The following is a 56,654-nucleotide window of genomic DNA, read 5'->3' as shown; positions in this document are numbered from 1 at the left end:
CGGCACGAGCGTCGTTGCGCGTGGCGTAGACCTGCCGACGGATGCGTTCGCGCCTGAGCAGTTGGAAGAAGCTCTCGGCCACGGCGTTGTCGTGGCAGTTGCCGCGCCGGCTCATGCTGCTGACCAGGTTGTGGTCGCGCAGGAAGGCCTGCCACTCGTGCCCCGTGAACTGGCAGCCCTGGTCGGAGTGCACCGTGACGGCCTGCTTGGGCTGGCGGCGCCGTAACGCCATCAGCAACGCATCCAACACCAGGCTGGTGTCGATGCGACTGCCCATCGACCAGCCCACCACCTGTCGCGAGAACAGGTCGACCACGACCGCCAGATACAGCCAGCCCTCGTGCGTGCGGATGTAGGTGATGTCGCTCACCCAGGACTGGTTGGGTTGGGCCGTCGTGAACTGGCGCTGCAGATGGTTCGGCGCGACCACGGCAGGCTTGCCGCCGCGCACCCCAGGGCGGCGCCTGTAGCCTGTCCGCGAGCGCAGCCCTTCAAGCCTGAGCAGCCGCGCAACGCGGTGCTTGCCGCAGTGCTCACCGAGGTCGCGCATGTCCAGCGTCAGTTTGCGATAGCCGTACACGCCGCCGCTCTCCAGCCACGCCTGCTTGAGCAAGCCGGTCAAGCGCTGGTCGTCCTGGGCCCGCGAGCTCTGCGGCTCGGCCTTCCATGCGTAGTAGCCGCTGGGGTGCACCTGCATCACCTTGCACATGCGCCGCACGCTGTAGTGGGACTCGTGCGCCTTGATGAACGCGTACCTCACCCGGACTGCTTGGCAAAGTACGCGGCGGCCTTTTTTAGGATGTCGCGCTCCTCGGTCACGCGCCGCAGTTCGGCCTTCAGTCGCCGCAGCTCTTCGGTCTGCGAGGCCTGCGCCTGTCGCTCAGCGGCCGGCGCCGAATACGCCTTGATCCACTTGTACAGGCTGTGCTGGCTCACGCCGATCCGGGCGCAGACGTCGGCCACCCGATGACCTCGCTCCGTGATCTGCTTGACCGCCTCGATCTTGAATTCTTCCGGGTAGGGTTGCTTCGCTGTCATGGCACCTCCTCAGGGCCTCAGTTTGAGGCTCGAAGGTGTCTACTGAACCCGGGGCGATTCAACATGCCAATTTGAGGCAGATGGCTTCGTCACGCGGCCAGCACATCACCGAGCGAGCGGTGAGCCGAATGCCGCCGCCCTCGGCTCAAAACGAGCATTGGCTTGAGCCTCGGACATTGCCTGCGGCGCCGGACGCTGGCAACCGCTTTGATTCGCGTTTCCGACCCTGCCGGGCCATCCAGTCGGCGTGCAAGCCTAGGGTTTCGATGAGCCCGCCGGCAGGGCCGTGACCACCACGGGCCGGGCCGGCAAAGCGCTCGCTGCCGTTTGGGACTGGCCCTCTTTCAACGCCACGCTGTCGGACAGGATGTTGACGGACTCGTTCAGCAGCACGTCGTTGATGCCTTCCCTGGTTTTCTGCGCGGCGAGGTCCTTGCTGAGCTTGCGTTCATCGAACTGCAAGCCATCGTCAGACAGCGGGTTGCCCGCGCCCGCTTCGGCGGCCCCCAGCATCGCAGCCAGGCGCTTCTCCGCGGCGGCTCGCTCCTTGCGCCTCGCCTCTTCGTTGAGGGAGATGACGTTGTTCTTGCGCAGCTCCTGGGCCTTTGCCAGGCGTTCCAGCAGGTTCTGGTAGTCAGGGTCTCGTTGAACGCGGCTCTCGTGCCACGCCAGCAGGCGGGGCAGTGATGCCGTCACGTCGCCCACAGGCGCGTAGTCGGCCGCCTTGATGCGGGTCCAGGGCAAGGGGTTGTCGAAGCTCGATTCACCGAATTGGGTGTCGTCGCCGCTGGGCGGGTAGCCGATGTCCGGCGTCACGCCACGCAGTTGCGTCGTGCCGCCGTTCACCCGGAAAAACTGCGCGATGGTCATCTTCAGTTCGCCGAACACCGGCGTGGCATTCCTGGCGATCTGGTCGAGGCTGGCAACGGTCTGGACCGTGCCCTTGCCGAAGCTGGGCTCGCCGATGACCAGGCCGCGACCGTAGTCCTGAATCGCCGCGGCAAAAATCTCCGACGCCGAAGCCGAGCTCCTGTTGATCAGCACACCGAGGGGGCCGTCCCAGGCCGGGCCGGCATCGGCATATTTCTCGACGCTGATCTCGCCCTTGGCGTTGCGTGTCTGAACCACCGGGCCCTTGCCAACGAACAGGCCCGTCAGATCGACCGCCTCGCGCAGCGAGCCGCCGCCGTTGTTGCGCAGGTCGATCAACAGGCCCTCCACCTTCTGGGCCTTCAAATCCTGCAGCAGCCTGGCTACATCACGTGCCGCGCTGCGGTAGTCCTTGTCGCCCTTTCGCAGCGCATCAACGTCCTCGTAAAACGAGGGCAGGGTGATCACGCCGATCAGGCGTTTGCCCGCGCCCGTGGCCACCGAATAGACCTTGGCCTTGGCCGCGCTGTCCTTGATCGTGATGGTGTTGCGGACAAGGCTCACGCTCTTGTTGGGTGTATCGGGGCCGTTGTCGGCTGGCAGGATGTCCAGTCGCACCGTCGAATTCATCGCGCCGCGAATCGCTGCCACCGTGTCGTCCAGGCGCCAGCCGACCACATCGTCCATCGGGCCCTTCGTGCCTTGCCCCACGCCCACGATGCGGTCGCCCACCTTCAGCTGCCCCGACAGACTCGCGGGGCCACCGGGCACCAGTTCCCGGATGGTGGTGTAGCCGTCGATCTCGGTCAGAACCGCGCCGATGCCCACCAGCGACAACCGCATAGAGATGTCGAATTCCTCTGCGGCGCGAGGCCCCAGGTAGTTGGTATGGGGCTCGATCGCCATCGTGTAGGCATTCATGAACGCCTGGAAGGCGTCGGCGCTGGAGATCTTGCCCAGTCGTTTGGCGGCGTTGTCGTAGCGTTTGTCGAGGACCTTCGCGATGGCCGCGTCGTCCTGGCCCGCCAGCTTGAGCCGCAGCCAGTCGTTCTTGACACGCTTGCGCCAGAGGTCGAGCGACCCAGCCTCGGTCGCGGGCCAGGGCTGGTCCTTGCGGTCGATCATCAGCGTCTCGTTGCGCTCGAAGTCGAACCCCTTGTGCAGCAGGCTGCGGCCGTAGGTCATTCGTTCGAGCACCCGGCGTTCGTACAGGTTGAAAATCTCGAACGGCACGCGCAGGTCCTCGGTCAGGATCGCATCGTCAAGCCGGGTGCGGTCCACCGCCAGGCGGTCGATGTCGGACTGCAGGAAATAGAGTTTCTCGGGGTCGAGCGACTTCAGGTACTGGTCGAACACCCTGCTCGACAAGGCATCGTCGAGCGGGATCGCCTTGTAGTGAAAGCGCGATAGCAGTTCCGCCGCCAGGTGAGCCGCCTTGGCCTCCTGCGCCACCGGCTTCAGCAGCGGCGGGTAGGCAGTTTCCGTGTCTGCTGCAGCAACCTGCGTTGCGGCCATAACGGCCAGCACGAGCCCAATCAGCTTTTGTCTCAATCTCAGTCCACCTCGGTTGAACGGCTCATGCGCCTGTGGGAGCCGGTCATGCAATGTTCATGGCCACGCGACCTTCACCTGACCAGCCAGCGCGGATGGTGCCATGCCGCGCGCGCCTGGCCTTGCCCGGTGGTGAATGTGGCCTGAGGTGGTGCTGCCGCTGACTGGCTGCAGCAAGCCTGCAGCAGGCGCTGCACGCCCGGCCCTGCAGTTCACCCGACGCTCAGATGGCCGCGGTGCGAGCGGAACGCCTGTGCCATCTGGCGCAGGCGTTGTCGGGCCTGGGCGGCCGTGAGCGTCTGTGGCGCCGCGCGCAGATCGGCCGGGAAGCGACCCATCCCGGCGAACAGGGCGTACCAGGACGGGCGCAGGTACATCAGCGCCGAGCCGTGGCGTTCCAGCTCGGCCTCGAAGTCGCCGCCGCGGTCCCAGACGTCCAGCAGGCTGGCCAGGCGTGCGGAGATGTGGCGGTTCGCCCGGTTGGCGCGCCAGTAGTCGGTGTCGCGCCGCGTGTTGAGCTGATAGTGGGCGACGACGTAGTCGCGCACGCCTTCGAACATCTCGTTGACGCGGCGGTTGTAGTCGGCCTGCCTGCCGCGGCCGAAACCGTCGCCTTCGAGCGCGGCGATGAGGTCTTCGATGCTGAACTGGATCAGCATCAGCGCCGTGGCCTCCAGCGGCTCGATGAAGCCCTGGGCTAGGCCTACCGCGACGCAGTTCTGCCGCCAGTGCTGCTCCACGCGGCCTACGCGCATGCGCAGCCGGCGTGACGTGGCACCCTCGGCCGCAGCGCCGAGGTGTGCGCGCAGCTCGCGTTCGGCGTCGTCGTCGCTGACGAAGTCTGAGCTGTAGACATAGCCGTTGCCATAACGGCTGGTCAGCGGGATCTGCCAGGCCCAGCCATGGCGCAGCGCGGTGGAGACGGTCTCGGACGGGATGTCCTCGCCGTCCACCAGCGGCGTCGGGATGGCGATGGCGCGGTCGTTGAACAGGTTGTCGCGGAACGGCAGGAAAGGCTCGCCCAGCGTCTCGTTGATGAGCAGGCCCTTGAAGCCGCTGCAGTCCACGAACAGCTCGGCCGCGATGCGCGCGCCGTTCTTCAGGTGCACGGCGGCCATGTCGCCGTTCTCGCGCTGCTCGACGCGCGCCACCGTGTCGACGATGTGGCGCACGCCCAGCCCCACGGCATGCGTGCGCAGGAAGGCACCGAGCTTGCCGGCGTCGAAGTGATAGGCATAGTCGGTGCCTGGGCCGTCGCCCGCATAGATCGGCGCGCGGCGTTGGCGGGCCAGTTCGGCGGCGAGGAAGAAGTCTTGCGGGTTGGCATCGGCCGCCTGGCCGCGGCGGCGCAGGCAGGCGTTGGTGAAGAACTGGTTGCCGAGCTCCCGGTCCGCCTCGTTGAAGAAGGGATGGAAGTAGCTCTCGTAGCCTGGCACCGAACTCCAGCCGGGGAAGCGGATGCCGCATTTGTAGGTCGCGTCGCAGGCCGGCATCCAGTCGCGCTCGGCGATGCCCAGCGTCGCGAAGAAGCGGCGCAGATAGGGCGTCGAGCCCTCGCCGACGCCGACGGTGCCGATCTCCGCCGACTCGACCAGCGTGACCGCGATGCCGCGCTCGCGCCAGCGCTGCTGCAGCAGGCAGGCGGTCATCCAGCCGGCCGTGCCGCCGCCAATGATGGCGATGTGCTGCATGGGTCAGCCTGCGGGCAGTGCCAGGCGGACTTCGAAGCCGCCCTCGGGGTGGTTGCGAAAGCGCACCGCGCCGCCGTGGTCCGCCACGATCTCGCGGACGATGGACAGGCCCAGGCCCAGCCCCTCCTTGCGCTGGGCCGCACCATGTTCCAGCCGCGTGTAGGGCTGGCCCAGGCGGGCGAGAGCCGCCTCGGGCACGCCGGGCCCGTGGTCGCGCACGGTCACGGCCACCATGCCGTCCTCGTCCGCGCCCATGCTGACCTCCACCGGCCCTTCGCCCTCGCCGTAGAACATCGCGTTGTCCAGCAGGTTGCCGATGGCGCGCTTGAGCGCCAGCGGCTTGCCGAACACCGTCAACGGCTCGCTCTGCAGCTCCACCGGGTGGCCGCCCATGCGGGCGTCGCGCACCATCTTCTGCAGCACGAGGTCGATGCGCAGCGGCGCGCGGTTCTCGTGGATGTCGGTGTCCTTCACGATCTGCAGCGCGGTCTTGACCATCATGTCCAGTTCGTCGAGGTCCTCGTGGAACTCGTCTTGCACGGCGGTGTCGTCCAGCAGCTCGCTGCGCAGGCGCAGCCGCGTGATGGGCGTGCGCAGGTCGTGCGAGATGGACGCGAACAGCCGCTCGCGGTCGCCGATGTAGCGGCGGATGCGCTCCTGCATGTCGTTGAAGGCCTCGATGGCCTGGCGCACCTCCTGTGTGCCGCTGACGCGCAGCGGCTTGGGCGCGACGCGCCGGCCCACGCGCGCGGCCGCCTGGCTCAGCCCGGCCAGCGGCCGCGTGATGGCACGCACGGCGATCAGCGTCAGCCCGACGGCCAGGCCGAGGGCCAGCAGTTGCGGCGTCAGGCGCTGCCAGGTGAAGAACTCCAGCTGCTCCAGGAAGTAGGGGTCGGGCAGCGTGCTGCTGAGGTAGAGCCACTGGCCCGGCTCGGTCTCCGCCTGGATGACGAGGAAGGGCGCGGGCCGTTCGGCAGCGATGAGCGAGGGCTCCACCCAGCTTTCCGGCAGGTCACTCAGCAGCGCGCCGCTGGGCGAGACGGCCAGGCCGATGGGCGACGCGAGCGCCACGCGCAGCGGCGTGCCTCCATTCAATTGAGGCAGCTGCGCGGCCAGCTCCTGCGTGACCTGCTGCTCCAGCATGCGCGCCATCGGCTGGCCGGGCAGCGGCTGCACGGGCACCGCGGCGTTGTTGAAGAAGACGAGGAAACGCGTGCCGCCCATCGTGCGCAGCTGCTCGATCAGCAGCGGGCGGTACGCCGCCGGCAGCTCGCGCAGCGCGCGCACCGCGCCGATGGCGCCGCTGGCGACGTGGTGGGCCGCCAGCTCCGTCTGCCGCCGCACGCGCTGCTCGATCTGGCTGTACCAGAGCAGGTTGACCACCAGCTGCACCAGGGCCAGCCCGCCCAGCATCGCCAGCACGAAGCGGCCCTGCAGGCTGTCGAACAGGAAGCTGGCGAAGCGCTGGGGCCACGCGCGCAGCGGCGCGGGCGAGCCGGTGTCCTCGGCGTCAGAGCGCATGCCGCGCGGTCACCGTCGTGGAGAAGACGTAGCCCGAGCCGCGCACGGTCTTGATGAGGGCGGGCTGCTTGCCGTCGTCGCGCAGCCGCTGGCGCAGGCGGCTGACCTGCACGTCCAGTGAGCGGTCCAGCGGCCCGAGGTCGCGCCCGCGCGTGACCTCGGCCAGGCGGCTGCGGTCCAGCACTTCGCCGGGGTGTTCGACGAGCAGCTTCAGCAGCTGGAAGTCCATGCCCGACAGGGCCGTGGCGGTGCCGTCGGGGTCGATGAGGCTGCGCTCCAGCAGATCCAGCGTGAAGCCGTTGAAGGCGTAGTAGCGCGGCTCCTTGGCCCTCTCCTGGCCGGTGCGGCGCGTGATGGCCTTGATGCGCGCCAGCAGCTCGCGCGGGTTGAAGGGCTTGCCGAGGTAGTCGTCGGCGCCCAGCTCCAGGCCGACGATGCGGTCGGTCTCGTCGGCGCTGGCGGTCAGCATGATGACCGGCACCTCGGAGCGGCGGCGTACCGACTGGCACAGCGTGAAGCCCTCGGTGTCGGGCAGCATCACGTCGAGGATGCACAGGCTGATCTCGTCGCGGTGGCGCTCGAACTCGGCCATGAAGCTGGCGCCGTCGTGGGCCAGCAGCACCTCGTACTGGTTCTTCTCGAGGTAGGTCTTCAGCAGGCTGCGGATTTTCTGGTCGTCGTCGACGATCAGGATCTTGCGGGGTGTCATGGAGCGGTCTTCTTCGGTGCCAGCGCGCGCAGCAGGCCCTGCAGCTTGCGCTGGGCGGCGGCGGGCGTCTGGGTCGGGTCCAGCGCGAAGCGGTGGACGGTTTCGATGATGGCGTTCTTGCCGACCTCGCCGAAGGCCATGCGGTGCACGAGGCTGGGGACGCGCGGCGTGTTCGGGTTGGCGAAGAGGTGGAAGGACTGCTGGGCGCAGGGGTCCAGCTCGTCCACCGGCACGTCGCGGCGCACGGGGATGGAGCCCTTGATGCGGTTGTAGCCCAGCTGCAGCGTCGCGCTGCCGAGCAGCTCGGCCATCTTTTCCTGGTCGGCGGTGGAGCCGCCGTTGCCCGCCAGCATGGCCAGCGTGTCGATGCTGTACAGATGCGCCTGGGCGGTGCCCGGCACCGCCTTGCAGCTGAAGTCGCGCTCGCCCTCCAACCCCATCGCGCCCAGTTCGCCGCGCGCCCAGTCGCCCATGATGAGCATGCCGGCACGCTCGTTGGCGAAGTCGGCGACGACGTCCGTCCAGGGCCGCTCGCCCGGAGCCGCCGCGGCGCCGACGGGCTGGGCCAGGTTGCGCCAGGTGCGCAGGCGCTGAAGCGCGCGTGCCAGCGCGGGGTCGTCGAAGGCATTGAGGTCGCGCTGCTCCAGCATGCGCCGGTACAGCGCGGGGCCGGCCTCGCTGAGCAGCATGGCCTCGAACACGGTCGCCACCTGCCAGGGCTCGTCGCTGAAGGCCACGGGCGTGACGCCGGCCGCGCGCAGCTTGGCCGCGGCGCGCTCGATGCCGTCCCAGTCGTTGGGCAGGTCGATGCCCAGGCGCTTGAACAGCGGCTTGTTCAGGTAGAGGTTGTTGATGCGCTGGATGCCCAGCGGCGCGGCGACGACATGGCCGCGCACGGTGACCTGTGCCATCACCTGCGGGAACATGACCTTGGACCAGTTGCGTTTTGCCGCCACGCCGTCCAGCTCCAGCAGCAGGCCCATGTCGGCCCATTCCGTCATGGACTGGCCGTTGAGCTGGGCCACCTTGGGCGCCATGCGGCGCAGGATGCGCTCGTTCAGCACCTTGATGGCCGGCCCGCCGCCGCCGCCGGCCACGGCGCCGTCCACCCACTTCAGGCCGTTCTCGGCCATGCGGGCGGCCACGTGGTTGGCCGCGGCGCGCTCGCTGGCGGACGTCCACCAGTGCAGCACGTTCAGCTCGCCGGCGCCTTCCTGGGGCGCGGGCAGCGGCGCGCTGGCCGCCAGGGCCGCGCAGCACCAGGGCAATACGGTCAACGCCAGCATGCGGCGCATCTTGGGGGCGGCCCGGCAGGGGCCGTCTTGCGTTTTGTACGACTTACGTAAGGTTGTGTGACGCACGGGCATTGCCGGCTGCCGCAGAGGGGCGCGATTGTCGGGATGCCGCCCGCGACTGGCGATTGGGGCTTTGCCGGCCACAAAGCGGGGCATCCCCAGCCCGTTTTCGTGCGATGTCGGAGTGCTGCGGTACACAAACGGTGCAAATTGCACCTTGACAGGGCTGTCATGGTGGCGGGCATGCGCCCCGACGGTGCACTGCGGGAAGCGGGGGCCAGAGCCAAGCTGGCACGGGGCTTGCGCATAGCCCCTTCGGCTACCTCGACCCCCTCGACATCCAACTGGAGGATTCAACGATGCTTCGCCGTTCCGTACTCGCCCTGGCCGCCGCTGCCAGCCTGTTCGCTCCCGCCGCCTTCGCCGCCGACACCATCAAGGTGGGCGTGTTGCATTCGCTGTCCGGCACCATGGCCATCTCCGAGACCGTGCTCAAGGACACGGTGCTGATGGCCATCGACGAGATCAACGCCAAGGGCGGCCTGCTCGGCAAGAAGCTGGAGCCGGTGGTGGTGGACCCCGCCTCCAACTGGCCACTGTTCGCCGAGAAGGCCAAGCAGCTCATTTCGCAGGACAAGGTCGCCGTCGTGTTCGGCTGCTGGACATCCGTCAGCCGCAAGTCGGTGCTGCCGGTGTTCGAGCAGACCAACTCGCTGCTGTTCTACCCCGTGCAGTACGAGGGTGAAGAACTGAGCAAGAACGTGTTCTACACGGGCGCCGCGCCCAACCAGCAGGCCATCCCTGCTGTGGAATATCTGATGAGCAAGGACGGCGGCGGCGCCAAGCGCTTCGTGCTGCTGGGCACCGACTACGTCTACCCGCGCACGACCAACAAGATCCTCCGCGCCTTCCTGCACAGCAAGGGCATCAAGGACGAGGACATCATGGAGGACTACACGCCCTTCGGCCATGCGGACTATCAGTCCATCATCGCCAAGATCAAGAAGTTCTCGTCCGAGGGCAAGAAGACCGCCGTCGTGTCGACGATCAACGGCGACTCCAACGTGCCGTTCTACAAGGAACTGGGCAACCAGGGCCTGAAGGCGACGGACGTGCCGGTGGTGGCCTTCTCCGTGGGTGAGGAAGAGCTGCGCGGCGTGGACGCCAAGCCGCTGGTGGGCCATCTGGCGGCGTGGAACTACTTCATGTCGATCAAGAACCCCACCAACGATGCCTTCATCAAGAAGTGGAGCGACTACGCCAAGGCCAAGGGCATCGCCGGCCACAAGGACAAGCCGCTGACCAACGACCCGATGGAAGCCACCTACATCGGCATCAACATGTGGGCGCAGGCCGTCAAGAAGGCCGGCAGCACCGACACCGACAAGGTCATCGCCGCGATGGCGGGCCAGACCTTCACGGCACCGTCGGGCATCACGTCCATGATGGACCCGAAGAACCACCACCTGCACAAGTCGGTCTTCATCGGCGAAGTGAAGGCGGACGGCCAGTTCAACGTGGTGTGGAAGACGCCCGGCCCGGTCAAGGCCCAGCCGTGGAGCCCCTACATCCCCGAGAACAAGGGCAAGAAGGACGAGCCCACGAAGTAAGGCCGCCGGTGCCGCAGCCCCGCGCTGCGGCCTGACGGAATGCTGCCCGTGGCCCGGCCCGGCCGGGCCCACGGCAGCCACTGCAATGGCGCGCCCCGAGCGCGTCGCCGGTTTCGTTCGCTTGGATCTTCATGATCAAACGACTTCTTCTTGGATGGCTGCTGGCGGTGCTCGGCTGCTCGGCCTGGGCGCTGCCGCCCGAGCTGGCGTCGCGCATCGCGGCGGGTGACGGCGATGACCGTGTCGCCGCGCTGCAGCAGGCGCTGGCCACGGGCGATGCGTCGCTCGGCCCTTTCCTTCGTGCGCTGCAGGACGGTCGCGTGCGGCTGAAGGGCGGGCAGGCCCTCGTCATCGCCGACGGCGCCATGCCGCCCGCCGATGCCGAAGAGCCCATGCTCAACAACCGCATGCGTCGCGAGATCGACGCCGCGCTGGCCGGGCTGGACCTGCTGTCCCCCGACCGCGATGCGCGAGCCAAGGCACTCGCCACGCTGCGTGACGACGCGGACGAGTCCAAGCTCCCGCTGTTCGAGAAGGCGTTGGCCGCCGAGACCGATGCCGGCCTGCGCGCGCAACTGAATTCGCTGGTGGCCGGCGCCAAGCTGTCGTCCACCGACGCCGCGCAGCGCAAGGCCGCCGCAACGGCGCTGGCCGGCAGCGCCGACCCAGGGACGCGCGCGCTGCTGCTCGACAAGCTCGGCGCCGAGACCGACCCCGCCGCCAAGGCCGCGATGCAGAAGGCGGTCGATGACATCGGTGGCCGCCTGGCCTGGGGCGAGCGCGCGCAGTTGCTGTTCTCCGGCCTGAGCTTGGGTTCGGTGCTGCTGCTCGTCGCGCTGGGCCTGGCCATCACCTACGGCCTGATGGGCGTCATCAACATGGCCCATGGCGAGCTGCTGATGGTGGGCGCCTACGCGACCTACAGCGTGCAGCAGGCCTTCCGCGCCTGGGCGCCCGTCGCTTTCGACTACTACCTGTGGCTGGCGCTGCCGGCCAGCTTCCTGGCCGCCGCGCTGGTCGGTGCGGCGATGGAGCGCACCGTGATCCGCTGGCTCTACGGCCGGCCGCTGGAAACGCTGCTGGCCACCTGGGGCATCTCGCTGGTGCTGATGCAGGCCGTGCGCAGCCTGTTCGGCGCGCAGAACGTGGCTGTCGAGAACCCCGCCTGGCTGTCCGGCGGCTGGGCGCTGCTGCCCAACCTGACGCTGCCCTACAACCGCCTCGCCATCCTCGCCTTCGCCGCGCTGGTGCTCGTCGGCATGGCGTTGCTGCTGGCCAAGACGCGCCTGGGCCTGATGGTGCGCGGCGTCACGCAGAACCGCCGCATGGCGGCCTGCGTGGGCGTCAACACGGCCAAGGTCGACACGATGGCCTTCGCGCTCGGCTCGGGCATCGCGGGCCTCGCCGGCTGCGCGCTGAGCCAGATCGGCAACGTCGGCCCCGACTTGGGCCAGAGCTACATCGTCGACGCCTTCATGGTGGTCGTGCTGGGCGGCGTCGGCCAGTTGGCCGGTACCGTCTACGCGGGCCTCGGCCTGGGTGTGCTCGCCAAGCTGCTGGAAGGCTGGCAGGGTGCCGTGCTCGCCAAGATCGCGCTGCTGCTGTTGCTCGTGCTCGTCATCCAGAAGAAGCCGCAAGGCCTGTTCGCACTGAAGGGCAGGTCCGTCGAATGAAGAAGCCTCTGTTGATCGCCCTGGCCGCGGTCGTGCTGCTCGCGCCGCTGCTGCACCTCGCCTTCCCGCCGGGGCACCCGCTGCACCTCAGCGAGTTCTATGTCGGCCTGCTCGGCAAGTTCCTCTGCTTTGCCATCTGCGCGCTGGCGCTGGACCTGATCTGGGGTTTCGGCGGCATCCTGTCGCTGGGCCATGGGCTGTTCTTTGCCCTCGGCGGCTATGGCATGGGCATGTACCTGATGCGCCAGATCGGCCGCGACGGCCAGTACCAGTCGGACCTGCCGGACTTCATGGTCTTCCTGAACTGGAAGGAGCTGCCCTGGCACTGGGCGCTGAGCGACTCGCTGCTGGGCCAGATCTTCCTGGCGCTGGCCGTACCGGGCCTGCTGGCCGCCGTGTTCGGCTACTTCGCCTTCCGCTCGCGCATTCAGGGCGTGTACTTCTCCATCATCACGCAGGCCGTGACGGTGGCGGCCATGCTGCTGTTCTTCCGCAACGAGACCGGCTTCGGCGGCAACAACGGCTTCACCGACTTCAAGCGCATCGCCGGTCTGGCCATCACGTCGCCGGGCATGAAGGTGGGCCTGTGCATCGCCAGCGGCGTCGCGCTGATCGGCTGCTATCTCGTCGCCCGCTGGCTCACGCAAAGCCGCTGGGGCCGCGTCCTGCAGGCCATCCGCGACGCCGAGGGCCGCGTGCGCTTCCTGGGCTACGACCCGGTCGCCTTCAAGCTCAGCGCCTACGTCATCTCCGCGGTCATGTGCGCGCTGGCCGGCATGCTCTACGTGCCGCAGGTGGGCATCATCAACCCGGGCGAGATGAGCCCGGCGGCCAGCATCGAGATGGCGATCTGGGCAGCCGTGGGCGGCCGTGGCACGCTGATCGGGCCGGTGCTCGGTGCGTTCTTCGTCAACGGCACCAAATCCGTCTTCACGGCCGTGTGGCCCGAGGGCTGGCTCTACGTGCTGGGCGGGCTGTTCATCGCGGTGACGCTGTTCCTGCCGCAAGGCCTGATGGGCTTGGCCCGGAGGTTCAAGAAATGACACCCGAACTTCTCGAAGCCGGCGCCGAGGCGCATGCCCGCTCGCTGACCCGCGTCGTCACCGACAACGGCCCCGTCTTCAACCAGGGCGTGGCCCTCTACGTTGAAGACCTCAAGGTCGCGTTCGACGGCTTCCAGGCGCTGGGGGGGCTGAGCTTCACCGTCGGCGTGGGCGAGCTGCGCTGCGTCATCGGCCCCAACGGCGCCGGCAAGACGACGACGATGGACTGCATCACCGGCAAGACCAAGCCCGACAGCGGCCGCGTCTTCTTCGGCAGCAACCTCGACCTGCGCACGATGAACGAGCAGCAGATCGCCCGCGCGGGCATCGGCCGCAAGTTCCAGAAGCCCACGGTCTTCGAGGCGCTGACGGTGGCCGAGAACCTGGAGCTGGCGCTGGCCGGCGACCGCCGCGCCCGCTTTGCGATGCGCGCGAAGCTGAGTGGCGAACAACGCGATCGGCTGGGTGAGCTGCTCAATACCGTGCACCTGGCCGACGAGCGCGAGCGCGTGGCCGGCCTGCTGAGCCATGGCCAGAAGCAGTGGCTGGAGATCGGCATGCTGCTGGCCCAGGACCCGAAGCTGCTGCTGCTGGACGAGCCCGTCGCCGGCATGACCGACGAGGAGACCGAGCGCACGGCCGAGCTGTTCCTGAGCCTGGAAGGCAAGCACAGCCTCGTCGTCGTCGAGCACGACATGAACTTCGTCGGCGCGCTGGCCAGCGCGCATCGCACGGTCACGGTTTTGCACGAAGGCAAGACGCTGGCCGAGGGCACGATGGCGGCCGTTCAATCGGATGAAAAAGTGATCGAGGTGTACCTTGGCCGATGACATTCTTCGCGTCGAGTCGCTGCATCAACACTACGGTGGCTCCAACATCCTGCGCGGCCTGAGCTTCGACCTGAAGCCGGGCGAGATCACCGTCGTGCTGGGCCGCAACGGTGTCGGCAAGACGACGCTGCTGAAGAGCCTGATGGGCGTCGTGCCCATCACGTCGGGCAGCATCACGCTGGCCGGCGAGACCATCGACAAGCTGCGTACCCACCAGCGCGTGCGCGCCGGCCTCGGCTACGTGCCGCAGGGCCGCGAGATCTTCGGGCGCCTGACGGTCATGGAGAACCTGCAGATGGGCCTGGCCAGCCAGCCCGCCGGCACGCCGCTGCCCAAGGAGCTGTTCGAGCTCTTCCCGGTGCTCGACAAGATGCGTGGCCGCCGCGGCGGTGACCTGTCCGGCGGCCAGCAACAGCAACTCGCCATCGCCCGCGCATTGGCCCCGGGGCCGAAGGTGCTGCTGCTGGACGAACCGACCGAAGGCATCCAGCCCAACGTGATCCAGGACATCGGCCGCGTCATCAAGCACCTGGCCCACGACAAGGGGCTGTCGGTGGTGCTGGTCGAGCAGTTCTACGACTTTGCCGAGGAACTGGCGGATCAGTACCTGCTGATGCAGCGTGGCGAGATCGTCATGCGTGGGCGGGGCGTGAACATGAAGGCGGATGGGGTGAGGGAGCGGCTGGCGATTTGAGGAATGTGATGGATCGACCGGTACGGTGAAGCGGAGGGCGAGCCAAGGACAATTCGTCGATGCACGCTCTTGAAGAACCAGACCAGACGCTCGACCGCGTCTCGTTCGAAATCAGGCTGGTCGTCTTCCTCGCCATCGGCTTCGCGCTATCGACCGGCGCCAGAGCTGCCCTTGCCCTTCTCGCCGTCAAGGCGGTGTCTGGCCATTGGCCGATCTGGCTATTCTTCATCGCTGAGGTGATAGGTGGCTTGTGGCTGATCACTCTTGCGGTCGTCAACGCATACGTCTTCGTGAAGCGTGCGGCACTTCCTCGATTGAGCGACATCGGTTTTTACGGTTCCGTGCGTCGCTGGATCACGGTATTGCTGTTCCTGTTTCCGGTCAGCGTTCTTGTTGTGCTTTGCATGCTGTTGATGCCTGGCGGCTATGTGCCGCGCAAGTAGCGATGGCGCCCGGCGCCATCGCTACTGCTCGCACTACGCTTCCAGCCACAACACCGCAAACCACCCGTTCTTGTCTGCCCACACCTTGCCCGGCGTGAACCCCGCGCGCTGCGCCAGCGCCTGGAAGCCCGCCACCGTGTACTTATGCGAGTGCTCCGTGTGCAGCGTCTCGCCCTCGTTGAAAAGATAGACCTCGTCGCCCAGTCGGAGCTCCAGCGGCCGTGTCGCGCGCAGGTGCATCTCGATGCGTTGGTAGGCCGGGTTGTAGAAGGCCAGGTGCTCGAAGCCGTCGCTCGGGAATTCCGCGCCCAGTTCGCACTGCGCGCGGCGCAGCACGTTCAGGTTGAACGCCGCCGTCACGCCTGCCGCGTCGTTGTAGGCGGCGTGCAGCACGTCGTGATCCTTCACGACGTCGATGCCGATCAACAGCCCGCCGCCGGCCAGCTCTCCAGCCGCCAGCCGCAGGAAGGCATCGGCCTCGGCTGGTGTGAAGTTGCCGATGCTGGAGCCTGGGAAGAAGCCGACACGGCGCGTGCCTTCCGCGCAGAGCGGCAGCGTGTGCGGGCGCGTGAAGTCGGCCACCAGCGGCTGGATGGCCAGGCCCGGGTAGTCGCCCGCGAGGCCGTCGCAGGCGGCCAGCAGGTGCGGGCCGGAGATGTCCACCGGCACGAACTGCACGCCGTCGCGCGGCATGGCGTCTAGCAGCAGCCGCACCTTGCGCAGCGCGCCGGCGCCGTATTCGACAAGCTGCACCTGCGGGCCGAAGTGCCGGACCATGTCGGCAGCATGCGTCTGCAACAGCGCGAGCTCGGTGCGCGTCGGGTAGTACTCGGGCAGCTCGCAGATCTGCTCGAAGAGCTTCGATCCCGCCTCGTCGTAGAAGTACTTGGGCGAGATGGCCTTGGGCGCGCTGCTCAGCGCCGCGTGCAGGTCGGCCGCGAACTGTTCGCTCTCCGCCGAGGGGTGGGGCTGGTGCCAATCGAGTCCGGGTTTCATCGTGCGAGCCTCACTCCACTGAACTGCCAGCGCGCCGCCGGCGGGAAGAAATTGCGGTAGCTCGGGCGCGCGTGGCCGGGCGGTGTCGCGAGGCTGCCGCCGCGCAGCACCTGCTGGCCCACCATGAACTTGCCGTTGTATTCGCCGACCGCGCCGGCCGCCGCCTTGAAGCCGGGGTAGGGCGCGTAGCTGGAGCGCGTCCACTGCCAGGCGTGGTCCGTGGCCTGCGCGAAGCCGGGCAGGCCACAGGCCGCCTCCCACTCGAACTCGGTGGGCAGCCGGGCACCGGCCCATTCGGCGAAGGCGCAGGCTTCGTAGAAGCTCAGCTGCATGACGGGTGCGTGCGGGTCCATCGGCTGCACGCCGTGCAGGCCGAAGATGCTGCCGTCCTCCAGCCAGTACGCGGGCCGTTGCCAGCCCTGCGCCTGCACGGTGGCCCAGCCGTCGGACAGCCACAGCAGCGGCTCGCGGTAGCCGCCGGCGTCGATGAAGTCAGCGTACTCGCCGCACGTCACGAGGCGGCTGCCGATCTCGAACGGCGCCACCAAGGCCTGGTGGCGCGGGCCTTCGTTGTCGAACGCGAAGCCGTCGCCGCCGTGGCCGATGTCGACGATGCCGCCCGGGTGTTTCAGCCAGGCTTGTTCGAGGACTTCGGCCGAAGTCCGGGGCGACGCGTCATAGGCGGGCAACAACGGGTTGCACGAGAAGGCGTGCAGGATGTCGGTCAGCAGCAGCTCCTGGTGCTGCTGCTCGTGATGGCAGCCCAGCTCGATCAGCGTGCGTGCGTCGGCCGTGGCCTGATTCAACAATGGAGGCAGCAGGTCGGCCAGCGCGGCGTCGACGTGCGCCCGATAGGCCTTGACCTCGGCCAGCGACGGCCGGCTCAGCAGGCCGCGCTGCGGGCGCGCGTGGCGCGGCCCCAGGCTCTCGTAGTAGGAGTTGAAGAGGCGTGGCCAGCGCTCGTCGAAGACCCGGTAGCCGGGTAGATGCGGCACGAGCACCAGCGTCTCGAAGAACCACGTCGTGTGCGCCAGATGCCATTTGGCGGGGCTGGCGTCGGGCATGGACTGCAACTGCGCGTCCTCGTCCGACAGCGGCGCGGCCAGGGCTAGCGTGTGGGCGCGGGTGGCGCGGAGCAGGTCTGGCAGCGGCGTGTTCGGCATGGGTACGCACCGTATCGCAATCTGCTGCCAACGGTATGTCAGTGCAGGGGCACTGACTGTAGGACGGGACCCCCTAGTCCGTTCGACTTATGCGGGCAATCGGCCAGGCAACCAGCAGCCCCAGGGCGATGCCCACGCTGTCGGCGACGACGTCATGCCAGTCGGCATCCCGCGACGGAATGAAGCTCTGCGCGATCTCGATGCCGATGCCGTAGGCCAGCAGCACGGCGACGAGCCGCGGCCACAGGCGCGGCTGCTGCCAGAACGCCCACACGGCGCTGAAGGCCAGCGACGCGAAGGCCAGCGCGTGGTTGGCCTTGTCCCATCCGGTGGTGATGGCCGCGGGCGGCGCGGCCGACAGCGCCAGCCAGCTGATGACGGCCAGCAGCACGGTGAACAGGTAGCGCCACGACTGGCGGCGCTCGGGCGCGGTGAAGAGGTGCAGCATAGGTTTCATGGCGGGCGGCATTGTGGCCCGCCCGCGTGGCCGTGGTTCAGTGCTTCATCTGCTGCAGCCACAGCTTGGCCTGGCGCAGATGCAGGTTCAGCTGGGCCTGGGCCAGGCCCGCGTCGGCATTGCCGGCGGGCGGTTTCTCCAGCAGGGCCGCGTCGATGAAGTCGCGTGATGCGGCGTTCAGCATCCAGTTCATCGACGGCGGGCGCTGGCCTGGCACGGCGGGCAGCCGCAGTTCGGCCACCTGGCCGCAGCCACCGATGCGCTTGATGAGCTCCACCGTCGAGTCCCGGCCGCGGGCGCCGTTGCTGTTCAGGATGCCGAGGGGCGGCGCACTCACTTCGTCGAGGCCGAGATTGCGGGCGCGGTAGCGGCGGCCGTCCACGGGCTGGGCATCGGGCGTCTGCGGCGCGTCGCGGCACAGCCAGTCGTCCACCTGCGAGGGGCTGTTGACGAGCAGCAGCAGGCGCAGCCGCGACCGGTCCAGGATGCCCTGGTGCGCGCAGTCGTCCTCGGGCTTGCAGTTGCGCAGCCGGCCGCTGGCCTCCAGATCGCGCAGCAGGTCGGACAGCGTCAGCGTCGCGCTGCTCTCCACGTAGCCGCCATCGCCCAGACGGTCCCACACGCGGCCCACGTCGCCGGTTTCCTCGTCGTGGTGCGCTTCCTTGAAGACGACGGCAGCGGCCGGGCTGATGTAGGGGAAGCGGGCGCTGTTGTGTACGGCCTGGGCCAAGGTCAGGTGCTCCACGTCCAGCCCCAGCGAGGGGTCCAGCAGATCCAGGCCGTCGCCGGTGGGCAGCAGGAAGTCGGCCTGGTAGACACGCCGGCCGCGCGCCAGTGCGGTCGTGTTCAGCGCCAGCAGCGGCAGCCAGTCGGTCTCGCTGGCGCGGCTGTGCAAGGCCGTCATCGCCTCGCCCCAGGGGTTGGGCAGGGCATCGGTGCGCGGCGTGCAGAGGCGATTCAGGCTGCGCTGCCAGTCGCGGGTCCAGACGTCTTCGAGCGCCAGTGACCGGTCCGCCCCGGCGAAGGCGACGGGCAGGAAGCGCTGGGCCAGGTCGGCGTAGAGCATGGCGCCGACGGGCGTGGCGAGGTGGTCCTGGCCGGTGAAGTTGCGCACCAGCTGCCACGGCGCGCAGGTCGTGGCGTTGGCAGCCTGCCGGCGTGCGTCGAGCGCGGCGACGAAGGTGGCCGCGCCCAGCGCACCGCCGGACGTGCCGCTGATAGCGAACACGGAGTCGGCGAAGTTCACGCCGTCCGCCTCGCCCAGCGCCTGCAGCCGCGCGAGCGATGCGCTGCTCCAGTAGGCCGCGCGCGACGCGCCGCCTGCCGAGGCCACCAGCACCAGCGGCCGTTTGCCGTCCGCGCCCACGGTGCGCAGCCAGGTCTGCAGCCAGGCGTCGGCTGTCGGCCGTGGCGTGATGGTCTGGCGCGCGCTGGAATCGGGGTTGGCGACGACGTGGTTGTCGTTCAGCGGCGCGAAGGCGACGAACAGCAGCAGCGGCAGCGGCGTCAGCGGGATGCGGATGAGTGCCTTGGGCACGTAGGTCAGCAGGATGCCGCCGAAGACGATCCAGCTGCCCATCGCCAGCAGCACCAGCGCGGGTGAACCGAGCGCACGCGCGGTGGCTTCGGGCCAGGCCAGCAGCGCGGCGAACAAGGCCCACTGCAGCAGCAGCACGGCGGCGACCAGCACGCGCGACGGCGTGCTCATGCGGTCCTCGCGCGCCATCGTGGCGATGGCCTCGCGCCGCCAGTCCAGCGCCAGGCAGCGCGCGAGGAAGGAGCCGGCGTCGAGCCGCAGCAGCCACTCGCGGCGCTTCCAGACGAAGACGTACAGCCCTGTGGTCACCGCGAGCAGCGCGACGCCGATGAGACGCTCGCGGCTCTGCATCAGGAAGAAGGCGCTGACCGGCAGGCCACCGCCGACAACGAGGCCGCGTGGCAGCCAGCGGCGCAGGCCCTGGGCGAAGCCTGGGTGCGTGCATTCGCCCAGCGAGTCGGGCTTGAATCGACGGTCCAGCAGCAGCCGGCTGGTGTACCAGGCCAGCAGCAGCCACAGCCCGAAAGAGAAGACGAGCGCGGCCGTCTGCCCGCTGCCCACTTCCAGCGACAGCAGCGTCTCGCGCGCCTGCTCCAGCCCCAGCAGCACGGCCACGCCGGCGATGAGGATGCCCACCGGGAACGCGCACAGCCACAGCACGCGCAGCAGGTAGAGCGTGCGAGGTACGTCGCCGTCGGGCGGCGAGCCATCCTGACGCGGAGGCTCGGGCGGTGGTTCCGGCGTGGGCGGGCCTGGTGGGCCGGGAGGCTGCGGCAGCGGCGAAAACTTGGGCGGCGGCGCGTTGTCGGGGGGCGGGTAGACGACCGGAATCAGCATGGCCGCGACTCTAGCGGCCGGCCGTGGCTCGTCCAAGCGTGGCGGGCGGCGCCGGCAACTCGTGGGAAACCCTTGAAAGGCAGGGCGAGACCCGGTGGCGCCCTTACATTTGCAACCACAACGATTGGGGAGAAAACACATGGACAACGGCCAACTGCTGCCCCTGCTGGGCGGTGTTGCGGTGGGTGGTGTGCTGGGGGCGGGCGGCCTGTACGTGTGGCTGTCCGGGCGGATCAAGCAGGAGGCGCAGCGCCACCACCATGCCGAGCAGGCTCGTCAGCTCTCCGCACAGCAGGTGACGCAGGCGCGCAAGCAGATCGAACAGCTCCAGCGCGAGAACCACGAACTGCGCCTGGCCGTGCGGCCCGCGCCGCGCCCGGCCCCGCCGCCGGAGGTTCCCGTGGACGCCGCCGAGGCGGCGCGCCGCTATGCCGAGTCCAAGCTCAAGCCGCCCGAGCCGGCGGAGCAGCCCAAGGCCTTCAAGGACACCGTGGTGCTGCCGCGCGCGCGCTGATTCGGGAGTCACGCGGCCTTGTCACTGCCGGGACAAGACGGCCGCGGAACCGCTGCCTAGAATCGAACGATCGTTCTATTTCTGGGCCGGCTGCAGGAGACGCGGCTTGCCCGCCAACCCGAGGTCGTGCCCATGACAGCCCATTACGAAGTTCGCGGCAGCGTCGCCGTGATCACGCTCGACAACCCGCCGGTCAACGGCCTGGGTTTTGCCACCCGCTCGGCCTGTGCGGCTGGCGTCGAACGCGCCGAGGCCGATCCGGCCGTCACGGCCATCGTCATTACCGGTGCCGGCAAGGCGTTCTCCGGCGGTGCCGACATCAAGGAATTCGGCTCTCCGAAGGCGCTGGCCGAGCCCAACCTGCTGAGCCTCATCTCGGTCGTCGAGAACAGCAGCAAGCCGGTCGTTGCGGCCATCCACACGGTCTGCATGGGCGGCGGCCTGGAGCTGAGCCTGGGCTGCCACTACCGTGTGGCGCAAACCGGCACCAAGGTTGCGCTGCCCGAAGTGAAGCTGGGCCTGCTGCCCGGCGCTGGCGGCACGCAGCGCCTGCCGCGCGCGCTGGGTGTGGAGCCCGCACTGAACATGATCGTCAGCGGCGAGCCGGTGGAAGCGCAGATGCTGGCCATGGTTCCCGGCCAGAAGCTGTTCGACAAGATCGTCGACGCCGACGTGGTGGACGCGGCCGTCAAGTTCGCCGAAGAGGTCTCCGAGAAGCGCCCGCTGCCCAAGGTGCGCGACCTGAAGGCCCGCCATCCCAACGCGGAGGCCTATTTCCAGTTCGCCCGAAACATGGTGGGCGGCATGAGCAAGAACTTCCCGGCGCCGCTGCGCTGCCTGGAAGCCGTGGCCGGTGCGGTCAAGCTGAAGTTCGACGACGGCATGCGCGCCGAGCGCGAGGGCTTCGCGGCGCTGATGCTGACGCCGGAATCGAAGGCGCTGCGCCACCTGTTCTTCGCCGAGCGTGTGGCCAGCAAGATTGCCGACGTGCCCGAGGACACGCCGCTGCGCACCATCGCCAAAGTCGGCGTCATCGGCGCCGGCACGATGGGTGGCGGCATCTCGATGAATTTCCTGAACGCAGGCCTGCCGGTCACCATCCTGGAGACCAAGCAGGAAGCCCTGGACCGTGGCGTCGCGACCATCAAGAAGAATTACGAAGCCCAGGTCAAGAAGGGCAAGCTGAAGGAAGACAAGTACGCGCAGCGCATGGCGCTGCTGTCGACCACGCTGAGCTACGACGACCTGAAGGATTGCGACCTCATCATCGAGGCCGTGTTCGAGGAGATCGGCGTCAAGGAAGCCGTGTTCAAGCAGCTGGACGCCGTCGCCAAGCCCGGCGCCATCCTGGCGTCCAACACGTCCACCCTGGACGTCGACAAGATCGCGTCGTTCACGAAGCGCCCGCAGGACGTGGTGGGCATGCACTTCTTCAGCCCGGCCAACGTGATGAAGCTGCTGGAAGTGGTGCGTGGCAAGGCCACCGCCAAGGACGTGCTGGCCACGGTCATGGCCATTGGCAAGAAGATCAAGAAGACGGCCGTCGTGTCCGGCGTCTGCGACGGCTTCATCGGCAACCGCATGATCGAGCAGTACAGCCGCCAGGCCGGCTTCCTGCTGGATGAAGGCTGCTCGCCGCAGCAGGTGGACAAGGCGGTCGAGAAGTTCGGCTTCGCGATGGGGCCGTTCCGCATGGGCGACCTGGCCGGCAACGACATCGGTTGGGCCATCCGCAAGCGCCGTGCCGTCGAGCGCGCGACGATGAAGTACTCGGCCAGCGCCGACCGCCTGTGCGAGCTGGGCCGCTTCGGCCAGAAGACCGGTGCCGGCTGGTACGACTACCTGCCCGGCAAGCGCGATGCGATCCCGTCGCCGGTCGTGGAAGAGATGCTGGCCAAGCACCGCGAAGCCATCGGCGCCAAGAAGCGCGACATCAGCGACGAAGAGATCGTGCACCGCCTGGTGTTTGCGCTCGTCAACGAGGCCGCGCACCTGCTGGAAGAGGGTATCGCCCAGCGCGCGTCGGACGTGGACATGGTCTACCTGGCCGGCTACGGCTTCCCCATCTTCCGCGGTGGCCCGATGTGCTACGCCGACACGCTGGGCCTCTTCAACGTCGTGCAGGCGATGAAGCGCTTTGCCAAGAACCCGATGGACGACGGCGCGTTCTGGACGCCGGCACCGCTGCTGGCGCGTCTGGTGGCTGAAGGCAAGTCCTTCACCTGATCGCACGAGCAATCTGAATGCTTTGCGTGCCAGACCGATCGAGCGAAGCGAGTAGCTCTGGCACCAACTGATTAAGGACAAGACATGAGCAACGCACTGATCGTCTCCACTGCCCGCACGCCGCTGACCAAGAGCTGGAAGGGCGCCTTCAACATGACCCACGGCGCGACGCTGGGCGGCTGGGCCGTCCAGGCCGCCGTCGAGCGCGCCGGCATCGAGGCCGGCGCCATCGAGGACGTGCTGATGGGCTGCGCCACGCCCGAAGGCGCCACCGGCAGCAACATCGCCCGCCAGATCGCGCTGAAGGCCGGCCTGCCGGTCACGGTGAGCGGCGTCACCATCAACCGCTTCTGCTCCAGCGGCCTGCAGACCATTGCGATGGCCGCGCAGCGCATCATCGCGGGCGAGGGCGATGTCTACATCGCCGGCGGCGTGGAGAGCATCTCCTGCGTGCAGCAGGAGGCCAACAAGCACATGCTCGTCGACCCGGCGCTGATGAAGCTCAAGCCCGAGATCTACTGGAACATGCTGCAGACCGCCGAGAACGTGGCCAAGCGCTACAGCATCTCGCGCGAGCGCATGGACCACTACGGCGCCGGCAGCCAGCAGAAGGCCTGTGCCGCCCAGGCCGCCGGGCTGTTCAACGACGAGATGATCTCGGTGACGACGACGATGGGCGTGGCCGACAAGGTCATGGGCCTGATGAGCAAGGAAGTGACCGTCAGTGCTGACGAAGGCCTGCGCGAGGGCACGACCTACGAAGGCATCAAGGACCTGCGTTCGGCCATGCCGGGCGGCCTGATCTCCGCCGGCAATGCCAGCCAGTTCAGTGACGGCGCCGGCGCCTGCGCGCTGGTCAGCGAGCAGTACGCGTCCACGCACAACCTCAAGCCGCTGGGCCGCTTCCTCGGCTTTGCGGTCGCCGGCTGCGAGCCCGACGAGATGGGCATCGGCCCCGTGTTCGCCGTGCCGAAGGTGTTGAAGAAGCTGGGCCTGACGGTTGCCGACATCGACCTGTGGGAACTGAATGAAGCCTTCGCCGTGCAGGTGCTGTACTGTGCCGACACGCTGGGCATCCCGATGGACAGGCTCAACGTCAACGGCGGCGCCATCGCGGTGGGCCACCCCTACGGCGTGTCGGGCCAGCGCCTGACGGGCCACGCCCTCATCGAAGGCAAGCGTCGCGGCGCCAAGCGTGTCTGCGTGACGATGTGCATCGGCGGCGGCATGGGCGCGGCGGGCGTGTTCGAGGTGCTGTGACACCTCAGGAGTTCGTCACGCATGGCGCGGCGATCCTCGCCTCGCAGCCCTTCAGCCGCCTGCTCGGCGTGGAGATCGGCGCGGTTGCGCCGGGCCGCGTCGAGCTGCGGCTGGCGATGAAGCCGGAGCTGCTGCAACAGCACGGCTTCGCGCATGGTGGCGTGCTGAGCTACCTGGCCGACAACGCGCTGACCTTTGCCGGCGGCACGGCCATGTCGTCCGATGCGTTGACCAGTGAATACAAGATCAACTACCTGCGACCCGCCGTCGGCGAGCTGCTGATCGCGCGCGCCGAGGCCGTCAACGCGGGCCGCACGCAGGCCGTGTGCCGCTGCGACGTGTTCGCGGTCAAGGGCGGTGTCGAGAAGCTCTGCGCCGTGGCGCAGGGCACCATCGTCAAGCTGGCGCAGGATTGAGCCGACATCGGCCAGGGCAGGGAGCCTGAGGCCGCCATGAAACCGGAGCCACAGTGATGCGCGACACCCTGGAATTCCTGCTCTACGACTGGCTGCACGTCGAGGGCCTGACGGCGCGCGAGCGCTTTGCCGACCACTCGCGCGAGACCTTCTCGGCCGTGTTCGACACCAGCGAGCGTATCGCCCGCGAGAAGCTGGCACCCTTTCACCGGCTGCTCGACACGGAGGAGCCACGCTTCGACGGCGAGCGGGTGCACCTGCCGGCGGCGACGCTGGACGCGGTCAATGCCTACGTCGAGTCCGGCATGCTGGCCGCAGCCAAGGACTACGACATCGGCGGCATGCAGCTGCCCTGCGTCGTCGACACGGCGGCGCATGCCTTCGTCAGCATGGCCAACACGGCTGTCGGCTCCTATGCCGTGCTGACGACCTGCAATGCCAACCTGTTGATGGAGCATGGCAGCGAGCGTCAGCGCGAGGTCTTCGCCAGGACGCTGTTCGCGGGCGAGTGGTTCGGCACGATGTGCCTGTCCGAGCCGCAGGCGGGGTCGTCGCTGTCCGACGTCGTCACGCGTGCCGAACTGGAAGACGAGAGCGACCCGCTCGGCGCCCGCTACCGGCTGCGCGGCAACAAGATGTGGATCTCGGGCGGCGAGCACGAGCTGCGCGGCAACATCGTCCACCTCGTGCTGGCCAAGATCCCGGGGCCGGACGGCAAGCTGATCCCGGGCACCAAGGGCATCTCCCTCTTCATCGTGCCCAAGCAGATGGTCGGCGCCGACGGTCGGCTGACCGGCGAGCGCAACGACATCGCATTGGCCGGCCTCAACCACAAGCTCGGCCAACGCGGCACGACCAACTGCCTGCTGAACTTCGGCGAAGGCAAGTTCCAACCCGGTGGCAAGGCGGGCGCCGTGGGCTATCTCGTCGGCAAGCCCGGCGAGGGCCTGCGCTGTATGTTCTTCATGATGAACGAGATGCGCATCGGCGTCGGCCTGGGCGCGACGATGCTGGGCTATGCGGGCTACGAGGCCAGCCTGGCGTACGCGAAGCAGCGGCCGCAGGGGCGGCCCATGACGGCGGCCGGTAAAGACGCGGCCAGCTCGCAGCGGCCCATCATCGAACACGCCGACGTGCGCCGCATGCTGCTGGCGCAGAAGAGCTACGTCGAAGGCGGCCTGGCGCTGGAGCTGTTCTGCGCGCGTCTCGTCGACGAACTCACCACGGGCGACGACAAGACGCAAGCGCAGGCGCTGCTGGACGTGCTCATCCCCATCGCCAAGAGCTGGCCCAGCGAGTGGTGCCTGGAGGCCAACTCGCTGGCCATCCAGGTGCTGGGCGGCTACGGCTACACGCGCGACTTCCCCGTCGAGCAGTACTGGCGCGACAACCGCCTGAACATGATCCACGAGGGCACGCATGGCATCCAGGCGTTGGACCTGCTGGGCCGCAAGGTCGTGCAGCAGGGCGGCGCGTCGCTCGCGGCGATGGCTCAGCGCGTGCAGGCCACCATCGAGCGCGCGATGCAGACCGAGTGGGCGCCGCTGGCCAACCAGTTGGCCGCCGCGCTGGCGCAGGTCGGCGGCGCGACCAAGAAGGCCTGGGCCACCGGCGAGCCCGAGGAGGCGCTGGCCAACGCGACGCCCTACATGCAGGCCTTCGGCCACACGGTGCTGGCCTGGATCTGGCTGGACGTGGTGCTCGCGGTGCAGGGTGACAGCGACTTCGCGCATGGCAAGCGCGCCGCGGCCCGCTACTTCTTCGCCTACGAGCTGCCCAAGATCGGCGCCTGGCTGGACGTCGTCGCCCGACGCGAGCCGCTGTGCCGCGACGTCAAACCCGAATACTTCTAAGGAGACCTCGATGACGAGCAAAGTCCAAGACCTCTTCGACCTGACCGGCCAGGTGGCCCTCGTCACCGGCGGCTCGCGCGGGCTGGGCCTGCAGATTGCCGAGGCGCTCGGGGATGCCGGCGCCAAGATCATGCTGACGTCGCGCAAGGCCGCCGACCTCGAGGAGGCATCGGCCCACCTGCAGGCCCGCGGCATCGATGCGCGATGGATCGCCGCCGACGCAGCCAAGGAAGAGGAAGCCCAGCGCGTCGTCAACGAGACGATGGAGCGCCTCGGCCGGATCGACATCCTCGTCAACAACGCCGGCGCCACCTGGGGCGCGCCGGCCGAGGAGCACCCGATCGCGGCGTGGGACAAGGTCATGGACCTGAACATCCGCAGCCTGTTCGTGTTCGCCCAGGCGGTAGCCAAGGCCAGCATGATCCCGCGCAAGGCCGGTCGCATCATCAACGTGGCCTCCATCGCCGGCCTGTCCGGCAACTCGGGCGCGATGAAGACCATTGCCTACAACACCAGCAAGGGCGCGGCCGTGAACTTCACGCGCGCGCTGGCCGGCGAGTGGGGCCAGTACGGCATCACCGTCAATGCGCTGGCGCCGGGCTTCTTCCCGAGCAAGATGACGCAGGGCCTGCTGGCAGCAGTGGGGGCGGAAAAGATGGCCTCGCACGCGCCGCTGAACCGCCTGGGTGATGACGAAGACCTGAAGGGCGCCGCGCTGCTGTTCGCGTCCAAGGCCGGCAAGCACATCACGGGGCAGATCCTGGCTGTGGACGGTGGGGTCAGCGCCGTTCATGGAAACTGACGGGATGGAATTCCCGGTTCACATCCCCTTTGTCGAGCAACTCGGCTTCACGCTGCACTCGGTCGGCGACGGCGAGGCCGAACTGCGGCTGACGATCGCCGAGCAGCATCTGAACTCCTGGCGCGTTGCCCATGGCGGCGTTGTCATGACGCTGCTGGATGTGGCCATGGCCCACGCCGCGCGCAGCGTGAACCGGCATCTGCCGGATCTCGGCCCCGGCGTCGTCACGGTGGAGATGAAGACCAGCTTCATGCGCCCCGGCGAGGGCGAGCTTCGCGCAGTGGGCAGGCTGCTGCACCGCTCGACGACGATGGCCTTCTGCGAGGGCTCCGTCTTCGGCGCGGACGACAAGCTCTGCGCCCACGCCACCGGCACCTTCAAGTACCTGCGGGCGCTGCCGGCTGGCCGCCAGCTGAAGCCACTGGGCGGCGAGGGCGACTGAAGCCCGACGGGGAGCAGGCCTGCTTCACGCTCGGGATTGAGCGATGTTTCTGAAACGCTGTTCCATTAAGCGGGCACAATAGTCCTCGCGCCAGCACCTCGTCGACGAGGTGCGCGGCGGGCCAGGTGGGCACCCGGACCATGCCGTCCGCCCCTCGGGGACCAACCCCTGGCCCGACGGTCTGCGCTTGCGGCCCCTCTGGCCCGAGCCGAACCGGCTTCGCCCCACCCGATTCGCCTCAGAAAGCCCCCGCCATGAAGATCGCCCTCATCATCGAGAACAGCCAAGCCGCCAAGTCCGAGATCGTCCATACCGCGCTCAAGACGGTGGTCGAGCCCCTGGGTCACAGCGTGCACCACTACGGCATGTACACGCCGGAAGACAAGGCCTCGCTGACCTACGTGATGAACGGCCTGCTGGCCGGCATCCTGCTGAACACCAAGGCTGCCGACTTCGTCGTCACCGGCTGCGGCACCGGCATGGGCTCCATGCTGGCCGCGAACAGCATGCCCGGCGTGTTCTGCGGCCTGGTCATCGACCCGACCGACGCCTTCCTGTTCGGCCAGATCAACGACGGCAACGCCATTTCCATGCCCTATTCGAAGGGCTTCGGCTGGGCCGCCGAGCTGAACCTGCAAGACTGCTACCGCAAGCTGTTCGAGAACGAGCGTGGCGTCGGCTACCCCAAGGAACGCGCCGCCATCATGGCCAAGAACCGCGGCATCCTGAAGGACGTCAAGGCCGCCTCTTGCCGCGACCTGCTGACCGTGCTGAAGACCGTCGACCAGGACCTGCTGAAGGCCGCCGTGTCGGGCGAAAAGTTCCAGGAGCTGTTCTTCACGAATTGCCAGGACGACGCCGTCGCGGCGCACATCAAGGGCGTGCTGGCCTCCTGATCTGCCTCGCGACAGTCTCGCAGGCTGCGAGACTGTCGCGATGTCTGGTTTCCCACCTCATCTGACGCTGCGCACACTGACGCGCGGCGATGGCCTGCTGGGCCTGCGGCCGCGCGGCCCGCTGGGCCCGCGGGGCGAACAGGTGACAGTGGCGACGCTGGCGCGACGGGATGCCGGCGCCGAGCAGACCTTGCTCAAGCAGGGCCTCGTGGCCCTCGACCCTGCGCTGCTGCAGTGGCGCGGCAAGCCACTGGTGCTGGGCGGCGAGTCCCTCTGGACCACGGCCCAGGAAGAGTTCTTCGGTGACTTCCACGCGGACAAGGTGCCGGAGCTGCAGGCGCAGGGCTGGCGGGTCACGACCGAGCCGGGCTTTGCGCATCACAGCCAGTTCGTCAGCGGCTGGCAGCTGGGGCTGACGGAAGACGACACCGAGAGCGCGCCCAAGCCGCGCCGCCGCGTCGAAGGCCTGGGCCTGGAGCGGCGCACCGGCGCCTGGCTCGTCAGCCTCGGCATGGAGGTGGATGGCCAACGGCTGGACCTCGCGCCGCTGATGGCCAACCTGCTGCGGCGCGACAAGCGCTGGCTGGACGCCTGGGCCATCGCCGCCATCGAGGACGACGCCATCGTTTCGCTGCGCGCGCCTGGCGGGAAGCGCTATCACGCGCAGGCGGCGCCGCTGAAGGCCATGATGCTGGCGCTGTTGGACCTGTTGAAGCCGGCCGAACTGGAGAAGGGCAAGCCGCTCAAGCTGGGCGAGTGGGACGCCGACCGCATCCGCTGCATCGAGGACGAGTCGCGTGGACGCTGGCAGATCCACGGTGACGCGGGCATCAAAGCCTTGGGCAAACGCCTGTTGGTGGCGGGTGTGCCTACAGCTTTCGAGCAACCAGCGGGCTTGAGTCTCACGTTGCGCCCCTACCAGCTGCACGGCCTGGCCTGGCTGCAATACCTGCGTGAACAACAACTGGCCGGCATCCTGGCCGACGACATGGGTCTGGGCAAGACGGCGCAGGCGCTGGCCCATGTCTGGACCGAGAAGCAGGCGGGCCGGCTGGACCGCCCGGCGCTCGTCATCGTGCCGACCTCGCTGCTGTTCAACTGGCAGCAGGAGGCCGCGCGCATCGCGCCTGGGCTGGCGGTGAAGACCTGGCACGGCGCCGACCGCGCGGGTGTCGATCTGGCCAACGCCGACGTGGTGCTGAGCACCTACAACCTCGTCTGGCGCGACCTGCGCGTGCTGTCCGCCCAGCCCTGGCACCTGCTCATCCTCGACGAAGCCCAGTCGGTGAAGAACGCCCAGGCCCGCGCGGCACGCGCGCTGCGCCGGCTCGATACGCGCCATCGCCTCGCGCTGACCGGCACGCCGCTGGAGAACCACCTCGGCGAGCTGTGGTCGCTGTTCGACCTGCTGATGCCCGGCTTCCTCGGCGATTCGCGCACCTTTGCGCGCCACTGGCGCAAGCCCATCGAGGTCAATCGCGACGGCCCGCGCGCGCGGTTGCTGGCGGCGCGTGTGCGGCCCTTCATCCTGCGCCGGCTGAAGACCGAGGTGGCCACGGAGCTGCCGCCGCTGACCGAGCTGGTCAAGCGCGTCACGCTGGTGGGCCAGCAGAAGCAGCTCTACGAGAGCGTGCGCGTCGCAGCCGACCACATGGTGCGGCGCATCTTGCAGAAGGACGGCTTCACGCCCACCAGCCTCATCAGCGTGCTGGACGCGATGTTGAAACTGCGCCAGGTCTGCTGCGACCCGCGGCTGCTGAAGGGCGTGGAGATGGCGCCGCACACCGAGCGCGCCAAGCTCGAGTGGCTGCGCGAGCACCTGCCGGATTTCGTCGCCCAGGGCCGGCGACTGCTGGTGTTCTCGCAGTTCACGGAGATGCTGGACCTGATCGCCGCGGAGGTGCCCGTGCCGCATCTGCGCCTGACGGGCGCGACGCCGGCGGCTCAGCGCGGTGACATCGTGCGGCGCTTCCAGGCGCGCGAAGTGCCCGTGCTGCTGGCCAGCCTGAAAGCCGGTGGCGTAGGCCTGAACCTGACGGCGGCCGACACCGTCATCCACGTCGACCCCTGGTGGAACCCGGCCGTGCAGGCCCAGGCCAGCGCGCGGGCGCACCGCATCGGGCAGGACCAGCCGGTGTTCGTCTACCAGCTCGTCGCGCAGGGCAGCATCGAGGAGCGCATGCTGGAGCTGCAGGCGCGCAAAAAGGCGCTGGCCGACGGGCTGCTGGGCAGCGACGACGGTGCCAGCTTCAGCAAGTTCAGCGAGCCCGAGCTGCGGCTGCTGCTGGCGCCGCTGCAGGACGAGTAGCCGCCGTGCGGTGCCGGGCCATGAACAGCTCGGCCAGCAGGCCGCGCAGCCAGCGGTTGCCCGGCTCCTCGTGGTAGCGGGCATGCCAGTGCTGCTTGACGTCGAAGCCTTCGACCTTCAGCGGGCAGGCCAGCACCGTCAGGCCGCTGGCCTGCGCCAGCGTCTCGCCGATGTGGCGGGGCAGCGTGACGATGAGGTCGGTGCTGGAGATGACGGCGCCCAGCCCCAGGAAGCCGGGCAGGTCCAACAGCACGCGGCGCTCGACGCCGTGGGCCGCCAGCGCGGCTTCCAGCAGCCCCTGGCCGGTGCCGGGGCTGACCGTTACGTGCGCCTCCTGGCGGTAGCGCGCCAGCGACAAAGTCTTGCCGATGCGCGGGTGGGCGCTGTTGGCGAGGCACACCCAGTCCTGCGCATACAGCGTCTGCTGGTAGATGCCGGAGGCCAGCCACGGCGCGTAGCCCAGCGCCAGGTCGGCTTCGCCGCTGGCCAGTGCCTGCGCCACGCCGTCGTCCATGCGGCCGGCCTCCAGCCGCACGTCGGGCGCTTCGGCACGCACGCGGGCCAGCAGCGTGGGCAGCAGCGTGACGTGGCTGGCGTCGGTCATGCAGATGCGAAAGCGCCGCTGCGCCGTCGCCGGGTCGAACGCTGGCTGCACGGCCATCAGGCGGCGCAGCCCGTCCAGCACCTCGCGCGCCGGGCCGATCAGCGCCTCGGCGCGCGGCGTCGGCGCCATGCCTTCGGGCGTGCGCACGAACAGCGCGTCGCCCACCTGGCGCCGCAGCCGCTGCAGCCAGATGCTGATGGTGGGCTGGCTCAGGCCCAGCAGCTCGGCGCTGCGCGTGACGCTGCCGGTGCGGTAGAGCACGTCGAAGAGCTTGAGCAGCTTCGGGTCGAGCAGGTCGGGGGGGAGGTCATTCATTGCGATCTGCAATAGTGCCATCGCCACCATTGCATTGCCAATATCTGCACCTGCGCCTATCTTGCCGGCGGGCCTTCAGCGCCCGCTCACGCCGCCCGTCTTCCCACCTCTCGCTCGCGATGCCACCGCCCGGCGTCGATGGACTCTCATGCTCGCCACGCTGGCCCTGACCGCCCCCGTCTACCTGTTGATCGCTGCCGGCTACGCGGCCGTGCGTTTCGGTGTCTTCGCCCAGGCCGAGTTGCGCGTGCTCGGGCGTTTCGTCATCCAGCTGGCGCTGCCGGCGCTGCTGTTCAAGGCGCTGTCGCAGAGCCATCGGCCGGATGGCCCCGAGGGGCTCTACCTGCTGGCCTACGCAGCGGGCTCGCTGGCGTCGCTGTTCCTAGTGCGTGCCTGGGCGCGGCATGGGCGCGGGCAGGCACCGGCGTCGGCGACGCTGTCGGGTCTGGGCGCGGCGGCGTCCAACAGCGGGCTGATCGGCTATCCCATCGTTGCGCAGTGGCTGGGCCCGACGGCCGGTCTGGGCCTGGCCTTGTGCATGCTGGTCGAGAACATGCTCGTCATTCCGCTGGGCCTGGCACTCGCCGACAGCGCCAGCGAGAAAATGTCGTGGCGGCGGGCGCTGTGGCAGGCAGCCGTCAACTGGTCCCGTCACCCGATGATCATCGCCATCGTGCTGGGCTTCGGCTGTGCGATGTCGGGGCTCACGCTGCCGGACTGGATCGCCCGCGCCGTGCAGATCCTCGCGGCGGCGGCGTCGCCGGTGGCGCTGTTCGTCATCGGTGGCTCGTTGCTGGGCGTGCGGTTGGAGGGGCAGCGACAGGACGTCGCCGGCGTCGCGCTGGCCAAGCTGCTGTTGCATCCGGCCTGCGTGCTGCTGGCGCTGTGGCTGATGCCGTCCGTGCCGGTGCCGTTGCGCCCGGCCGGCGTGCTGTTCGCGGCCATGCCCATGCTGAGCATCTATCCGCTGGTGGCGATGAAGCATGGCCAGGAAGGGCGCAGCGCGGCCATCCTGCTGGTGGCCACCATCGCGGCGTTCGTGACGATCAGCGGCTGGATGTGGGGGCTGCAGCAGCTGCCGGGTTGGCAGGCGGGCTGATCGCGGCGACCGCCGCGCGCAGCGCGAGCAGGTAGCTGTCCACGCCGAAGCCGCAGATCTGGCCGCGCACGATGGCGGCGAACACCGACTGGTGGCGGAAGGCCTCGCGAGCGTGGATGTTGGACATGTGCAGCTCGACGATGGGGCAGCTCAGCATGGCCAGCGCGTCGCGGATGGCGTAGCTGTAGTGCGTCCACGCGCCGGCGTTGATGAGCACGGCGTCGACGCGGTCGTGCAGCGCCTGGTGGATGCGCTCCACCATCGCGCCCTCGGCGTTGGTCTGGAAGCTCTGCACGGTGACGTCGAGTTCACCGGCGAGGCTCACCAGCCGCGCGTCGATGTCCGCCAGCGTGTCGCTGCCGTAATGCCGCGGGTCGCGCTGGCCGAACAGGTTGTGGTTGACGCCGTGCAGCATGAGGACCTGCTTCATGCCGCGCCCTCGGCGAGGTCGAAGCGGGCGACGGCGCGCAGCTCGTCCGGCGTGGCGCTGCCGTAGCCGAAGAACTCCAGGTAGGCCGGGATCATCTCGAACAGCATGTCCTTGCCCGGCTGGACGGCGCAGCCGCGCGCCAGCGCCGCGGCGAGCAGCGGCGTGACGTCCTGGCGCATGACGACCTCGCCGACCATCGTCTGCGGGGCGACACGCGCCATGTCGAACGGCAGCGGGTCGCCGTCGCGCATGCCCAGCGGCGTGGCGTTGACGATCAGGTCGAAGCCGGCGGGATCGTTCGTGCCCACCGCGGCGCGCAGCGCCGGATGGTGTTCGCGCAGCCGTGCGGCCAGCCCTTCGGCGGACGCATGTTGCGTGTCGTGCAGCACCATCTCCGCCACGCCGGCCGCGGCCAGCGACGCGGCGATGGCCGAGCCCACGCCGCCGGTGCCGGTGATCAACACGCGGCGGCCGCGCGCATCGAAGCCCTTGCGCTGGATGCCGCGCACGAAGCCGGCGCCGTCGAACTGGTCGCCCAGCAGGCTGCCATCGGCGCGGCGCAGCACGGCGTTGCAGGCGCCTGCCACGCGGGCGGCCGGCGTCAGCTCGTCCACCAGCGCCATCACGGCCACCTTGTGCGGCATCGTGATGAGCGCGCCGCGCAGGTTGGTCAGGTGGCGCAGCGCGTCGAAGGTCGCGGTGAAGTCCTCGGCCTTGACGCCGAAGGGAACGACGACGGCGTCGATGCCCTTCTGCTCGAACCACGGGTTGTAGATCATCGGAGACTTGAACGCTCCGGTCGGATAGCCGATGTGGGCGACAAGCTCCGTCGTGCCGGTGATCACTGGAAACTCCTTGGGTGCTGCGGTGAAGGGCGGATCAGGTGAACATCCGCGAGCCCTGGGCGCGCATGACGGACTGGCGGCGCTGGCGCTCGTAGTCCTGCTGAGGCACCGGCACGGCGCCGGGGCGGCCGAGGTCGTCGATGCGCACGCGGAAGGTCTCGCGTGAAGTGAACGCTGCGATCGCGGCGATGACGGTGACGCCGAAGGCGATGCTGCCGACGACCCATGGGATGTCGGTCGTTCCCGGCGGCGCAGCGGTGGCGAACAGCGCCGGCAGCATCGCCGTGATCATGGTGCCGATGTTCTGCGCGATGGCCATCGCGGAGACGCGGGTGCGGGTCGGGAACAGCTCGGGGTAGAAGCTCGGGAAGACCGCGTTGTAGCCCTGGTAGACGATGCCCCACATCAGCAGCGAGCAGGCGAAGGCCAGCGGCACGCTGTGGATGCTGATCGCGTACAGATAGGCGAACGACAGCAGGCCGGACAGCAGCGCGCCGCCGATGATGAACGGGCGGCGGCCTATCCTGTCGGACCAGTTGCCGACGAACGGGATGACCAGCACGGCCACGAGGTTGCCGACTACCGGAATCCACAGGTAGACGGACTTGTCGAAGCCGATGCCGTAGCCGGGCTGCACGGCGTAGGCCGCGCCGAAGATGGTCGTGACGACCGGGATCACGTTCATCAGCGCCATGCAGACGACACGCAGCATGTCCGGCCAGTTCTCGGCGATGGCCTGCACGACGGGCAGGCGGGCCGGCGCGCCCTGGGCCTTCTGCCTGGCGAATGCTTCGGGCTCCTGCACCTCGCGGCGGATGTAGTAGCCCGCGATGATGACGACGAAGCTCAGCAGGAACGGGACACGCCAGCCCCAGGCGTTGAAGTCGTCCTTGGGCAGCCAGGCCGCCAGCGGCAGGTAGATGGCGGCGGCCAGGATCTGGCCGGCCTGCACGCCCTGCAGCGTGAAGCTGGCGAAGAAGCCGCGGCGGCCGAACGGCGCGTGCTCCAGGATCATGGAGCTGGCACCGGAGATCTCGCCGGCGACGGCGAAGCCCTGCACGAGGCGCAGCACGACCAGCAGCGCCGGCGCGAGCAGGCCGGCCTGCGCGTAGGTGGGCAGCAGGCCGACGGCCATCGTCGACAGGCCCATCAGGAACATGCACAGGATGAGCACGTTCTTGCGGCCGTGCGTGTCGCCCCAGTGGCCCAGCACGAAGGCGCCGATGGGGCGCGCGACGTAGCCGACGCCGTAGGTCGCGAGCGACGCGACGATGGCGACCTGCGGGTTGCCCGAGGGGAAGAACAGCTGGGGGAACACCAGCGACGCCGCGGTCGCGTAGATGAAGAAGTCGTAGTACTCCAGCACCGAGCCGATCCAGCCGCTGGCAGTGGCCTTCTTGACCTGGTGGGTACCCCCTGAGTCGTGGTCTCTGGCGATCGTCATGGTTTGTCTCCTGTTTGGTATTCGACGTGCGTCGTTGCGGAAAGGGAAGGGGTCAGGCGGCGGCGCGCTGGCGCGGTGGCCTCGCCATGCCAGGCAGCGGCACGCCGCGGCGCAGTACCTCCTCGGCCAGCCACAGCGCGCTGGCGTGCGCGCGCTCAGCGACGTAGGGCAGCGGCAACTGCTGGTAGTCGTCGTTGAAGACCTCGAAGCTGTAGTCGCCGCGGTAGCCGATGGCGTCGAGCCGGCGCACCAACGTCGCCAGCGCCTGGCTGTGCACGCCTTCGCCGGGAAAGACGCGGAAGTGCCGCGCCGTCTCGATGCGCTCCTCGGGCGTGCGGGTCTCCTGCCACATGAAGTCGGCCAGCTGCACGAGGAAGATCTTGGCCGGGTCGACGTCCTCCAGCACGCTCAGCGGCGTGGACGTGGCGAAGATGTGATACGAGTCGACCGCCAGGCCGAGGTTGGGGAAGTCGGCTTCTTCGACAAGCGACCAGGCGGCGTCGACCTCGTTGACGTGGCGCCCCCAGGACAGTGCCTCGTAGGCCACGCGGATGCCGTGTGGCAGTGCGAGCATGGCCAGCTTGCGCAGGTCGCGCACCAGCGTGGCCCGTTCGCCGCTGGCGTGCCTCGACGCAGAACTGCAGGCCAGCAGCACACGGGCGCCGAGCGCGCCGGCCATGACGATCATCTGCTTGGCGATGTCGACCTTGTAGTCGTGCAGATGGCCGCTCAGGCCTTCGAAGTCGCGCAGCACCTGGAAGCCGGTGACGCGCAGCCCGCTGGCGCGCACGGCGGCGACGGCGGCATCCATGCCGTTCGGGTGGCCGACGATGTCGCGTGCGGCCAGCATGATCTGCGTGAAGCCGGCCTGGCGCGCGGCGGCCAGCTTGGCCTCCAGCGGGCCGGCTAGCGTGATCGTGTCCATGCCGAAGTCGGCCACGTGGGCGGACGCGCGCAGGGGCGAGGTGTAGCGGTGCATGGTCGTCTCCCGGCAGCGCTTCAGCGGGGCTCGCGCACGAGCTCGAAGGTCGGGCCCTGGTCGCAGGGCGTCGTCAGTGCGCCCAGGCGGGCATCCGCGGCCGAGGCCGGCGGCAGGGCGAAGTCCACGCCACGGCGGCGCAACTCGGTCGTCGTCTCCGGCACGTCGGTGCAGGCGAAGGCCAGGCGCGCGAGGTACTCGTCGGCGGTGGCATCGGGCCAGGTGTCCACGGGCGGTTCGATGAGCTGCCAGAAGACGCTGCCGCAGGGGCTGGCCAGGATGCAGCCGCGGTGCAGGATGCCGAAGTGGTGATCGGCCGGCAGCTCGCGGAAGCCGAACAGCTCGTCGTAGAAGGCGATCCAGTCGGCCATGCGGTCCGGGCCGATGTACTGGACCAGGCCGAAGAAGCGCAGGCCGCCGAGGGCCGGCGGCTGGCGGTCGACGGTGGGGATGGGGACGAAGTCGACGTCGTAGATGGAGAAGTCGCCGCAGCGGTCGACGAAGTAGATGCGGCTGTTGCCGACACCGTGGATGGCCGGGATGTTCAGCTCCATGACCTCGACCCGCGTCGGCAGTCCCCAGGCGCCCAGCTCCAGCACGCGGCGGTAGGCGCGGGCGGCGTCACGCACGCGGAAGGCCACGGCGGCGATCTCGGCCGTGTCGGGCAACGCCGGCTGATCGGGGTCGTGATGGGCGTTGACGATGATGTTCATGTCGCCCTGCCGGTACAGCATCACCTCGCGCGAGCGATGCCGTGCGACGGGCCGGAAGCCCAGCTTCTCCAGGCTCTGGCCGAAGGTCTGCGGCTTGGCGGTCGTGTACTCGATGAACTCGATGCCTTGCAGCGCCAGCGGGTTGTCGGGCTGCACGACGGTTTCGCGCGAGTCGGGGTGGAGGGCGTTCATGGCGGGTCTCGGTAGAGCGAGGAGGCCCGCGCGGCGGCGCCGCACGGGCGTGGGCGTCAGAAGCGGTGGACGATGCCGAGTTGCAGGCCGTTGATGGTCCGGCCGTTGATGTCCCCGGGCGTGGTGAAGGTGGTCTTCAGCCCGGCGGAGCCGACGGGGCGCCAGCCGCCGTTGGCGTCGTTGCGCAGCGTGTCCAGCAGCGCCACCAGCATGGTGCGCTTGGACAGGTCGTAGTAGGCGCCGACCGAACCGCCGCTGGCATTGCGGCCACGGCCCGATTGGTCGTTGATGCGGCCCCACAGCGCGCCGACGCGCAGCTGGCTGTTGACGCGGTAGTCGGCCGAGACCTGGACGATGTCGTAGAAGTTGTTCAGGTCGGCGTTGCTGCCGGCATTGAAGCCGCCCACGTTGCCGAGGAGGGTGCCGGCGTTGTTGCTGACGGCCGTCGACGTGTTGTTGTTGCTGCGCACGTAGGCGAGGTAGACCGTGCCCTTGCCGTACATCCAGTTGGCGTAGAGGTTGTCGTAGACGACGTCCTTGTCCACCGTGGCGCCCGCCTGCGGGCGGCCGCGCACGCCCATGTAGCCGAGGCGGTAGCTGTCGTTGGCCCAGTCCAGCGCCCACTGGTAGACGAGGGCACGATTGCCGGTTGGGGCCTCGGGCAGCGCCACGTGCGCCTCCACTTGCAGGCCGCTGATGCGCGGCGACAGGTAGGACACGTCGTTGTCGTAGCGCGAGGGCACGCCGAAGTTGTTGATCATCGAGCCCAGCGTGCGGGCCGTGTAGTCGATGTTGCCGCCGCGGCTGAAGACGGGGCCGTTCTGCCGGCCCACGCGCACCTCGCCGAAGTCCTTGCTGGCCAGGCCCACCCAGGCCTGACGGTCCCAGAAGCGCGAGCTGTCGGCCTGGCCGCCGGTGTCCGCGCTGAAGCCGCCTTCCACCTGGAACCTGGCGGAGAGCCCGCCGCCGAGGTCCTCGACACCCTTCGCACCGAAGCGGCTGCGCAGCCAGGCGCCGTCCTCCAGGCTCTTGATCGTTGTGCCCGAGCTGCTGTGCATGTAGTTGGCGTACTCGTCGATGACGCCGTACAGCGTGACGTTGCCGGACTGGGCCTGGGCCGCACCGAGGGTGGTCAGGATGCTGGCGGTGGCCAGGATGCGAAGCGTGCGGGTCATGGGAAGTCTCCTCGTTGTCGTTGGGCCCGAAGCACCGGGCGTTCTGGTCCTCACGAACTTCCGGGCAAGGCTTCGCCCCAACCCCGGGCCTCGCGTTTTGCGGGGCCGGGCTGCGACTTGGTGTTTGCGACGGAAGACGGAACGCCGGTGCGGCGTCGGTGCCGTGAATCCGGGGTTCTGGCGGGCGGCCCTCAGGGCCTCGCTTGGATGCAACGATAGGCAGGCACTGCCCGTCCAACAAGGCTCAAACCGGCGATGTGCGCGATAATCGCGCACATCGCGCGCCATGGTTTCGAAGCGCGGGTTTGCACTGAGCGGTGAGGCAACAACGGATTGCAGCGATGGAGATCCAGCGCAAAGACGTCATCGATGGTTTGGGCAAGGGCCTGCAGGTCATCGAGGCCTTTGATTCGGACCACCCGAGGCTGACGGCTTCGGAGACGGCGGAACGCGTCGGCATCACGCGCACGGCCGCGCGGCGCTACCTGCTGAGCCTCGTGCACTTCGGCTATGCGCAGACGGACGGCAAGCGTTTCTGGCTGCTGCCGCGCGTGCTGCGGCTGGGGCAGAGCTATCTGCACGCGGCGCGGTTGCCGCGCGTCATCCAGCCGTTTCTGCAGCGGCTGGCCACCGAGTGCCAGGAGAACTTCAGCTTCAGCGTGCTGGACGGCCACGAGGTCGTCTACGTCGTGCGCAGCAACAACCCGCGGCTGATCACGATCGGCTTCCCCGTGGGCGGGCGCATGCCGGTGCACGCGGCGACGCCGGGCATCGTCATCCTGTCCACCAAGACCGAGGACTGGCTGGACGAGTGGACAGCTGCGCACGAGTTCGCCGCCTTCACGCCGCACACGGTCACCTCGCCCGAGCAGTTCCGGCGCAACGTGCGCGCGGCGCGCGAGCTGGGCTACTGGGTGACGGAACAGCAGTTCGCGCCGGGCCTGCGCGGCATTGCCGTGCCAGTGAAGGACCGCAAGGGCGCCTGCGTCGGCGCGATCGGCACGACGGTGCCGATGCAGCCGCTGAGCTGCGAGGAGTCCATAGCCCGGCTGCTGCCGCGGCTCAACGACGTCGTCGAGATCCTGCGCGAGGTGATCTGACCGCCGCCCGCGCCGCCGCTGCTAGCGTGCGGCCTGCGCGAACTCGGCGTCCAGTGCCGCGACCCACGCAGCGCGCTGCGACTGCGGCGCGAAGCTGGCCTCCAGGCTGTTGCGCAGCAACTGGTAGGCCTCGCGGGCGCCCCAGCGCGGCAGTGCGTCGAACAGCGCCAGCAGGTTGTCGTTGACGTAGCCGCCGAAGTAGGCCGGGTCGTCGGAGTTGATGGTCACGGCCAGGCCGGCGGCGAGCAGTTGGGGCAGTGGGTGGTCGGCGAGATCGTGCACCACGCACAGCTTCACGTTGGACAGCGGGCACACCGTCAGCGGCACGCGCTCCTTTGCCAGCCGTGCCATCAGCGCCTGGCTCTCGATGGCGCGCACGCCGTGGTCGATGCGCTCCACGCCCAGCAGGTCCAGCGCCTCCTCGATGTAGGCCGGCGGCCCCTCCTCGCCGGCGTGGGCCACGAGTTGCAGGCCTAGCTCGGCGGCGCGCGCGAACACGCGCTGGAACTTGCTCGGCGGGTGGCCGCGCTCGGAGCTGTCCAGCCCGACGCCGATGAAATGCGCGCGCCAGGGCAGGGCCTGCTCCAACGTGGCGAAGGCGTCCTCCTCGCTGAGGTGGCGCAGGAAGCACAGGATCAGCGCCCCACTGACGCCCAGGCGGTCGTTCGCATCGGCGCAGGCGCGCGACAGGCCCTGGATGACGGTGCCGATGGGCACGCCGCGCGCCGTGTGCGTCTGCGGATCGAAGAACAGCTCGGCGTGGACGACGCGGTCGCGCGCGGCCTTCTCGAAGTAGGCCCAGGCCATGTCGTAGAAGTCCTGCTCGTGCAGCAGCACGCTGGCGCCGGCGTAGTAGATGTCCAGGAAGCTCTGCAGGTCCGTGAACGCGTAGGCCTGGCGCAGCGCATCGACGCTGGCGTAGGGCAGGGCGACGCCGTTGCGCGCGGCCAGCGCGAAGATCAGCTCGGGCTCCAGCGAGCCCTCGATGTGCATGTGCAGCTCGGCCTTGGGGGCGCGGGCCAGCAGGCCGGGGAGGGCCGAGCGTGGGATGCGGTCGAAGTCGATGTCGGTCATGCGCTCAGTCTCCCCTGGCGGCCATCACTTGGCGCCTGGTACTTTGCCTTCCACGCCCTTGACGAAGAATTTGATGCCACCCAGGAACGCATCATCCGCGATGGCGTCCTTCGCGAGGACTTCCTTCCCGGTGTTGTCGACGATGGGGCCCTTCCAGATCGAGAAGCTGCCGTCCTTCAGGCCGGCCTTGACCTGCTCGACCTTGGCCTTGGCCTCGGCCGGCACATCGTCGGCGATGGAGACGATGTCGATGGCGCCTTCCTTCACGCCCCACCAGGCCTTGCCGGTGGCCCAGCTGCCGTCCAGCGCGTCGTGCGTGGCCTTGATGTAGTACGGCGCCCAGTTGATGACGGCCGAGCCCAGGTGGGCCTTGGGGCCATAGGCCTTCATGTCGGAGTCCCAGCCGAAGGCGCGCTTGCCTTTCTCCTCGGCGGTCTTCAGCACGGCGGCGGAGTCGGTGTTCTGCATCAGCACGTCGGCACCGCCGTTGATCAGCGCCGTGGCGGCCTCGGTTTCCTTCGGCGGGTCGAACCACTCGTTGACCCAGACCACCTTGGTCTTGATCTTGGGGTTCACGCTCTGCGCGCCCAGCGTGAAGCTGTTGATGTTGCGGATGACCTCGGGGATGGGAATGGAGCCCACGACACCGATGGTGTTGGTCTTCGTCATCGAGCCCGCGATGACGCCGGCGAGGTAGGCGCCCTCGTAGGTGCGGCTGTCGTAGGTGCGCAGGTTCTCGGCCGTCTTGTAGCCGGTGGCGTGCTCGAACTTGACGTCCTTGTGATCGGCGGCGACCTTGAGCAGGGGCTCCATGTAGCCGAAGGTTGTGCCGAAGATCAACTTGTTGCCCTGGCCGACGAGGTCGTTGAACACGCGCTCGGCGTCGGCGGCCTCGGGCACCTTCTCGACGAAGGTGGTCACGATCTTGTCGCCGAATTCCTTCTCCAGCGCCTTGCGGGCGTTGTCGTGCGCAAAGGTCCAGCCGCCGTCGCCCACGGGGCCGACATAGGCGAAGGCGATCTTCAGCGGCTCGGGCTTGGCCGGGGCGGCGGACGCGGCCGGCGGCGAGGCCGCAACCTCGTCGTCCTTCTTCGAGCAGCCCGCGAGTGCGGCGGCAGCGGCCAGTGCAGCCAACGCAAAGGTCCGGCGGGTGGCGATGGATGTCATGCTTTTCTCCTGAGGGGGTGAGCGTGGGGACTAGTGACCGGGTTTGAAGGGCTTGCCGAGCGACGCGGGCATGTTGGCCTTGATCCACGCCGGGTTGCGCGAGATCAGCACCAGCACCGCGATGGTGGACAGGTAGGGCAGCATGCTGAGCCAATGCGTGGGGATGTCGATGCCCTCGCTCTGCAGGTGGAACTGCAGCATCGTGACGCCGCCGAACAGGTAGGCGCCCAGCAGCACGCGGGCCGGCCGCCAGGTGGCGAAGGTGGTCAGCGCCAGCGCGATCCAGCCCTTGCCGGCCACCATGCCTTCCACCCACAGCGGCGTGTAGATGATGGACAGGTAAGCCCCCGCCAGCCCGCACAGCGCGCCGCCCGCGCACACCGCCGCGAGCCGGATGCGCCGCACCGGATAGCCCAGTGCGTGGGCCGACTCGGGTGACTCGCCCACCGCGCGCAGCACGAGACCGGCGCGGCTGCGGTACAGGAAGACATGCAGCGCCACGGCGAGCGCGATGGCGAGGTAGACCACCGGGTGGTGCGCGAACAGCGCCTTGCCGATCACGGGCAGGTCGGCCAGGCCGGGAATGGCGAAGTGATCCCGCTCCGACAGCCGCTGCTGCGTGTACGAGGTACCGACGAAGGCCGAGAAGCCGGCGCCGAACAGGCTCAGCGCCAGGCCGGTGGCGTACTGGTTGGTGTTGAGCCAGATCACCAGCAGCCCGAGCACCAGGGACAGTGCCGCGCCCGCGGCCATGCCGGCCAGGAAGCCCAGCACGTCCGAGCCCGTGTTCACGGCGGTCGCGAAGCCGGCGATGGCGGCCACCAGCATCAGCCCCTCGGCGCCCAGGTTGACGATGCCGGCGCGCTCGTTGATGAGAAGGCCCAGGCCGGCGATGGCGAGCACGGTGCCGGCGCTCAGCGTCGCAGCGATCAGCAGCGCGATCTCATTCATGCGGTCGCTCCCGCCGCCCGCGCCTTGGCCGCCGCCACCCAGCGCATGCGGTACTGCAGCCCGTGGTCGCAGGCCAGCAGCGTGAACAGCAGCAGGCCCTGGAACACGCTGGTCAACGCCTTGGGCAGGCCCAGCCGGCTCTGCGCCAGCTCGCCGCCGATGTAGAACATGCTCATCAGCACCGACGAGAACACGATGCCCACCGGGTGCAGCCGGCCGACGAAGGCCACGATGATGGCCGCGAAGCCGTAGCCCACCGGCACGTAGGGCGTCAGCTGGCCCAGTGGACCGGCCACCTCCAGCGCGCCGGCCAGTCCCGCCATGCCGCCGGACAGCAGCAGGGCCGTCCACAACGCGCTGCGCGACGAGAAGCCCGCGTAGCGAGCCGCAGCCGGCGCGATGCCGCCCACCGTCAGCGCATAGCCGCGGTAGGTGCGGAACTGGAACACCGCGAACGCGACGACCGCCAGCAGCGCGATGACGACGCCCACGTTCATGCGCAACCCGCTGACGAGGCGCGGCAGCCGCGTCGCCGCGGCGAACAGGACGGTTTGCGGGAAGTTGTAGCCGTCCGGGTCCTTCCACGGTCCGTAGACGAGGTAGTTCAGCAGCAGCCCGGCCACGTAGACCAGCATCAGGCTGACGAGGATCTCGTTGGTGTTGAAGCGGTCGCGCAGCAGCGCGACGACGCCGGCCCACAGCATGCCGCCGACGACACCGCCCAGCAGCACCGGCACGACGAACCATGCCGACGTGGCCGGCCCGGCCTGCATCGCGACCCAGCCGGCGCCCAGGGCGCCGAGCACGAACTGGCCCTCGGCGCCGATGTTCCAGATGTTGGCGCGGAAGCACACCGCCAGGCCGAGGGCGATCAGCGCCAGCGGCACCGCCTTGATGCTCAGCTCCGACAGCGCACGGCCGTCCTTCAGCGGTTCGACGAAGAACAGCCGCAGCGCCTGCACGGGGTCTTTGCCCAGGGCGGTGAAAAGCACGATACCGATCAACACCGTGATGGCCAGCGCCAGCAGCGGCGCGGCGACGGCCAGTGCCAGCGAGGTCTGCGCGCGCGGCTCAAGCTTGAACATCGGCGGCCTCCGTGTTCGCTGTCGTGGGCCACAGCCCGGACATCCATTCGCCGACCTGCTCTCGCGTCGCCTGCGCGATGGGCACCGACGGCGACAGCCGGCCCTGCGCGATGACCATCAGCCGGTCGCACAGCTCGAACAGCTCGTCCAGCTCCTCGCTGAACACGAGCAGCGCGCAGCCCTGGTTGCGCAGCCGCAGCAGCTCGCCGCGGATCTGCGCGGCCGCGCCGACGTCTACGCCCCAGGTGGGCTGCGCAATGATGAGCAGCTTGGGGTTGGCGTCGATCTCGCGGCCGACGATGAACTTCTGCAGGTTGCCGCCCGACAGCGTGCGTGCCGGCGCGTCCGGCCCCGGCGCCTTCACTCGGAAGCCGTCGATCAGCTTCACCGCCAGTTGCCGCGCCTGCCCGGTGCGAATCCAGCCGCTGCGCGACACCGCTTCGGTGCGCGTCAGCAGCGTGTTCATCGCCAGCGACAGCGTCGGCACCGCGCCGCGGCCCAGCCGTTCCTCGGGCACGAAGTGCAGCCCGGCGGCGCGGCGGCGTCCGGGTGATGCGCGCGCGATGTCCTGGTCGAACAGCTGGATGCTGCCGGCCGCCGCGCGCGGGTCTTCGCCCGACAACGCGGCGAGCAGCTCCTGCTGGCCGTTGCCCGACACGCCGGCCACGCCGACGATTTCGCCGGCGTTGACCGTCAGGCCGATGCCCTTCAGCGTGACGCCGAACGGGTCTTGTTGTTCAAGGTCTAGCCCGGCGACGCGCAGCACCGGCGCACCGGCGCGGCCCTCGCGCGCAGTCAGCACCGGCGCGTCGGCGCCGATCATCAGCCGCGACAGGCTTGCGTTGCTCTCCTGCTGCGGGTCCACCTCACCGACAACGCGACCGCCGCGCAGCACCGTGCAGTGGTGGCACAGCGAGCGGATCTCGTGCAGCTTGTGGCTGATGTAGAGGATGGAGCAGCCCTCGCTGCTCAGCTGGCGCAGCGTGACGAACAGGCTCTCGACGGCCTGCGGCGTCAGCACCGAGGTGGGCTCGTCGAGGATCAGCAACTGCGGCTTGGTCAGCAGCGCGCGGATGATCTCGACGCGCTGGCGTTCGCCGACGCTGAGCGTGTGCACCGGCCGTGCCGGGTCCACGTGCAGGCCGTAGGCGGCAGACACAGCACGCGTCTGCTCGGTCACCTCGGCCAGCGACAGCGACTTGTCCAGCCCCAGCCAGATGTTCTCGGCGGCGGTCAGCGTGTCGAACAGCGAGAAGTGCTGGTAGACCATGCTGATGCCCAGCGCGCGAGCCTGCGCCGGGCTGGCCACGCCGACCTCGCGGCCGTTCCACGCGACCTGCCCGGCATCCGGCCGCACCGCGCCGTAGATGATCTTCATCAGCGTCGACTTGCCCGCGCCGTTCTCGCCAAGGATGGCGTGGATCTGGCCCGGCGCCACCTTGAGGTGGACGCCGTCGTTGGCCTTGACGCCGGGGTACTGCTTGCTGATGCCGATCAGTTCAAGTCTGGTCATTCGTACTCGTCAGCTGGCGGTGGGGCTTCGTAGTTTCGGGCCGAGCGCCGGGCCGCTCCCAAGCCGGCCCGCTTTGGCGATGCTTGCGGCTCAATGCCGCAAGCATCGCCGCCCCCTCGGGGGACCGACCAAGCTCGCCCGCGTTCAGCGCGGCGAGATTGGGCGAGGGGTTAAAAGTGATATTCGGCCCTGATCATCGGCGTCTTGGCCGTGGCGCCGCTGCCGGCGGGGCCACTGGCCGGGTTGCCGAACTTGTTGCGCCAGTACTGGTACTCGAAGCCCACCTTGAACTTCCCCGGTGCGCCGGCGGCGGCGCCGACGTCGTACATGATCTGGCCGTCGAAGTTGAACTCCGGCGCCGTCGGGCCGCCGAACTCGTTCGTGCCCTTGCTCGCAATGTAGTTCGCGAAGCCCTCGAAGGCCAAGGGAAGCTTGCCCAGGGGAATGCCCCAGGCCGCGGTCAGCATCGCGTGGGTCTTGTAGTCGTAGCGCGGCGTGGCCGTGCTGGTGAACTTGTTGTACGGCGCGTTGCTTTCCTTCAGCAGCAGCAGGCTGACGTTCAGGAAGCCGGGCACGTCCATCATCAGCGTGGGGCCCAGCACCAGCATGCGCTTGCGCGAGTTGTAGCCGGCGTCCACTTTCACGTTGGCGTCGAAGCCGCCGGTCAGGCCGACGCCACGCACCGGGCCGAACTCGATCTTGCTGCCGGTGATCTTGCCGAAGTCCAGCGTGTGGCGGTAGACGATGTAGACCTCGCTCGCACCGCTGCCCGAGTTGGGGCTGGAGGGGTCGGTCTTGTCGGACAGCAGCAGGTCGACGTTGAGGAAGTTCGTGCCGTAGGTGTAGCCGCTGGCGTGGTTCAGGTCGACGATGCTCTTCTTGATGTCGTTGCTGCCGAAGGGCTCGGCGAACTTGGTGCCGTAGCGGTAGCCGATGGAGGTGTCGGCCCAGTCGGCCGCTTGGGCTGCGCTGGCGGCAAGGGCGGCGACGGTGATGGCAAGCAGGCGCGTGGTCGGTTTCAAGGCAGGGCTCCTAGGTGGGTGGATGGACGAAGCGTGAAATGACTTGTTGACGGGCTGGCGCCGCGCAGCTCGGCATGACGGGCTTTGAGCAAGTCATGTGCCACTGGCCGGTGCGCCGCGCTGCGGCCTGGCGTCGCACGATGGCGCACGACGGCGCGCTGCTGGTGCGCGCGGCCCCATGGCGATGCGAAGGCGGCGCGCGACGACATCAGCTGTCCCGCCTCGCGCGGTAGAGCATGTCCAGCGTGATGTGGCGCACCTCGAGCTTGCTCTGCTGGATGTGGGCGCGCAGCAGGCGCTGGGCCTCGTCCGCGCGGCGGCGCGTGATGGCGCGCAGGATGCGCGCATGCTCGTCGTAGGTGGCCTCGACGCGCGCCGGCTTTGTGAAGTCCAGCCGCCGGATGATGCGGATGCGCTCCGTGATTTCCTTGTGCACGCGGGCCATCTCGCGGTTGCCGCTGCCCTGCACCAGCATCGCGTGGAAGCGTTCGTCGAGCGCGCCGACCTCGGCCGCGTCCTCCAGCCGCTCGGCCGGCGGCACCAGCCAGATGTCGGCCAGTTGCCGCAGCTCCGGGCGTTGCTCGCTCTCGGCCAGGTGGCGGGCCGCGTCGCACTCGATCAGCGTGCGCAGGTCGTACAGCTCGTCCATCACGTCGAAGTCCAGCGGCGCCACCTGCCAGCCCAGCCGCGGCAGCAGCTTCAGGAAGCCCTCACGCTCCAGCCGCTGCAGCGCCGCGCGCAGCGGCGTGCGGCTGACGACGATGCGCTGCGCCAGCTCGGTCTCGGAGACACGGTCACCCGGCATCAGCGCGAAGTCGAAGATCAGCTGCTTGAGCTGGCCGTAGGCCTGGTCGGCCAGCGACGGGCTTTCGGCGAGGGTGATGGATTCCGGCTTGGTCACGTCGTGGGCAAAAGAGTCTCTGGCCTGGCGATTGTTGGCCCGGCGGGGAAGGGGATCATGCTGACGTGCGCGGCGACGATGCGCCAGCCCTCTGGCAGGCGCAGCCAGGTCTGTGACTGGAAGCCACGCAGCGGTGTGTCGCTGCGCACGAACTCGACCTGGGCCACGGCCATGTCGGGCCCGAAGGCGTGCAGCCGCAGATGCTCCAGCCGCCGCGTGAACGTGGGCGCGGGCGTGTTGGCACGGTAGGCCTCCAGTTCGGCGATGCCCCACTGCCGGTCGGCGATGCCGTAGCGCGTGACGCGCGCGTCCTGCCAGAAGAAGGCGTTCAGCGCGGCCACGTCGTTGGTCATCAGCGCCTGCTCGTAGGCCTCGAACACGGCAGCCATCTCCGCCAGCACGGCGGGGTGGTCGAAGCTCGCCGGGTCCATCACGCCGTGGCTCCCGAGGTGCTGGCGACGAAGGCGCGCCAGCCGCCGTGGTGGCTGATGTCGGGCGCGCCGCGCAGTGCCGCGCCTTCGCAGATGAAGCCCTTGACCCAGCGGCCGTCGGCCAGCTCGACGTTGCCCAGGCCCAGCGGCGGCGGGATCAGCTCGAGCAGCGAGCCGATGGTGGCCTGCGGCAGCTCGTAGACCTCGACGGCGATGGCGTGGCCCGGCTCGCCGTCAGGCGTGCGCGCGAGGCCGGGCTTGGGTGGCACGCTGCCGGGCAGCGCGTGCAGCCGGTAGCGCGCCGTCGTCTGCGTGCGGGCATGCAGACGCGCACCGCGCTCCAGCAACTGGCCGTGCAGCGGCAGGCCTTGCAGGTGCGCGCCGACGACGGCCAGCAGCAGCGTCGGCTCGGCACGGGGCAGGGCTTGTACGGCGCGGTCTGCCGCGTACGCATCTCGCAGGTGCGCACCCAGCGGCAGCCGCGCGGCGGTCTCCCAGCGCAGGCCGAAGTCCACCAGTGCCGCATCGGCACCGCCCGGCGCGATCAGCGTGACGCCGAACGGCAGCGGGGAGGCGCCCGCCGGCATGCAGCTCGGCAGCGCCAGGGCCGACCAGCCCAGCAGGTTGACGAAGTTGGTGTAACGGCCCAGCTCGCTGTTGCGCAGCACCGGCTCTGCGGCGACGGCGGCGCGCGTGGGGCAGGTGGGCGCGGTGGGCACCAGCAGCGCATCCACCTGCTGCCACAGAGTCTGCAGCTGGACGCGAAGCGTCTCAAGCCGGTAGCGGCCGCGGAACGCGGCCACCGCGTCCACGCCGAGGCCCTTGCCGATGATGGACGCCACCGTCGGGTCCAGCGCGGCCGGGTTGCTGGCCAGTAGCGTGTCGACGACGCTGAGTCGCTCGGCCACCCAGGGGCCGTCGTACAGCAGTCGCGCCAGTTCGAACAGTGGCGCGAAGTCCAGCGGCACCAGCTCGGCACCGAGTTCGGCAGCGCGGGCCTGCGCTTGCTCGAAGGCCGCGGGCCAGCCGAGCGCGGCGTCGCAGCCGGACTCGTGCGGCACGCCCAGGCGCAGCGCGGGGCGCGTGCCACCCAGCCAGGGCGGGCGCGGCGCGGCGACGTTGAAGCGCGGCTCGTCGGCCTCGGCGCCTTCGAAGATCGACCAGGCCAGCGCCGCGTCGGCCACCGTCAGCGCGAACACGCTGACGACGTCCAGCGTGCGGCAGGCGGGCAGCACGCCGCGCATCGGCACGCTGCCGGGCGTGGGCTTCAGGCCCACGAGGTTGTTGAGGCCGGCCGGCACGCGGCCCGAGCCGGCCGTGTCGGTGCCCAGCGCCAGCGGCACGAGGCCGCGCGCGACGACCGAGGCCGAGCCCGAGCTGGAGCCGCCGCTGACGAAGCGCGCATCGAAGGTGTTGGGCACCTCGCCGTACGGCGAGCGCGTGCCGACCAGGCCGGTGGCGAACTGGTCCAGGTTGGTCTTGCCGACGACGATGGCGCCGGCCGCCTGCAGCCGCTGCACGGCCGTGGCGGAGTGTTCCGGCTGGAAGGTGAACGCTGGGCAGGCAGCGGTGGTGGGCATGCCGGCCACGTCGATGTTGTCCTTCACCGCCAGCGGCACGCCCCACAGCGGCGTGGCGGGGCCGCGCGGCGGCAGCGCGGCGAGCTGGGCTGCGAGCTGCTCGGGCGTGCAGCGGTGAATCCACGCGGTGTCGGCTGCGTCCAGCCGGGCCAGCAGCGCCGTCAGCAGCGTGTTCGGTTCGGCGCCGCCGGCGTAGGCGGCCTGCCAGTCGGCGATGGTGTGCAGCGGTTGCGTCATGCGAGGGCCTCGATCAAGGCACTGGAAGGGGTCGACCAGCCGACGATGGCGCCCTGCGCCGTCAGCATGGCCAGCGCGGCAGCCTTGAACTCGGGGAAGTAGCTGGCGGTGCCGTCCTCGACCAGCAGGCACTCGTAGCCGCGGTCGTTGGCCTCACGCATCGAGGTCTGCACGCAGACCTCGGTCGTCACGCCGGTGAACAGCAGGTGCGTGATGCCGCGCCCGCGCAGCAGCTCGTCCACGTCGGTGCCGTAGAACATGCCCTTGCCGGGCTTGTCCACGACCAGCTCGCCGGGCCAGGGCACCAGCTCCGGGATGATTTCGGCGCCGGGCTCGCCGGCCACGAGCAGCCGGCCCATGGGCCCGGCGTCGCCGATGCGCAGCGACGGGTTGCCGCGCAGCCGCTTGGACGGCGGGCAGTCGCTGAGGTCGGGTTTGTGCGCCTCGCGGGTGTGCAGGACGAGGCCGCCGGCGGCACGCCATGCCTCGAGCAGGCGGCGCAGCGCCGGCACGATGGCCTGCAGCTGCGTCACGTCGTTGCCCAGGCTGGCACCGAAGCCGCCGGGCTCGACGAAGTCGCGCTGCATGTCGATGACGACCAGCGCGGTGTGCGTCGGGTCGAAGCTGTAGGGGAAGGGCTGGGCGGTGGCGAGCGTGATCATGCGTGCTCCTCCGCGCCGTGCCCCTTGCCGCCCATGAAGGCGCCGAGCGACTGCCGCGTGGCTTGCGCCGCCGGCACGTCGTGCACGATGCGGCCTTCGCTCATGACGACGATGCGGTCCGCTAGCGTGAGCAGCTCGTCCAGGTCTTCGCTGACGAGCAGCACGGCGGCACCGCGGTTGCGCGCGGCGATGAGGCGGCCGTGGATCTCGGCGACGGCGGCGAAGTCCAGCCCGAAGACCGGGTTGCTGACCAGCAGCAGCTCGGCGTCGCCGGCCAGCTCGCGCGCCAGCACGGCGCGCTGCACGTTGCCGCCCGACAGCGTGCGGATGGCCGCGCGTTCGCCCTGCGTCTTCACGCCGTACTCGGCGATCCAGTCGCAGGCCCGCTCGCGCAGCGCGCCCCAGCGCACCAGGCCGCCGCGCGACCAGGGCAGCTCATCGAAGCTGCGCAGCGCCATGTTCTGCGCGACGCTCAAGGCGCCGACGCAGGCGTTGGCCAGCGGCTCCTCAGGCAGGCTGCGCACCTTGCGCGCGCGGTTCTCGGCGCGGCGCGAGAGGAAGTGCTGACCGTCCACGGCGACATGACCGCCGAGCCGCGGCCGCTGGCCGACGAGAGCCTGCATCAGCTCGCGCTGGCCGTTGCCGCTGACACCGGCGACGCCGACGATCTCGCCGCGCTGCACGCTCAAACTGAGGTCGCGCACGGCGGGCTCGCCGCGGTCGCCCATGACGGCCAGGCCTTCGATGGCGAGCTTGACGTCGCCTGGCGCGCGGTCCTCGCGGGTCCATGTCGGTGTCGTCACGTCGCCGGTCGTCGCGCTGCGGCTTTCGCCCACCATCGCGGCAGCCAGGCTTTCGGGCGTGTGATCGGCCACGGCGCCGGTGGCCGCGAGTGCACCCTTGCGCAGCACGCTGACGTCATCGGCGTAGGCCATCACCTCGCGGAACTTGTGCGTGATCATCAGCACCGAGCAGGTCATCACGTGCGCCTGGTCGCGCAGCGCGCCCAGCACCTCGTCGGCCTCCTGCGGCGTCAGCACCGACGTGGGCTCGTCGAGGATCAGCAGGCGCGGCTTCAGGAACAGCTGCTTGAGGATCTCCAGCTTCTGCTTCTCGCCGGCCGACAGCTCGCTGGGCCGTGCGTCCAGCGGCAGGCGGAACGGCGTGGTCGCCATGAAGGCTTCCAGCTCCGCGCGGGCAGCCTTCCAGTTCACGACCATCGGCAGGCGGCCGCGTGCCAGCAGCAGGTTCTCGGCGACGGTCATGCCGGGCACGACGGTGAAGTGCTGGTAGACCATGCCCAGGCCCAGGTCGCGGGCGACGACGGGTGAGCCGATCTCGTGCTCGCGGCCGTCCACCATCACGGCGCCCTCGTCAGGGCGGTGGTAGCCGACGATGGCCTTGACCAGCGTGCTCTTGCCCGCGCCGTTCTCGCCCAGCAGTGCATGCACGGTGCCGGGCCGCACGGTGATGGACACGTCGTCCAGCGCCGTGAAGCTGCCGAAGCGCTTGGTGAGGCGGTAGGTTTCCAGCTGCAGCGCGTGAGGGGTGGACATGGGGGTCTCCTCAGAGCTTGGCCAGCAGGTCCAGCACGGCGGCAGAGTCGGACACCGCACCGAACACGCCGCCCTGCATCAGGATCATCTTCAGCGCGGCCTCGTGGTTGCCGCGGTCCGTGGCGGCCGTGCAGTCCGACAGCATCAGGCACTCGAAGCCGCGGTCGTTGGCCTCGCGCATCGTCGTGTGCACGCACACGTCGGTCGTGATGCCGGTGAGGATGAGGTTGCGGATGCCGCGCGTGTGCAGCACCAGCTCCAGGTCGGTCGCACAGAAGCTGCCCTTGCCGGGCTTGTCGATGATGGGCTCGCCGGCTAGCGGGTAGAGCTCGGGAATGATGTCCCACCCCGGCTCGCCGCGCACGAGGATGCGGCCGCAGGGGCCGTCGTCGCCGATGCCGCGGCCCTCGGTGCCGATCTGGCGCGAGCGCCAGCGCTTGTTGGCGGGCAGGTCCGACAGGTCGGGCCGGTGGCCTTCCCGCGTGTGGATCACGTGCATGCCTTTGCTTCGTGCGGCGGCCAGCAGACGTTGAAGCGGCTCGATGGGCGCGCGGGTCAGCGAGATGTCGTAGCCCATCTTGTCGACGTAGCCGCCGAGACCGCAGAAGTCGGTCTGCATGTCGATGATGATCAGCGCGGTGTTCTGCGGCGTGATGGCGCCATCGAAGGGCCAGGCATAGGGTTGTGAGCGCAGCGTGGGCATGGCGGGGTTCCTTCAGCGGGACAGGCCGAGTTCGGCGGGGGCGCCCTTCAGCGCCTGGCTCGGCGAGCAGGTGGCGACGAGGATCAGCAGCGTCAGCAAATAGGGCATGGCGTTGAACAGGTAGTAGCCGCCGCTGACGCCCACGCTCTGCAGCGCGGGGCCGATGGCGCCAGCACCGCCGAACAGCAGTGCCGCGCCCAGGCAGCGCCAGGGGTGCCAGCGCGCGAAGATGACCAGCGCGACGGCGATCAGGCCCTGGCCGCTGGACAGGCCTTCGTTCCAGCTGCCGGGGTAGTACAGCGACAGCGACGCGCCGCCGAGGCCGGCGATGGCACCGCCGACCGTCGTCGCGGCGATGCGCACGCCGTTGACCGAGTAGCCCAGCGCCCGCGCGGCGTCGCTGCTGTCGCCGGCCATGCGCACGACGAGGCCCCAGCGGGTGTTCTTGAAGCCCCAGGCCATCAAACCGGCCAGCGCGACGCCGATGGGGAAGAGGGCGTTGATCGACAACGCGGTCTGCACCGCTTGTGAGTCGCTCCACGCACCCAGCGGCAGCGACGGGATCTGCGGCGCCTGCGGCTGGATCAGCGGCTTGCCGAGGTAGAAAGCCAGTCCCGCGCCCAGCAGCATCAGGGCGATGCCGGTTGCGATGTCCGACACGCGCGGCAGCGAGCACAGCAGGCCGTGCAGCAGCGCCAGCAGCGCGCCGCAGCCCATCGCGGCCAGCACACCCAGCCACGCCGAGCCGGTGAGGTAGGCGCCGCCGAAGCCGGCCATCGCGCTGAACACCAGCACGCCTTCGAGACCCAGGTTGATGCGGCCGCTTCTCTCGGTGAGGCATTCGCCGAGGCTGACGAAGAGGAAGGGCGTGCCTACCCGCAGCGCACCGCCGACGACGGCGAGCAGCAGGTCCGGGACGGCGGTCATGGCGAGGCTCATGCAACCCCCTGTGCGGTGGCAACCGGCGCGGCCGGGGCAGGCTTCCTGGCGGTGGCGCGTGCCGCGAACAGCCGCCCGCGCAGCGCCTCGGCGGCGAGCACGAAGACGAAGGCGAAGCCCTGCAGCACGAGGACGGACGCGTCAGGCAGGTCCAGCCGGCGTTGCAGCAGGCTGCCGGCCGCCGCGAAGCCGCCGAACAGCACGGCCACGGGCGGGATGGCCCAGGGGTTGTGCCGTGCGACGAAGCTGACCAGGATGCCGGTGTAGCCCAGGCCGGCGATGACCGAGGCGTTGGCCGCCGTGTGCACGGCCGCCACCTCGATGCCGCCTGCCAGGCCCGCCGCGCCACCGCCCAGCGCGCAGGCGAGCAGGATGATGCGGTCGGTGGGCAGGCCCACGAGGCGAGCGGTTCGCGCGTTGCCGCCGACCACGCGCATCGCGAAGCCCGAGGCGCTGAAGCTCAGCCAGATGCCGGCCGCCATGCAGGCCACGACACCGATGACGAGGCCCCAGTGCACGTCGCCCAGCCAGGACTCCATCGACGCGTCGCCCACGATGGGGCCGATGCGCAGGCCCTCGTTCAACGGCAGCGTGGACGGCTTGTTCAGGCTGGCCGGGTCGCGCATCGGCCCTTCGACGAAGTGCTTGAACAGCGCGATGGCGATGTAGCCCAGCAGCAGGCTGGAGATGGTTTCGTTGACGCCGCGCCACTGGCGCAGCCAGCCGGCGAGCGCCACCCAGGCCGCGCCGAGCAGCGCGCCGGCGGCCAGCACCATCGCGCTGCCGAGCACGTTGGCCGGCGGCGCGAAGAGATATGGCAGGCCGGCGCAGCCGAGCGCGCCGAGCACCAGCGCGCCTTCACCGCCGATCATCGTCAGCCCCGCCTGCGCCGGCAGCGCGACGGCCAGCGCCGTCAGCATCAGCGGCGCGGCGCGCAGCAGCGTGTTCTGCCACGAAAAGGCGTCCCCGAAGGCGCCGAGGAACAGCAGCTTCCACGCCTCCACCGGGCTCGCGCCGCCCAGCCAGACGAACAGGCCGAACAGCAGCAGCGCCGCGGCCAGCGCGAAGACCGGCAGCAGCAGTGCTTCTGCGGCGGCATTCCAGCGATGTGAAGTGGCCATGGTTAGTCCCTCATTCAGAACAGAGGCGCATCGGCGCCGACTCATCCAGCGGCACCCATGTATCTGGCTTTGCCAGGCCATCGGGTGCGCCCCCTTGAGGGGGAGACGCGAAGCGTCTTCGGGGGTGGGTCAAACCTTGCCGATGACGCCTTCGACGAGGTAGTTCATGCCTTCCAACTCCATGTCGGTCTGCTTGAACACCTTGCCGGCCGGGATGACCACCTTGCCGGTGTTGTCCTTCAACTCGCCCTTGAAGATGTCGAAGCCGCCCTTGAGCATCTGCGCGCGCACCGCCTCGGCCTGTTTGCGCCCGCCCTCGGGCACCGCGCTGCCGTACGGGCTGCTCTTGACGAAGCCTTCCTTCAGCCCGCCGCGCACGAAGTTCGGGTGCGGCTTGCCGGTCTGCGCGGCTTCCAGGATCTCCTTGTAGGCGGTGATCCAGTTCCATTCCGCGCCGGTCAGGTAGGCTTGCGGCGCCAGCTTGGCCTGGCTCGCGTGGTAGCCGCACACGAACTTGCCGCGCTTGGCCGCCGTCTCGACGATGACCTTGGGACCGTCCACGTGCATGGTGAAGACGTCGACGCCCTGGTCGGCCAGGCTGTTGGTGGCCTCGGCCTCCTTGACCGGCATGCTCCAGTCGCCCGTGAAGATGACGGTCGTCGTGATGCCGGGGTTCACGCTGCGTGCGCCCATCGTGAACGCGTTGATGTTGCGCAGCACCTGCGGGATGGGCTTGGCCGCGATGAAGCCGAGCTTCTTGCTCTTCGTCACGTAGGCCGCGACGACGCCGTTGAGGTACTGCGCCTCGTCGATGTAGCCGAAGAAGCTGCCGGCGTTCTTCGGGTGCTTGGCCGCGTTCCACAGCCCGCCGCAGTGGGCGAAGCGCACGTTGGGGTACTTGGGCGCCAGTGCGAGGATGTGCGGGTCGAAGTAGCCGAACGAGGTCGGGAACAGTAGGCTGGCGCCGTCCTGCGCGATCATGCCCTGCATGGTCTTCTGCACGGCGGTGGTCTCGGGGACGTTCTCCTCCTCGACGACCTTGACGCCCGGCATCTTCTTCAACAGCGCGGCGGACTCGGCATGCGCCTGGTTGTAGCCATAGTCATCTCTTGGGCCCACGTAGATGAAGCCCACTGTCAGCGGCTTTTGCGCCTGCGCCAGGCCACTCCATCCGGCGGTCATCAATCCGGCCCCTGCAGCACCCGCGCTGCCCAGCCACTCCCGACGGTTCCACTGTGATCGCGTCATTCCGGCTCTCCTCAAGTTGTTCGGCCAACGAAGCACACCGGGTTGAGTTCCGGTCTGTGTTCAGGCCTGTATACAAGCAGGGGGCGTGCCAGAGTCTTTGCCGGGAAGCATTGGCATTTGATGCACTTGGCCGGTGCGAAAACGATGAGGGCTGAACTGAAAGGGGGCGTCAGAGCACGCGAACTGACTGGTGGCGGCGCTGTCGCCCAGGTCGGCCTCGGTCTCGGTCCGGCTCAAGGCTGGACTGTGAGTCCCGCGCCGATGTGCGGCCTGCAGGAGGAACGACCATGAGCACCGAGATCGTGTCCCGCCTTACGGCGCTTGAGCCGTACAGCATGGCGCCCAACTGGCCGGAGCTGCTGGCGCATTGCCGGCACGCTGCCCTGGAGCCTGAGCAGTTGATCGAACAGCTGCTGGACGCCGAAGGGGCCGAGCGCAACGTGTGCTCCATCGCCTACCAGATGACGGCGGTGGGCTTTCCGGCGCACCGCGACCTCGCCAGCTTCGACTTCAAAGCCAGCGCGGTCAATGAGGCGCTGGTGCACAAGCTGCACACGACGCAGTTCGCCGAGGCGGTGCATAACTTGGTGCCGATCGGCGGGCCTCGGCGCGGGCAAGACGCACCTGGCCACGGCGCTGGGCATTGAAGCCATCCAGCGACGCGGCAAACATGTGCAGTTCCAGTCGACGGTGGAACTGCTCAACGCGCTGGAAGCGGAGAAGGCGGCCGGCAAAGCCGTGCAGATCGCGCACCGGCTGATGTACGTGTGTTGACGCCGACTGAAATTTGACCCACCCGTGAGGGCCCTGCCGACCCAAATTTGACCCAGGTGTTCAACCTACCCTGCCCGAGATATCCACAGCTGGGCGGGGGTGTGAGGAGTGATCACCAT

At 69.1% G+C, this 56,654-nt stretch carries 49 protein-coding genes and 1 pseudogene (1 of these 50 running past the window's edge); 18 read left to right on the top strand and 32 right to left on the bottom strand.

Annotated elements, in window-relative coordinates; genetic code table 11:
• From ACG04R_RS26565 to ACG04R_RS26540, 6 genes are all read right to left on the bottom strand, one after another.
• A protein-coding gene (locus ACG04R_RS26565) for an IS3 family transposase (protein WP_394417152.1) occupies positions 1-1,038 on the bottom strand; the annotation gives its coding sequence in 2 pieces (ribosomal slippage) (positions 1-798 and positions 798-1,038; 1,155 coding nt in all) (it extends 116 nt beyond the left edge of the window).
• Positions 1,039-1,293: 255 nt separating this feature from the next.
• Entirely contained in the window at positions 1,294-3,459 is a 2,166-nt protein-coding gene (locus ACG04R_RS26560) for a carboxy terminal-processing peptidase (RefSeq protein ID WP_394417151.1), read from the bottom strand.
• Positions 3,460-3,671: 212 nt separating this feature from the next.
• A complete protein-coding gene (locus ACG04R_RS26555; protein ID WP_394417150.1) occupies positions 3,672-5,150 on the bottom strand; it encodes a tryptophan halogenase family protein in 1,479 nt (492 codons plus the stop codon).
• A gap of 3 nt (positions 5,151-5,153) precedes the next feature.
• A complete protein-coding gene (locus tag ACG04R_RS26550) occupies positions 5,154-6,671 on the bottom strand; it encodes an ATP-binding protein (RefSeq protein ID WP_394417149.1) in 1,518 nt (505 codons plus the stop codon).
• Positions 6,661-7,380 carry a response regulator gene (locus ACG04R_RS26545; RefSeq protein ID WP_394417148.1) on the bottom strand — a complete coding sequence of 240 codons (720 nt, stop codon included), beginning with the start codon at positions 7,378-7,380 and terminating at the stop codon, positions 6,661-6,663. The genes ACG04R_RS26550 and ACG04R_RS26545 overlap by 11 nt, the downstream gene beginning before the upstream one ends.
• A complete protein-coding gene (locus ACG04R_RS26540) occupies positions 7,377-8,666 on the bottom strand; it encodes an ABC transporter substrate-binding protein (protein ID WP_394417147.1) in 1,290 nt (429 codons plus the stop codon). Before ACG04R_RS26540 ends, ACG04R_RS26545 begins: the two co-directional genes overlap by 4 nt.
• A 368-nt stretch (positions 8,667-9,034) precedes the next feature.
• Here ACG04R_RS26540 and urtA point away from each other — a divergent pair, with 368 nt between their 5' ends.
• The 6 genes from urtA to ACG04R_RS26510 all read left to right on the top strand — a co-directional run bounded on the left by urtA (position 9,035) and on the right by ACG04R_RS26510 (position 14,968).
• Complete coding sequence (urtA, locus tag ACG04R_RS26535; protein WP_394417145.1) at positions 9,035-10,285, top strand: urea ABC transporter substrate-binding protein; 1,251 nt, start codon at positions 9,035-9,037, stop codon at positions 10,283-10,285.
• A 131-nt stretch (positions 10,286-10,416) separates the two neighbouring features.
• A complete protein-coding gene (gene urtB / locus ACG04R_RS26530; protein ID WP_394417143.1) occupies positions 10,417-11,958 on the top strand; it encodes an urea ABC transporter permease subunit UrtB in 1,542 nt (513 codons plus the stop codon).
• The gene (gene urtC, locus ACG04R_RS26525) at positions 11,955-13,001 is read left to right on the top strand and encodes an urea ABC transporter permease subunit UrtC (protein ID WP_394417141.1); all 1,047 of its coding nucleotides are present in this window, start codon (positions 11,955-11,957) and stop codon (positions 12,999-13,001) included. The genes urtB and urtC overlap by 4 nt, the downstream gene beginning before the upstream one ends.
• Positions 12,998-13,831 carry an urea ABC transporter ATP-binding protein UrtD gene (gene urtD / locus ACG04R_RS26520; protein WP_394417140.1) on the top strand — a complete coding sequence of 278 codons (834 nt, stop codon included), beginning with the start codon at positions 12,998-13,000 and terminating at the stop codon, positions 13,829-13,831. The genes urtC and urtD overlap by 4 nt, the downstream gene beginning before the upstream one ends.
• A 1-nt stretch (position 13,832) precedes the next feature.
• Positions 13,833-14,525, top strand: coding sequence for an urea ABC transporter ATP-binding subunit UrtE (gene urtE / locus ACG04R_RS26515; RefSeq protein WP_394417202.1), 693 nt, complete (start codon positions 13,833-13,835; stop codon positions 14,523-14,525).
• A 59-nt stretch (positions 14,526-14,584) separates the two neighbouring features.
• Positions 14,585-14,968, top strand: coding sequence for a hypothetical protein (locus ACG04R_RS26510; protein WP_394417138.1), 384 nt, complete (start codon positions 14,585-14,587; stop codon positions 14,966-14,968).
• Positions 14,969-15,001: 33 nt separating this feature from the next.
• Here ACG04R_RS26510 and egtD read toward each other — a convergent pair whose 3' ends face one another.
• The 4 genes from egtD to ACG04R_RS26490 all read right to left on the bottom strand — a co-directional run bounded on the left by egtD (position 15,002) and on the right by ACG04R_RS26490 (position 19,958).
• Positions 15,002-15,964 carry an L-histidine N(alpha)-methyltransferase gene (egtD, locus tag ACG04R_RS26505; protein WP_394417136.1) on the bottom strand — a complete coding sequence of 321 codons (963 nt, stop codon included), beginning with the start codon at positions 15,962-15,964 and terminating at the stop codon, positions 15,002-15,004.
• Entirely contained in the window at positions 15,961-17,127 is a 1,167-nt protein-coding gene (egtB, locus tag ACG04R_RS26500) for an ergothioneine biosynthesis protein EgtB (RefSeq protein ID WP_394417134.1), read from the bottom strand. The genes egtD and egtB overlap by 4 nt, the downstream gene beginning before the upstream one ends.
• Positions 17,128-17,200: 73 nt before the next feature.
• On the bottom strand, positions 17,201-17,584 hold the full coding sequence (locus ACG04R_RS26495; RefSeq protein ID WP_394417132.1) for a VanZ family protein: 384 nt from the start codon (positions 17,582-17,584) through the stop codon (positions 17,201-17,203).
• A gap of 37 nt (positions 17,585-17,621) precedes the next feature.
• The gene (locus ACG04R_RS26490; protein WP_394417130.1) at positions 17,622-19,958 is read right to left on the bottom strand and encodes a hypothetical protein; all 2,337 of its coding nucleotides are present in this window, start codon (positions 19,956-19,958) and stop codon (positions 17,622-17,624) included.
• A gap of 139 nt (positions 19,959-20,097) precedes the next feature.
• Here ACG04R_RS26490 and ACG04R_RS26485 point away from each other — a divergent pair, with 139 nt between their 5' ends.
• The 9 genes from ACG04R_RS26485 (at position 20,098) to ACG04R_RS26445 (ending at position 30,675) form a co-directional block, all read left to right on the top strand.
• Entirely contained in the window at positions 20,098-20,472 is a 375-nt protein-coding gene (locus tag ACG04R_RS26485; RefSeq protein ID WP_394417128.1) for a hypothetical protein, read from the top strand.
• A 132-nt stretch (positions 20,473-20,604) separates the two neighbouring features.
• On the top strand, positions 20,605-22,698 hold the full coding sequence (locus ACG04R_RS26480; RefSeq protein WP_394417126.1) for a 3-hydroxyacyl-CoA dehydrogenase NAD-binding domain-containing protein: 2,094 nt from the start codon (positions 20,605-20,607) through the stop codon (positions 22,696-22,698).
• Positions 22,699-22,782: 84 nt separating this feature from the next.
• Positions 22,783-23,958 carry an acetyl-CoA C-acyltransferase gene (locus tag ACG04R_RS26475; protein WP_394417124.1) on the top strand — a complete coding sequence of 392 codons (1,176 nt, stop codon included), beginning with the start codon at positions 22,783-22,785 and terminating at the stop codon, positions 23,956-23,958.
• Positions 23,955-24,374, top strand: coding sequence for a PaaI family thioesterase (locus ACG04R_RS26470; protein WP_394417122.1), 420 nt, complete (start codon positions 23,955-23,957; stop codon positions 24,372-24,374). The genes ACG04R_RS26475 and ACG04R_RS26470 overlap by 4 nt, the downstream gene beginning before the upstream one ends.
• A gap of 56 nt (positions 24,375-24,430) precedes the next feature.
• Positions 24,431-26,227 (top strand): acyl-CoA dehydrogenase, encoded by a 1,797-nt coding sequence (locus tag ACG04R_RS26465; protein WP_394417120.1) that lies wholly within the window; start codon positions 24,431-24,433, stop codon positions 26,225-26,227.
• Between the two features lie 10 nt (positions 26,228-26,237).
• Entirely contained in the window at positions 26,238-27,029 is a 792-nt protein-coding gene (locus tag ACG04R_RS26460) for an SDR family oxidoreductase (RefSeq protein ID WP_394417118.1), read from the top strand.
• Complete coding sequence (locus ACG04R_RS26455; RefSeq protein WP_394417116.1) at positions 27,019-27,471, top strand: PaaI family thioesterase; 453 nt, start codon at positions 27,019-27,021, stop codon at positions 27,469-27,471. The genes ACG04R_RS26460 and ACG04R_RS26455 overlap by 11 nt, the downstream gene beginning before the upstream one ends.
• Before the next feature lie 254 nt (positions 27,472-27,725).
• Positions 27,726-28,367, top strand: coding sequence for an RpiB/LacA/LacB family sugar-phosphate isomerase (locus ACG04R_RS26450; RefSeq protein ID WP_394417114.1), 642 nt, complete (start codon positions 27,726-27,728; stop codon positions 28,365-28,367).
• Between the two features lie 40 nt (positions 28,368-28,407).
• Positions 28,408-30,675, top strand: coding sequence for a DEAD/DEAH box helicase (locus tag ACG04R_RS26445; RefSeq protein WP_394417112.1), 2,268 nt, complete (start codon positions 28,408-28,410; stop codon positions 30,673-30,675).
• Here the strand turns inward: ACG04R_RS26445 and ACG04R_RS26440 are convergent.
• Positions 30,626-31,594 (bottom strand): LysR family transcriptional regulator, encoded by a 969-nt coding sequence (locus ACG04R_RS26440; protein WP_394417110.1) that lies wholly within the window; start codon positions 31,592-31,594, stop codon positions 30,626-30,628. The genes ACG04R_RS26445 and ACG04R_RS26440 overlap by 50 nt on opposite strands.
• A 148-nt stretch (positions 31,595-31,742) precedes the next feature.
• On the opposite strand from ACG04R_RS26440, the gene ACG04R_RS26435 reads away from it, so the two are divergent.
• A complete protein-coding gene (locus ACG04R_RS26435) occupies positions 31,743-32,693 on the top strand; it encodes an AEC family transporter (RefSeq protein ID WP_394417108.1) in 951 nt (316 codons plus the stop codon).
• On the opposite strand, the gene aroQ is transcribed toward ACG04R_RS26435, so the two are convergent.
• From aroQ to ACG04R_RS26405, 6 genes are read right to left on the bottom strand one after another with little or no spacing between them, the layout of a single operon-like run.
• Complete coding sequence (gene aroQ / locus ACG04R_RS26430) at positions 32,641-33,123, bottom strand: type II 3-dehydroquinate dehydratase (protein WP_394417106.1); 483 nt, start codon at positions 33,121-33,123, stop codon at positions 32,641-32,643. The genes ACG04R_RS26435 and aroQ overlap by 53 nt on opposite strands.
• A complete protein-coding gene (locus tag ACG04R_RS26425; RefSeq protein WP_394417104.1) occupies positions 33,120-33,968 on the bottom strand; it encodes a shikimate dehydrogenase family protein in 849 nt (282 codons plus the stop codon). The genes aroQ and ACG04R_RS26425 overlap by 4 nt, the downstream gene beginning before the upstream one ends.
• Positions 33,969-34,002: 34 nt before the next feature.
• Positions 34,003-35,412, bottom strand: coding sequence for an MFS transporter (locus tag ACG04R_RS26420; RefSeq protein ID WP_394417102.1), 1,410 nt, complete (start codon positions 35,410-35,412; stop codon positions 34,003-34,005).
• Between the two features lie 52 nt (positions 35,413-35,464).
• Positions 35,465-36,391, bottom strand: coding sequence for a sugar phosphate isomerase/epimerase family protein (locus tag ACG04R_RS26415; protein WP_394417100.1), 927 nt, complete (start codon positions 36,389-36,391; stop codon positions 35,465-35,467).
• Between the two features lie 20 nt (positions 36,392-36,411).
• The gene (locus tag ACG04R_RS26410) at positions 36,412-37,296 is read right to left on the bottom strand and encodes a 4-hydroxyphenylpyruvate dioxygenase (RefSeq protein WP_394417098.1); all 885 of its coding nucleotides are present in this window, start codon (positions 37,294-37,296) and stop codon (positions 36,412-36,414) included.
• Positions 37,297-37,352: 56 nt separating this feature from the next.
• On the bottom strand, positions 37,353-38,471 hold the full coding sequence (locus ACG04R_RS26405) for a porin (RefSeq protein WP_394417096.1): 1,119 nt from the start codon (positions 38,469-38,471) through the stop codon (positions 37,353-37,355).
• Between the two features lie 341 nt (positions 38,472-38,812).
• On the opposite strand from ACG04R_RS26405, the gene ACG04R_RS26400 reads away from it, so the two are divergent.
• Positions 38,813-39,571: an IclR family transcriptional regulator domain-containing protein gene (locus ACG04R_RS26400; protein ID WP_394417094.1), complete on the top strand. Its 759-nt coding sequence runs from the start codon at positions 38,813-38,815 to the stop codon at positions 39,569-39,571.
• 21 nt (positions 39,572-39,592) lie between these two features.
• On the opposite strand, the gene ACG04R_RS26395 is transcribed toward ACG04R_RS26400, so the two are convergent.
• The 15 genes from ACG04R_RS26395 to ACG04R_RS26325 all read right to left on the bottom strand — a co-directional run bounded on the left by ACG04R_RS26395 (position 39,593) and on the right by ACG04R_RS26325 (position 55,761).
• A complete protein-coding gene (locus tag ACG04R_RS26395) occupies positions 39,593-40,645 on the bottom strand; it encodes an adenosine deaminase (RefSeq protein WP_394417092.1) in 1,053 nt (350 codons plus the stop codon).
• A gap of 24 nt (positions 40,646-40,669) precedes the next feature.
• The gene (locus ACG04R_RS26390) at positions 40,670-41,812 is read right to left on the bottom strand and encodes a BMP family ABC transporter substrate-binding protein (protein WP_394417090.1); all 1,143 of its coding nucleotides are present in this window, start codon (positions 41,810-41,812) and stop codon (positions 40,670-40,672) included.
• Between the two features lie 30 nt (positions 41,813-41,842).
• On the bottom strand, positions 41,843-42,763 hold the full coding sequence (locus ACG04R_RS26385; RefSeq protein ID WP_394417088.1) for an ABC transporter permease: 921 nt from the start codon (positions 42,761-42,763) through the stop codon (positions 41,843-41,845).
• Positions 42,760-43,848 carry an ABC transporter permease gene (locus ACG04R_RS26380; protein ID WP_394417086.1) on the bottom strand — a complete coding sequence of 363 codons (1,089 nt, stop codon included), beginning with the start codon at positions 43,846-43,848 and terminating at the stop codon, positions 42,760-42,762. The genes ACG04R_RS26385 and ACG04R_RS26380 overlap by 4 nt, the downstream gene beginning before the upstream one ends.
• Positions 43,835-45,361 (bottom strand): ABC transporter ATP-binding protein, encoded by a 1,527-nt coding sequence (locus ACG04R_RS26375; protein ID WP_394417084.1) that lies wholly within the window; start codon positions 45,359-45,361, stop codon positions 43,835-43,837. Before ACG04R_RS26375 ends, ACG04R_RS26380 begins: the two co-directional genes overlap by 14 nt.
• Positions 45,362-45,531: 170 nt before the next feature.
• A complete protein-coding gene (locus ACG04R_RS26370) occupies positions 45,532-46,383 on the bottom strand; it encodes an outer envelope protein (protein ID WP_394417082.1) in 852 nt (283 codons plus the stop codon).
• A 208-nt stretch (positions 46,384-46,591) separates the two neighbouring features.
• The gene (locus ACG04R_RS26365; RefSeq protein ID WP_394417080.1) at positions 46,592-47,284 is read right to left on the bottom strand and encodes a GntR family transcriptional regulator; all 693 of its coding nucleotides are present in this window, start codon (positions 47,282-47,284) and stop codon (positions 46,592-46,594) included.
• Positions 47,281-47,715 (bottom strand): oxalurate catabolism protein HpxZ, encoded by a 435-nt coding sequence (hpxZ, locus tag ACG04R_RS26360; RefSeq protein WP_394417199.1) that lies wholly within the window; start codon positions 47,713-47,715, stop codon positions 47,281-47,283. Before hpxZ ends, ACG04R_RS26365 begins: the two co-directional genes overlap by 4 nt.
• Complete coding sequence (gene atzF, locus ACG04R_RS26355) at positions 47,715-49,532, bottom strand: allophanate hydrolase (protein ID WP_394417078.1); 1,818 nt, start codon at positions 49,530-49,532, stop codon at positions 47,715-47,717. The genes hpxZ and atzF overlap by 1 nt, the downstream gene beginning before the upstream one ends.
• On the bottom strand, positions 49,529-50,194 hold the full coding sequence (locus tag ACG04R_RS26350) for a cysteine hydrolase family protein (RefSeq protein ID WP_394417076.1): 666 nt from the start codon (positions 50,192-50,194) through the stop codon (positions 49,529-49,531). Before ACG04R_RS26350 ends, atzF begins: the two co-directional genes overlap by 4 nt.
• A complete protein-coding gene (locus ACG04R_RS26345; protein WP_394417074.1) occupies positions 50,191-51,750 on the bottom strand; it encodes an ABC transporter ATP-binding protein in 1,560 nt (519 codons plus the stop codon). Before ACG04R_RS26345 ends, ACG04R_RS26350 begins: the two co-directional genes overlap by 4 nt.
• 10 nt (positions 51,751-51,760) lie before the next feature.
• Positions 51,761-52,453 carry a biuret amidohydrolase gene (gene biuH, locus ACG04R_RS26340; RefSeq protein ID WP_394417072.1) on the bottom strand — a complete coding sequence of 231 codons (693 nt, stop codon included), beginning with the start codon at positions 52,451-52,453 and terminating at the stop codon, positions 51,761-51,763.
• Positions 52,454-52,465: 12 nt separating this feature from the next.
• Positions 52,466-53,380 carry an ABC transporter permease gene (locus ACG04R_RS26335; protein WP_394417070.1) on the bottom strand — a complete coding sequence of 305 codons (915 nt, stop codon included), beginning with the start codon at positions 53,378-53,380 and terminating at the stop codon, positions 52,466-52,468.
• A gap of 8 nt (positions 53,381-53,388) precedes the next feature.
• Positions 53,389-54,513 (bottom strand): ABC transporter permease, encoded by a 1,125-nt coding sequence (locus ACG04R_RS26330; protein ID WP_394417068.1) that lies wholly within the window; start codon positions 54,511-54,513, stop codon positions 53,389-53,391.
• Positions 54,514-54,642: 129 nt separating this feature from the next.
• Entirely contained in the window at positions 54,643-55,761 is a 1,119-nt protein-coding gene (locus tag ACG04R_RS26325) for a BMP family ABC transporter substrate-binding protein (RefSeq protein WP_394417067.1), read from the bottom strand.
• 287 nt (positions 55,762-56,048) lie between these two features.
• Here ACG04R_RS26325 and ACG04R_RS26320 point away from each other — a divergent pair.
• Positions 56,049-56,529: pseudogene (locus ACG04R_RS26320) on the top strand (ATP-binding protein); the annotation flags it as partial.
• Between the last annotated feature and the right edge of the window lie 125 nt (positions 56,530-56,654).

The organism is Pelomonas candidula, assembly GCF_043555985.1.
GTDB classification, from domain to species: domain Bacteria; phylum Pseudomonadota; class Gammaproteobacteria; order Burkholderiales; family Burkholderiaceae_C; genus Pelomonas; species Pelomonas candidula.
Note: the sequence above shows the minus strand (reverse complement) of the source record. Positions and strands in the feature narration are given on the sequence as shown.

Bases quoted from the DNA above. Each gene is read 5' to 3' on its own strand.
- ACG04R_RS26555 (WP_394417150.1), bottom strand. From the start codon at position 5,150: ATGCAGCACATCGCCATCATTGGCGGCGGCACGGCCGGCTGGATGACC.
- ACG04R_RS26550 (WP_394417149.1), bottom strand. From the start codon at position 6,671: ATGCGCTCTGACGCCGAGGACACCGGCTCGCCCGCGCCGCTGCGCGCG.
- ACG04R_RS26545 (WP_394417148.1), bottom strand. From the start codon at position 7,380: ATGACACCCCGCAAGATCCTGATCGTCGACGACGACCAGAAAATCCGC.
- ACG04R_RS26540 (WP_394417147.1), bottom strand. From the start codon at position 8,666: ATGCTGGCGTTGACCGTATTGCCCTGGTGCTGCGCGGCCCTGGCGGCC.
- urtA (WP_394417145.1), top strand. From the start codon at position 9,035: ATGCTTCGCCGTTCCGTACTCGCCCTGGCCGCCGCTGCCAGCCTGTTC.
- urtB (WP_394417143.1), top strand. From the start codon at position 10,417: ATGATCAAACGACTTCTTCTTGGATGGCTGCTGGCGGTGCTCGGCTGC.
- urtC (WP_394417141.1), top strand. From the start codon at position 11,955: ATGAAGAAGCCTCTGTTGATCGCCCTGGCCGCGGTCGTGCTGCTCGCG.
- urtD (WP_394417140.1), top strand. From the start codon at position 12,998: ATGACACCCGAACTTCTCGAAGCCGGCGCCGAGGCGCATGCCCGCTCG.
- ACG04R_RS26510 (WP_394417138.1), top strand. From the start codon at position 14,585: ATGCACGCTCTTGAAGAACCAGACCAGACGCTCGACCGCGTCTCGTTC.
- egtD (WP_394417136.1), bottom strand. From the start codon at position 15,964: ATGAAACCCGGACTCGATTGGCACCAGCCCCACCCCTCGGCGGAGAGC.
- egtB (WP_394417134.1), bottom strand. From the start codon at position 17,127: ATGCCGAACACGCCGCTGCCAGACCTGCTCCGCGCCACCCGCGCCCAC.
- ACG04R_RS26495 (WP_394417132.1), bottom strand. From the start codon at position 17,584: ATGAAACCTATGCTGCACCTCTTCACCGCGCCCGAGCGCCGCCAGTCG.
- ACG04R_RS26490 (WP_394417130.1), bottom strand. From the start codon at position 19,958: ATGCTGATTCCGGTCGTCTACCCGCCCCCCGACAACGCGCCGCCGCCC.
- ACG04R_RS26485 (WP_394417128.1), top strand. From the start codon at position 20,098: ATGGACAACGGCCAACTGCTGCCCCTGCTGGGCGGTGTTGCGGTGGGT.
- ACG04R_RS26480 (WP_394417126.1), top strand. From the start codon at position 20,605: ATGACAGCCCATTACGAAGTTCGCGGCAGCGTCGCCGTGATCACGCTC.
- ACG04R_RS26475 (WP_394417124.1), top strand. From the start codon at position 22,783: ATGAGCAACGCACTGATCGTCTCCACTGCCCGCACGCCGCTGACCAAG.
- ACG04R_RS26465 (WP_394417120.1), top strand. From the start codon at position 24,431: ATGCGCGACACCCTGGAATTCCTGCTCTACGACTGGCTGCACGTCGAG.
- ACG04R_RS26460 (WP_394417118.1), top strand. From the start codon at position 26,238: ATGACGAGCAAAGTCCAAGACCTCTTCGACCTGACCGGCCAGGTGGCC.
- ACG04R_RS26455 (WP_394417116.1), top strand. From the start codon at position 27,019: ATGGAAACTGACGGGATGGAATTCCCGGTTCACATCCCCTTTGTCGAG.
- ACG04R_RS26450 (WP_394417114.1), top strand. From the start codon at position 27,726: ATGAAGATCGCCCTCATCATCGAGAACAGCCAAGCCGCCAAGTCCGAG.
- ACG04R_RS26445 (WP_394417112.1), top strand. From the start codon at position 28,408: ATGTCTGGTTTCCCACCTCATCTGACGCTGCGCACACTGACGCGCGGC.
- ACG04R_RS26440 (WP_394417110.1), bottom strand. From the start codon at position 31,594: ATGAATGACCTCCCCCCCGACCTGCTCGACCCGAAGCTGCTCAAGCTC.
- ACG04R_RS26435 (WP_394417108.1), top strand. From the start codon at position 31,743: ATGCTCGCCACGCTGGCCCTGACCGCCCCCGTCTACCTGTTGATCGCT.
- aroQ (WP_394417106.1), bottom strand. From the start codon at position 33,123: ATGAAGCAGGTCCTCATGCTGCACGGCGTCAACCACAACCTGTTCGGC.
- ACG04R_RS26420 (WP_394417102.1), bottom strand. From the start codon at position 35,412: ATGACGATCGCCAGAGACCACGACTCAGGGGGTACCCACCAGGTCAAG.
- ACG04R_RS26415 (WP_394417100.1), bottom strand. From the start codon at position 36,391: ATGCACCGCTACACCTCGCCCCTGCGCGCGTCCGCCCACGTGGCCGAC.
- ACG04R_RS26410 (WP_394417098.1), bottom strand. From the start codon at position 37,296: ATGAACGCCCTCCACCCCGACTCGCGCGAAACCGTCGTGCAGCCCGAC.
- ACG04R_RS26405 (WP_394417096.1), bottom strand. From the start codon at position 38,471: ATGACCCGCACGCTTCGCATCCTGGCCACCGCCAGCATCCTGACCACC.
- ACG04R_RS26400 (WP_394417094.1), top strand. From the start codon at position 38,813: ATGGAGATCCAGCGCAAAGACGTCATCGATGGTTTGGGCAAGGGCCTG.
- ACG04R_RS26395 (WP_394417092.1), bottom strand. From the start codon at position 40,645: ATGACCGACATCGACTTCGACCGCATCCCACGCTCGGCCCTCCCCGGC.
- ACG04R_RS26390 (WP_394417090.1), bottom strand. From the start codon at position 41,812: ATGACATCCATCGCCACCCGCCGGACCTTTGCGTTGGCTGCACTGGCC.
- ACG04R_RS26385 (WP_394417088.1), bottom strand. From the start codon at position 42,763: ATGAATGAGATCGCGCTGCTGATCGCTGCGACGCTGAGCGCCGGCACC.
- ACG04R_RS26380 (WP_394417086.1), bottom strand. From the start codon at position 43,848: ATGTTCAAGCTTGAGCCGCGCGCGCAGACCTCGCTGGCACTGGCCGTC.
- ACG04R_RS26375 (WP_394417084.1), bottom strand. From the start codon at position 45,361: ATGACCAGACTTGAACTGATCGGCATCAGCAAGCAGTACCCCGGCGTC.
- hpxZ (WP_394417199.1), bottom strand. From the start codon at position 47,715: ATGGACCCGGCGAGCTTCGACCACCCCGCCGTGCTGGCGGAGATGGCT.
- atzF (WP_394417078.1), bottom strand. From the start codon at position 49,532: ATGACGCAACCGCTGCACACCATCGCCGACTGGCAGGCCGCCTACGCC.
- ACG04R_RS26350 (WP_394417076.1), bottom strand. From the start codon at position 50,194: ATGATCACGCTCGCCACCGCCCAGCCCTTCCCCTACAGCTTCGACCCG.
- ACG04R_RS26345 (WP_394417074.1), bottom strand. From the start codon at position 51,750: ATGTCCACCCCTCACGCGCTGCAGCTGGAAACCTACCGCCTCACCAAG.
- biuH (WP_394417072.1), bottom strand. From the start codon at position 52,453: ATGCCCACGCTGCGCTCACAACCCTATGCCTGGCCCTTCGATGGCGCC.
- ACG04R_RS26335 (WP_394417070.1), bottom strand. From the start codon at position 53,380: ATGACCGCCGTCCCGGACCTGCTGCTCGCCGTCGTCGGCGGTGCGCTG.
- ACG04R_RS26330 (WP_394417068.1), bottom strand. From the start codon at position 54,513: ATGGCCACTTCACATCGCTGGAATGCCGCCGCAGAAGCACTGCTGCTG.
- ACG04R_RS26325 (WP_394417067.1), bottom strand. From the start codon at position 55,761: ATGACGCGATCACAGTGGAACCGTCGGGAGTGGCTGGGCAGCGCGGGT.